The organism is Variovorax sp. YR752, assembly GCF_943372545.1.
Genome location: NZ_CALRZC010000052.1, coordinates 1 through 40,434, shown reverse-complemented (window position 1 = coordinate 40,434; position 40,434 = coordinate 1). Strand labels below are relative to the sequence as shown.

The following is a 40,434-nucleotide window of genomic DNA, read 5'->3' as shown; positions in this document are numbered from 1 at the left end:
CAGCGCGCGCTGCACATCGACGAGCTGCCGCACGCCGAGGAATACGAAACGCTGGCAGGCTTCCTGATGGTGATGCTGCGCCGCGTGCCCAAGCGCACGGACAGCGTGACCTGGGGCGGCTACACCTTCGAGGTGATGGACGTCGACAGTTACCGCATCGACCAGGTGATGGTGACCAGGGGCTCGGCCACCGCCAAGGCCGTGGTCGTCGACTGAGCGATTGCGCTCAGGCCGCCGAGCGATCGCGCTCGCGTTCCTTGTCGACGTACGCCCACAACCGCTGGTTCGCGAACACGGCGTTCGGGTACGGCGCGCGACCGCGGCTGCCGTTGTAGCGACCCAGCGTCATGAACAGGTCGCCCTTCTCGCGGTCGAGGTAGTGGCGCAGGATCACGCAGCCGAAGCGCAGGTTGGTCTGCATGTGGAACAGCTTGGCGGAGTCGCTGTCGCCGATCACGCGGGTCCAGAATGGCATCACCTGCATGTAGCCGCGCGCGCCCGCACTGGAGACCGCGAACTTGCGGAAGTTGCTCTCGACCTGGATCAGGCCCAGCACCAGGCTCACGTCGAGCCCCGAGCGCTTGGCCTCGTACCAGACGGTCTGCAGGAACTCGATGCGCGTGGACGCATCGGCCACTTTCTTGCGCAGGCGCTCGCTCATCTCGCCGAGCCACCGCAGGTACGCGAGGCGGGCCTCGGTGTCGGCAAACTGCGGCACCGGCGGCGCCTTGTTGTGAACGGCCGAACTCAGCGCGGTGCGCACCGAATCGATCAGCGGCTCTTCGATCTGCGCGCCGGCCCAGGCCGTTTGCGGCAGCGACAGAACCGTCAGGGCGCCTGCCGCAGCGCTGCCCAGCAGGCAGCTGCGTCGCGACAAGCCGCCCGCCACGCTCATGCCGCGAGCTTGCCGGCGATGAAGTCGGCGATGCCGGCCGCAGGCACCTTGGTGGCCGCGGTGTCGCGCCGGCCCTGGTACTCGAGCTGGCCTTCCTTGAGGCCGCGGTCGGAGATGACCACGCGGTGCGGCACGCCGATCAGTTCCCAGTCGGCAAACATCGCGCCCGGGCGCTCGCCGCGGTCGTCGAGCAGCACGTCGACACCCTTGGCCAGCAGCTCTTCGTAGAGCGCTTCGGCCGCGACCTTGACCTCGGGGCTGCGGTCCATGCCGATCGGGCAGACCACCACGGTGAACGGCGCCAGCGCGTCGGGCCAGATGATGCCGCGCTCGTCGTGGTTCTGTTCGATGGCAGCAGCCGGCAGGCGCGTGATGCCGATGCCGTAGCAGCCCATCTCGAGGAACTGCGGCTTGCCGCCTTCGTCGAGGTAGGTGGCGTTCATGTCCTTGCTGTACTTGGTGCCGAGCACGAAGACGTGGCCCACTTCAATGCCGCGCTCAATGGCCAGCACGCCCTTGCCGTCCGGCGAGGCGTCACCGGCGACCACGTTGCGCAGGTCGGCCACCAGGTCGGGCTCGGGCAGGTCACGGCCCCAGTTGACGCCGGTCATGTGGAAGTCGACCTCGTTGGCGCCGGTGATCCAGTCGGCCAGCACGGCGGCTTCGCGGTCGGCCACGAGCTTGACGGGCTTCTTGAGGTTCAGTGGGCCGAGGTAGCCCGGCTTGCAGCCGAAGTGCTCGTCGATCTCGGCGGTGGTGGCAAAGCGGAAGCCCTTGTCGAGGCCGGGCAGCTTGCTGACCTTGATCTCGTTCATGTCGTGGTCGCCGCGCAGCAGCAGCAGCCAGATTTGCGCGCCCTTGATGTTGCCGGCCGCGTCGAGGACGTCGGTGGCCAGCACGAGCGACTTGACCGTGGTGGCCAACGGCACGCCGAGCAGCTCGGCCACATCGGCACAGGTGGCCTTGCCGGGCGTAGGCGTCTTCTCGAGCGCGTTGGCGGCAGCAGGACGCGGGCCGGCCGGGGCCAGCGCCTCGGCCTTTTCCATGTTGGCCGCGTAGGTGCTGTCGGGGCAGTAGACGATGGCGTCTTCGCCGGTGGCGGCGATCACCTGGAACTCTTCGCTCAGGTCGCCGCCGATGGCGCCACTGTCGGCCGCGACGGCGCGGTAGCGCAGGCCGAAACGGTCGAAGATGTTGCGGTAGGCCTGCGCCATGATCTGGTAGCTGGCCTTGGCCGCGTCGAGGTCGCGGTCGAAGCTGTAGGCGTCCTTCATGATGAACTCGCGCCCACGCATCAGGCCGAAGCGCGGACGGCGCTCGTCGCGGAACTTGGTCTGGATCTGGTAGAAATTCTTCGGCAGCTGCTTGTAGCTGCGGATTTCCTGGCGCGCGATGTCGGTCACCACCTCTTCGCTGGTCGGCTGGATCACGAAGTCGCGGTCGTGGCGGTCCTTGATGCGAAGCAGCTCGGGGCCCATCTTGTCGAAGCGGCCGGTCTCCTGCCAGAACTCGGCCGGCTGCACCACGGGCATCGCGAGCTCGACGGCGCCGGCACGGTTCATTTCCTCGCGCACGATGGCCTCGACCTTGCGGATCACGCGCAGGCCCATGGGCATGTACGTGTAGATGCCCGTGCCGAGCTTCTTGATCATGCCGGCGCGCATCATGAGCCGATGGCTCGCGACCTCCGCGTCAGCGGGCGCTTCCTTCAGGGTGGAGACAAAAAATCGGGAAGCTTTCATCGGGATCGCGCAGGTGGGTTCGAAGTGAGGAGGGAGACAGGCACCCCGGATAGACCCTGAGAGCCCGGAACCGGTCGCTTGCCGAGGGCAACCCGGCATGCATAATCGACTCAGTTCAAAAATTGGGGTTTGATTATGCTCGACCGGGACGGCTTCAGGCCCAACGTCGGCATCATCCTGCTCAACCAGAGAAACCAGGTTTTCTGGGGCAAGCGCATACGCACGCATTCCTGGCAGTTTCCGCAAGGCGGCATCGACCGTGGCGAAAGTCCCGAGCAAGCCATGTTCCGGGAACTGCACGAGGAAGTCGGGCTCCATCCGGAGCATGTGCGCATCGTGGCCCGTACCCGCGACTGGTTGCGCTACGAGGTGCCGGATCGGTTCATCCGCCGTGACGCACGGGGCCACTACAAAGGCCAGAAGCAGATCTGGTATCTGCTGCAACTTGTCGGCCACGACTGGGATCTCAACCTGCGTGCCACCGACCATCCCGAATTCGACGCTTGGCGCTGGCATGACTACTGGGTCCCGCTCGACGTGGTCGTCGAGTTCAAGCGCGGCGTCTACGAGATGGCGCTTACCGAGCTTGCTCGCTACCTGCCCCGGCAGGATTTCCGCAACCGCTTCCTGCGCAGCAACGTGCGCGCCCGAGAATTCGAGCGCCACACGCTGGACCATGGAGCACCTGCGGGCCTCGACCTGCCGCCCGGCGGCAGCTTCGATCCGCATCCCGACCTTCCTTCTGCGAGCGATGAACCTCCTCCCAAGAACAGCGCGCCTTCTTCTTTCCCGACGCCACGCTGAGCGTGCGCTCATCATCGCCTGCGTCAGCCTGCTGGCCGCCTGCGCCTCCCGCGGCTACGACACCGACAACCCCGACTGGGCCCAGGCCGGCACGCCGCCCGCACCCAAGAGCACGGAGCAGGACAAGGAGTGGGAAGAAACCGCGGTGCCGCCGCCGCCTGCCTTCAGCGAAGCACGTCTGCTGCCGATCGCGATGCCGCCCTACATGACGCTGAAGTTCGGCGTCGACCCGAACACCATCGCCATCACGAAGGACGGCATCGTGCGTTACGTGGTGGTGGCACAGAACCGGGCCGGTGGCGCGGTCAATGCGTTCTACGAAGGTGTGCGCTGCTCGACGGCAGAGATGAAGAGCTATGCCCGCTACAACAACGGCGCCTGGCAGGAAACGAAGTCGCCCGAGTGGAAGCGCGTGAAGGACATGAACTCCAGCTATGTGCCGGCGCTGGCGTCGCAGGGCCTGTGCCGCGGCAACGCGCCGCGCAGTTCGGTCAACGAGATGGTGCAGAACATCCGCAATCCGCTGCGCGAAATGCCGTGAACCGGCGGCGGGGCATCACGCCCCGCCTTGGCGATCAACCCGGCATCAACACCATGTTGTCGCGGTGCACCATCTCCGGCTCGGCAGCGTAGCCCAGCAGCCGCTCGAATTCCGCCGAGGGCTTGCGGCACAGCAGCCGGGCCTCCACGCTCGAATAGTTGGCCAGCCCGCGGGCCAGCTCGACACCGTCGACATCGCGCACCGCGATCACGTCGCCGCGCGAGAACTCACCCGACACGCTCGTCATGCCGATCGGCAGCAGGCTCTTGCCTTCGCCGCGCACCTTCGCGGCCGCGCCGGCATCGACGATGACGGCACCGCGCAGCTGCAGGTGATCGGCCATCCAGCGCTTGCGCGCCTGGTGCTTGGCGGTCTGCGCCACGAGCAGCGTGCCGATGGATTCACCGCGCGTGAGCCGCAGCAGCGCGTCGGCTTCGCGGCCCCAGGCGATGACCGTGGAAGCACCGGAGCCCGCCGCGCGCTTGGCCGCGAGGATCTTGGTGATCATGCCGCCCCGCCCGATGCTCGAGCCGGCACCGCCCGCCATGGCTTCGAGCGCCGGATCGCCCGCAGCGGCTTCGTGCACGAACTTGGCGTCGGGGTCCTTGCGCGGGTCGGCCGTGTACAGGCCCTTCTGGTCGGTCAGGATGATCAGCGCATCGGCCTCGACCAGGTTGGCGACCAGCGCGCCGAGCGTGTCGTTGTCGCCGAACTTGATCTCGTCGTTGACGACGGTGTCGTTCTCGTTGATGACCGGCACCACGCCCAGGCGCAGCAGCGTGACGAGGGTCGAGCGTGCATTGAGGTAGCGCTCGCGGTCGGCCAAGTCTGCATGGGTCAGCAGCACCTGCGCGCTACCGATCTGGTTCTCGCGCAGCTTGGTCTCGTACATCTGGGCCAGGCCCATCTGCCCGACGGCCGCTGCGGCCTGCAGTTCGTGGATCGCGTGCGGCCGGGTCTTCCAGCCGAGGCGCTTCATGCCTTCGGCGATGGCGCCGCTCGACACCATGACCACCTCGCGCCCGTCGCGCACCAGCTGCGCCAGCTGCCGGCACCACTCGCCGATGGCGGCTTCGTCGAGGCCCCGCCCCTCGTTGGTCACAAGGCTGGAGCCCACCTTGACGACGATACGGCGGGCATCCCGCAAGGCAGTGGAACCGGAATTCGAGGTCATGAAGGAAGAAGGCGTGTTTCAGGGATGCAGCCTGCGCTGCTTGCTATCCATTTTGCAGCACCGAAGGCGCCGCGACGCCCTCAGTTTCCTTCGGGCGGCAGCGGAACGAAGCGCGGATCGACCACGACGGTTTCGTGTTCAGCCACCTGCTGCGCCTTGACCTGCTGGTACACAGCCTTGATCAGGTGTTCGCAGCCTTCGCGCGTGAGCGCCGAGATCTCGAAGACCGGGCCCTTGAAGCGCAGGCGCTTGACGAAGTCTTTGACCAGTGCCACGCGCTCGTCGCCAGGCACCATGTCGAGCTTGTTCAGCACCAGCCAGCGCGGCTTTTCGTAGAGCGCGGCATCGTACTTCTTCAGCTCGCCCACGATGGCCTTGGCTTGGGCGACCGGGTCAACGGCATCGTCGAACGGAGCCATATCGACCACGTGCAGCAGCAGGCGCGTGCGCTGCAAGTGCCGCAGGAACAGGTGACCGAGGCCGGCGCCTTCGGACGCGCCTTCGATCAGGCCGGGCAGGTCGGCGACCACGAAGCTTTGCTCCGGACCGACGCGCACCACACCCAGGTTGGGGTGCAATGTGGTGAAGGGGTAGTCCGCGATACGGGGACGGGCGTTCGAGATGGCGCTGATCAGGGTCGACTTGCCCGCGTTGGGCATGCCCAGCAGGCCCACGTCAGCCAGCACCTTGAGCTCGAGCTTGAGGCTCTTCTTCTCACCGGGCCAGCCGGGCGTCTTCTGGCGCGGCGCACGGTTGATCGCGCTCTTGAAGCGCATGTTGCCGAAACCGCCGTCACCGCCCTTGGCGATCGTGACGACCTCACCTTCCGTCAGCATCTCGTACAAGACCTCGCCGGTTTCGGCGTCGGTGATGATCGTGCCGACCGGCATCCGGAGCACGATGTCATCGCCCGCGGCGCCGAACATGTCGGAGCCCATGCCGTGCTCGCCGCGCCTGGCTTCGTGCCGGCGCGAGTAGCGGAAATCGACCAGGGTGTTGAGGTTCGAGTCGGCCACCGCGAACACGTGGCCGCCACGGCCGCCGTCGCCGCCGTTGGGGCCGCCGAACTCTTTGTACTTCTCATGTCGGAACGACACGCAGCCGTTGCCGCCATCGCCCGCGGCGATGTCGATGAAGGCTTCGTCGACGAACTTCATGGGATGTCCAGTTTACAAATGAAGAAGCCCCGGCAATGCGGGGCCTCGGAAAGATCGAAGTGACTAGCGGGGCTTAGGCCGCGGGCGTCACATTGACCATGTGCTTGTTCAGCGCACCCTTGTGACCGAACGACACATGGCCGTCGACCAGGGCGAAGAGCGTGTGGTCCTTGCCCACGCCGACGTTCACGCCGGGGTGGAACTGGGTGCCGCGCTGGCGCACGATGATCGAGCCTGCGCTGATCAGTTCGCCGCCGAAGGCCTTCACGCCGAGCATCTTGGGCTTGGAATCGCGCCCGTTTCGCGTTGAGCCGCCGCCTTTTTTCTGTGCCATGGAATGTGCTCCTTAGCCGGCGATCGCGCCGATTTGCAGTTCGGTGAACTGCTGGCGATGGCCTTGACGTTTTTGATAGTGCTTGCGACGGCGCATCTTGAAGATGCCGACCTTGTCGTGCTTGCCGTGCGACAGTACCGTGACTGTCACCGTTGCGCCGGACACCAGGGGCGTGCCAACCTTGATTTCAGCGCCGTTTCCGACAGCCAGAACCTGGTCGATCACGATTTCCTGGCCTACGTCCGCAGCAATCTGTTCTACTTTAATTTTTTCGCCGGAAGCAACGCGATATTGCTTGCCGCCGGTTTTTATGACCGCGTACATGTAAACCTCTTAGAAATGAGTCCCCGCAGCGAATTCCGCAGAGCCCAAGATTATAGCGCGCTTTGCGACCGCTCACCACCCCGACTCTGAGACACGCCTGGGATTCGTGCACGGCTCCCTATAATTCCGGCGTTCCGGCCTCCAGGGCCGCCCTCATCTTCGCAGCGCCCCGCGCCTTCGCTTTGCCAGTTCCCGCCGCCGACACCTCCCCCACCGCCACTGTGCTGGACCTGATTGCCGGCGACATGGTCGAAGTCGACCGTGTGATCGCCCAGCGCCTGAACACCGGCGTCCCACTGGTCAGCCAGGTTTCGCAATACATCATTTCGGCCGGCGGCAAGCGGCTGCGGCCGGCGCTGCTGCTGCTCATGGCAGGCGCGCTCGGCTACACCGGCGAACAGCGCTTCAATCTGGCCGCCGTGGTGGAGTTCATCCACACGGCCACACTGCTGCACGACGACGTGGTCGACGAATCGACTCTGCGCCGGGGTCGCGCCACCGCCAACGAATCCTTCGGCAACCCCGCCAGCGTGCTGGTGGGCGACTTCCTGTACTCGCGCGCCTTCCAGATGATGTTGGATGCAAACAACATGCGCATCATGCAGATCCTGGCCGAAGCGACCAACGTGATCGCTGAAGGCGAAGTGCTGCAGTTGATGAACATGCATGACGCCTCGCTGGACGAAGCGGCCTACCTGCGCGTCATCCGCTCCAAGACCGCCAAACTCTTCGAGGCGAGCACCCGGCTGGCGGCCGTGCTGGCCGGCACCACGCCCGAAGTCGAAGAAGCCTGCGCCACCTATGGACAGGCACTGGGCACGGCCTTCCAGGTGATCGATGACGTACTTGATTACGCGGGCGACGCCCACGAAACCGGGAAGAACGTCGGCGACGACTTGCGCGAAGGCAAGACCACCTTGCCGCTGATCTTCGCCATGCAGCGTGGCACGCCCGAGCAGAGCGCACTGGTGCGCGCGGCCATCGAGGCCGGTGACACCGCGCAGCTGGGAAAAATCGTCGAGATCGTTCGCGAAACCGGCGCCCTGGAAGCTTCGCGCGCCGCCGCAGCCGCAGAGGCCGAACGCGCAATTCACGCGTTGCGCGACCTTCCGTCGAATTTGCACGCTTCAGGTTTGCTACAATTAGCGGCTCAGTTGCTTGAGCGACGTGCCTGAACACCTCACCAGAGTTGGCCTCTAGGACGATTTCATTTTTGCAACCAATCGGGGTGTAGCTTAGCCTGGTAGAGCGCTACGTTCGGGACGTAGAGGCCGGAGGTTCGAATCCTCTCACCCCGACCAGTTTTTCTCGACTGGTCCAGTTAATGTCAGCTCCTGTTGCTGTGTAACGATTTACAGCACAGGCGTGTTCAGCGATGATCGTGAAGCACTTTTTCACATCTTTTGCATTCGCTGAATGGCCGCTGCCGAAATTCCCGTTAAAGAAACTACGCAGATCGCCCTTCCCGGCTTGGCGCGCGCCTTGGTGTCCGCCGGCAAGCTTGCAGCGAAATCGGCCGAAGAGATCTATCAGAAGTCGCTGAGCGGCCGCACGAGCTTCATCGCCGAACTGACCGGCACCGGCGCCGTCTCGGCCGCGGACCTCGCACACACCCTGTCGAGCGCCTTCGGCGCTCCGCTGCTCGACCTCGATGCCATCGATCACCAGCGCCTACCCAAGGACCTGCTCGATCCGAAGCTCTGCCACGCTTACCGCATCGTCGTTCTCAGCAAGCGCAACAACCGCCTGATCGTCGCCACAGCCGACCCCTCGGACCAGCAGGCTGCGGAGAAGATCAAGTTCGCGTCGCAGATGGGCGTGGACTGGGTCATCGCGGAGTACGACAAACTCTCGCGCATGATCGAAGCCGCCGCCGCGAGCGCTGCGGAAACGATCAACAGCATCGTCGGCACAGAATTCGAGTTCGACGATGTCACAGCCGACACCTCGGGCGACGCGAACGAACAGGCCATCGCCGAAGTCGAAGACGCACCCGTGGTGCGTTTCCTGCACAAGATGCTGCTCGACGCAGTGAGCATGCGGGCCTCGGACATCCACTTCGAGCCCTACGAACACCACTACCGGGTGCGCTTCCGGGTCGACGGCGAACTGCGCGAAATCGCCAGCCCGCCCACGGTCATCAAGGACAAGCTGGCCTCGCGCATCAAGGTCATTTCGCGGCTCGACATCTCGGAAAAGCGCGTGCCGCAAGACGGCCGCATGAAGCTCAAGATCGGGCCCGACCGCGTGATCGACTTTCGCGTGAGCACGCTGCCCACGCTGTTCGGCGAGAAGATCGTCGTGCGTATCCTGGACCCGAGCAGCGCGCGCATGGGCATCGATGCTCTGGGCTACGACGCCGACGAGAAAGAACGGCTCCTTCATGCCATCGGCCGTCCCTACGGCATGGTGCTGGTGACTGGCCCCACGGGCTCGGGCAAAACCGTGTCGCTCTACACCTGCTTGAACCTGCTGAATCAGCCGGGCGTCAACATCGCGACGGCGGAAGACCCGTCGGAAATCAACCTGCCCGGCGTCAACCAGGTCAACGTCAACGAGAAGGCCGGACTGACCTTCGCGGCCGCGCTGCGCGCCTTCCTGCGGCAGGATCCCGACATCATCATGGTCGGCGAAATCCGCGACCTCGAAACCGCCGACATCTCGATCAAGGCCGCACAGACCGGCCACTTGGTGCTGTCGACGCTCCACACCAACGACGCCCCGACCACGCTGACGCGCATGCGCAACATGGGCATCGCACCGTTCAACATCGCGTCGAGCGTGATCCTGATCACCGCGCAGCGCCTTGCGCGCCGGCTGTGCATGCTGTGCCGCACGCCGATCGACATCCCGCGCGAAGCCCTGCTCGAGGCCGGCTTCAACGAGGAAGACATCAACGGCACCTGGAAGCCATACCGCCCGGTTGGCTGCGCCGCCTGCAGCGGCGGCTACAAGGGCCGGGTCGGCATCTACCAGGTGATGCCGATTACGGAAGCCATCCAGGAAATCATCCTGCGCGATGGCAGCGCACTGGACATCGCGAACCAATCCGAAGCCGAAGGCGTGCGCTCGCTGCGCCAGTCGGGTCTTCGCAAAGTCATGCAGGGCCTCACTTCGCTCGAAGAAGTCGTGGCCTGCACCAACCTATAACGAACACACTGAACCGGAGATCGAATGGCAACAGTGGCATCCTCCCGCTCCCAGGTCACGCACAAGGAATTCGTCTTCGAATGGGAAGGCAAGGACCGCAACGGCAAGCTGGTGCGTGGCGAACTTCGCGCCGCCGGGGAAAACCAGGTGCAAGCGGCACTGCGCCGCCAAGGCGTGCTGGCGTCCAAGATCAAGAAGCGCCGCATGCGTTCGGGCAAGTCGATCAAGCCCAAGGACATTGCGATCTTCACGCGCCAGCTCGCGACCATGATGAAAGCCGGCGTGCCGCTGCTGCAGTCCTTCGACATCGTCGGCCGCGGCAACGCCAACCCGAGCGTCGCCAAGCTGCTGAACGACATCCGCAGCGATGTCGAGACCGGCACGTCGCTGTCGGCGGCCTTCCGCAAGTTTCCGAAGTACTTCGACAACCTGTATTGCAACCTGGTGGAAGCCGGTGAAGCGGCCGGTATTCTGGAAGACCTGCTCGATCGCCTGGCCACCTACATGGAGAAGACCGAGGCGATCAAGTCGAAAATCAAGTCGGCGCTGATGTATCCGACCTCGGTGGTCGTCGTGGCCTTCGTGGTGGTCGCGATCATCATGATCTTCGTGATTCCCGCGTTCAAGCAGGTGTTCTCTTCATTCGGCGCCGACCTGCCCGCACCGACGTTGATCGTGATGGCGATCAGCGAGTTTTTTGTTTCCTATTGGTGGCTGATCTTCGGCGTGATCGGTGGCGGCATCTACTTCTTCCTCCAGGCCTGGAAGCGCAACGAGCGCGTCCAGAAAGTCATGGACCGCCTGCTGCTGCGCATTCCCATCTTCGGCACGCTGATCGAGAAATCCTGCGTGGCCCGCTGGACCCGCACGCTCGCCACCATGTTCGCGGCCGGCGTTCCGCTGGTCGAGGCCCTCGACTCCGTGGGTGGCGCCTCGGGCAACTCGGTGTACGGCGATGCCACCGCCAAGATCCAACAGGAAGTCTCGACCGGCACCAGCCTGACGACGGCCATGACCAACGTCAACCTGTTCCCTTCGATGGTGATCCAGATGACCGCCATCGGTGAAGAATCAGGCTCGATCGATCACATGCTCGGCAAGGCCGCGGACTTCTACGAGTCTGAAGTTGACGACATGGTCGCCGGTCTCTCCAGCCTGATGGAACCCATCATCATCGTGTTCCTGGGCGTCATCATCGGTGGCATCGTGGTGTCGATGTACCTGCCCATCTTCAAGCTCGGCCAGGTCGTCTGATGCTGGTGTCGCAAGGGTTCGACACCGCATTGGCCGGTGTGCTGGGGCTATTGATCGGCAGCTTCCTGAATGTGGTGATCTATCGCACCCCCGTCATGATGTACCGGGGCTGGCTGAGCGATGCGGTCGCCAACCTCATGTCATCGAAGGACATGCCCTCGCTCTGGTCGCTGGTCTTCGGCCCGAAGTCGGTGCCGCCCGCGGGTCTCGAAGCGGCGGCCGACAAGGCGGCGGAAGCCCTCGAGAAGCTGCCACCTTTCGACCTTTCGCGCCCTGCTTCGCGCTGCGGTGCGTGCGGCCATCGGATTCGCTGGTACCAGAACATCCCGGTGCTGAGCTACCTTCTGCTGCGCGGCCGATGCGCCAGCTGCAAAACATCGATCAGCCTTCGCTACCCCCTCGTCGAACTGATCACCGGCGCGCTGTTCGCCCTGTGCGCGCATCGCTTCGGCATCACCCCCACGGGCGCGCTCTGGGCAGCTTTCGGCGCCGTGCTGATCTGCCAGTTCCTGATCGACTTCGACACGCAGTTCCTGCCCGATGCGTTGAACTATCCGCTGCTCTGGCTGGGCCTGATCGGTGCCGCCATGGGCTGGACCGGCGTCGCCCTGAATGCCGCCGTCTGGGGCGCCGTCTTCGGCTACCTGAGCCTGTGGCTTGTGTACCATGGCTACCGCCTGGCCACAGGCAAGGAAGGCATGGGACATGGGGACTTCAAACTGCTCGCTGCTTTGGGCGCTTGGCTCGGCGCCGACTACCTCATCGCGATCATCCTCGTGTCGTCAGTGGTGGGCGCCGTGATCGGCCTGACGCTGCGCTTCGCCGGCAAGCTGGCCCACAAGGACATCCCCATCGCCTTCGGCCCCTTCCTGGCCGGTGCCGGGCTGATCTGCCTCGTGGCCGGTCCCGCCGTCGTGAAGCAGTGGATTCCTTTCGCCTTCCCTTTCGGGGCCTTGGCTCTCTAGGCTCGACAACGGCATGGCGGTGAAACGCATCGGCCTGACCGGCGGTATCGGCAGCGGCAAAAGCACGGTCGCGTCGCTGCTGATGGCCGAAGGGGCGGTGCTGGTCGACACCGACGCCATCGCTCGCAGCATCGCGCAGGCCGGCGGCATCGCGATGCCCGCCCTTGAGGCCGCGTTCGGCCCTTCAGTCATCGCCCCCGACGGCAGCCTCGACCGAGCTGCCATGCGCCAGCTGGTGTTCACCGATGCGGGCGCCAAGGCCCGCCTCGAAGCCATCCTGCACCCGCTGATCGGCACCGAAACCCAGCGTCAGGCAGCGGTGGCCGGCGGCGATGCCATCGTCGTGTTCGATGTGCCCCTGCTGGTCGAATCCGGCCGCTGGCGCGCCCTCGTGGACCGCGTGCTGGTGGTCGATGCCCGGGAAGAAACGCAACTGCAGCGCGTGGTCACGCGCTCGGGCTGGACGCCCGAAGCCGTGCGTGCCGTGATCGCCCAGCAGGCCCCGCGCAAGGCACGCCGGGCCGCCGCCGACGCCGTGATTTACAACGAGTCGCTGACGCTCGCGGAACTAGGCACCGAGGTGCGGGGTCTCTGGAAGCTGTGGGCCGCGGCCACCACGCGATAATCCGAGACCAGCCGCCCCGGCGGCTCTATAACGATTACGACAAAAAGGCGCTCGCCACTGCAGTGCCCTCCCCGAGATGCTTTTCAACTCGTATCCCTTCATTTTTGTCTATTTCCCGCTGGTCCTGATCGGGTTCTTCCTGATCGGCAAACGCAACACCCGCGCCGCCGCGGGCTTCCTCGGACTGGCTTCGCTGTTCTTCTACGGTTGGTGGAGCGTGCAGGCCCTGCCGCTGCTGCTGGGCTCGATCTGCGTCAACTACTGGTTCGGCCTGCAGCTGACGCCCGCGCCGGGCCGCAACGACCGCAAGCGCAAGACGCTGTTGATCGCTGCGCTGGTGATCAACCTGGGCGTGCTGGCCGTCTTCAAGTACGCCAACTTCTTCCTGGAAAACGTCGACGCGGGGCTGGTCGCGGCAGGTATGACGCCAATCGATCTGGTGCACATCGTGCTGCCGATCGGCATCTCGTTCTACACCTTCACGCAGATCGCCTTCCTGGTCGACTGCTGGCAGGGCAAGGTGCACGAGCGCAGCTTCATCCACTACATGCTGTTCGTCACCTACTTCCCGCACCTGATCGCGGGCCCGGTGCTGCACCACGCGCAGATGATGCCGCAGTTCGCGAACCCCGCGACCTACCGCGTGGACCCGAACAAGGTCGCCATCGGCATTGCGATCTTCGTCTTCGGCCTGGCCAAGAAGCTGCTGATCGCCGACCCCATGGGGCAGTACGCCGACCTGATGTTCAACGGCGTTCACAAGGGCATCGAGCCCACGCTGTACACCGCATGGTTTGGCGCGCTGGCCTACACGCTGCAGATCTATTTCGACTTCTCGGGCTACTCGGACATGGCCGTGGGCCTCTCGATGTGCCTGGGCGTGCAGCTGCCGCTCAACTTCCGCTCACCTTACAAGTCGACCAACATCATCGAGTTCTGGCGCCGCTGGCACATCTCGCTGTCGACCTTCCTGCGCGACTACCTCTACGTGCCGCTGGGCGGTAACCGCAAGGGCCCGGCACGGCGCTACCTGAACCTGTTTCTCACCATGCTGCTGGGCGGCCTGTGGCACGGCGCGGCCTGGACCTACGTGGTCTGGGGTGCGATGCACGGCGCGTTCCTGATGATCAACCACCTCTGGAACGCCAAGGTCCGTCGCAACGCCACCCCGGGCCGCATCGCGCGCGTGCTGGGCTGGCTGCTGACCTTCCTGTGCGTGGTGGTGGCCTGGATCGTCTTCCGCGCCGACGGCATGACCACGGCCATGTCCATCTACAAGGGCATGCTGGGCATGCACGGCGCGCCGGCGTCGGCGTTCAGCGAGTTCGGCAAGGTGCCGTTCCGCAAGCCCGAGTTCTTCCAGCTCATGCTGGTGGCGATCGTCATCTGCCTGACGCTGCCGCCGACCATCACCCTGGAGCGCTGGATTCCCCATCCGAAGTCGATGGCCGGCCGCCCTGTGATGGCCCGCCTGTCGACCGCGGTGCTCGCCATCGGTACCTTCGCACTGTTCGCGTGGTGTGTTTCGAAGCTGGGCGGCTACAGCCCCTTCCTCTATTTCCAATTCTGATTCGACATGACGACGACGCCCGCGAAAGTCTGGCTGCGCTTCTTCCTCATCGGCTACTTCGTCCTGATGGCCCTGTGGATCATTTCGCTGACCAGCCCGGTCCCCTACGGCGACCTCACGCGCATCGGACGGCTGTCCGAGCGCGAGTTCGGCTGGCGCGACCCGCCGCCCAAGGTCGACCCGGTCTACCTCGCCAGCACGCCCATCGAACAAGCGGACGTGATGGTCGTCGGCGACAGCTTTTCCATGACGCACCGCTGGCAGTCCGTGCTCGCCAAGGCCGGCTACCGCGTCTCGACCTCCTACTGGGGCCAGTACGGCGAATCGCTGTGCGGCGACTTCAGCCAGTGGGTCCACGACTCCGGCTTCAAGGGCAAGCTGGTCATTATCGAAAGCGTGGAGCGCCTGCTGGACATGCGCATGCGCTACAGCGAGCGCTGCAAGGACGGCAAGACCATCTTCCCGTACAGCGCCAAGGCCGAGCCCCTGATCGAGCCCGACGAGACCGTGCCGGCCTTCGCGCCCAACTGGGAAGTGCAGTACATGACCGGCGTCGTCACCTACTACCACACCTGGAAGGCCAAGAACTCGCCGGTAGACACCTATTTCGACCGTGACACCTGGGTAAGGAAAGTACCCGACGGTTGCAAATTCTTCTCGCATCGCCAGTGCGACCGGATGCCGTTCTTCCAGGAAGACGAAGACAATGGCCCGTTGACCCCCGAGACGCTGGCGCGAATGAAGACCTTCACCCAGGCGCACAGCACCCTCCCGATCCTGTGGATGGTGGTGCCCAACAAGACGACGGTCTACATCAAGCCCGACTTCTCGAAAGACTTCGAAAGCGGCTTCCGCGACGCGAAGCTCGGCCCCGACCTTTACGCCTTCACCCGCGAAAAGCACACGCAGATCCGCGACTTCTACTTCTCGAACGACACGCACATGTCCATGCACGGACAGCTCGCACTCGGCGAGCGCATGCTGGCCGCCGTGCGCGAAGTGATGCCCACACCCCCTTCGAAATCGCCCTGAAGTTATGATTCCGCGACAGGAAACCGACAAATACGCGTGATCCTCTACGAGTACCCCTTCAACGAGCGCATCCGCACGTACCTGAGGCTGGAGCATCTGTTCCGCCGCCTCGGGGAACTGGTGCCCTCGGAATCGCCGCTTTCGCACCACTACGCCCTGGTCACGATTTTCGAGATCATGGATGTGGCGGCGCGCGCCGACCTCAAGGCCGACGTGCTGCGCGACCTCGACAAGCACAAGAACGTCTTCAACAGCTACCGGGGCAATCCGGCCATCGCCGAGACCGTGCTGAACCAGGTCGTCGACCAGCTCGAACGCAACTTCAGCGCGCTCAACGGCGTGGCCGGCAAGGCGGGACAGTCACTCACCGAGAACGAGTGGCTCATGAGCATCCGCAGCCGCGCCGGCATTCCGGGCGGCACCTGCGAATTCGACCTGCCCGCCTACTACGCGTGGCAGCATCGCGCCCCGCCCAGCCGCCGCGCCGACCTGGAACGCTGGTCGAACACGCTGTCGCCACTGGCCTCGTCGATCTACCTGCTGCTCAAGCTGCTGCGCGACGCCGACGTGCCCTACAAGGTGATCGCCACCCATGGGCAGTTCCAGCAGAACCTGCCGCAGGGGCGCAGCTTCCAGCTGCTGCGGCTGCGCATCGATCCCAAGCTGGGCCTCGTCCCGGAAATCAGCGGCAACCGACTCATGGTCTCCGTGCGGCTCATGCGGCACGAAGCCGACGACCGCCTGCACGCGAGCACACAAGACACCCCCTTCGAACTGACCCTCTGCGCATGAGGCCCGGTGTGAGCAAGAAGAAAGAAGACGAACGCATCGTCCGCTGCCCGAACTGCGGCGGCGACAGCATCTACGCCGAGCGCAACCCGTTCCGGCCGTTCTGCAGCGCGCGCTGCAAGGGCATCGACTTCGGCGCCTGGGCCAGCGAAGAATTCAGGATGCCGGCGGAGGCACCGCCCGACGAAGAGCCTTTCGGCGACCCCAAACTGACGACGCAGTAGCTTGGGCTGCCCGGCACCGCAGCCCCAGGCTGCGGGCTCGTCGTCAGTTGGCCGTCGCGGGCTGCACGCCCTCTTCCAGGAACACCTTGTCCAGGTAAGTCGCGAACTGCCGCGTGAACGCAGGCCGCAGATGGCCGTGGTCCTTGTAGGCCGGCGCACCGTCGGGCATCGTCCGCGGGCACTGGCCGTCCTTGCACAGGGCGCCCAGCACGTCGATCGCTTCCGCACCGCTGGCAGCCGCGATCTGCAGCAGCCGCTGGTTGAGCTTCACCTGGTCGGCCAGCACAGGCGCTGTCGGCGAATTTCCCACCACCGACAGCGTGCGCAGGCGGCTGCCCTCGATCATGCGACGGGGTTCGAAGTCGTCGCCCAGCGCGTTGTCGAGCAACAGATAGACCTTTTTCTTCTGCTTGACCAGCTCGGTCACCCACGCCTGCAACGCCACCAGCGAGGGCTCGATGCCGCCGCGGTCGCCGCGGGTCAGGGAGAGCGAGGCGCCGTTCTCGCGCAGCACGTAGTCCAGCGGGAACTCGCCCGTGAAGTAGCAGTTCCAGCAGCTCCCGATCACCACGGTGTCGATCTGCGGGTCGCGCGCCATCGCCATCCACTGGTCGCGGGCCGGGCCGCAGCCGGGGTTCTGCTCGGCGAAGACGTTCGGAATGGCCGGGCATGCGCCGTAGGTGAAGAAGTACGTGGTCGCCATGCGCTCGGGCGCGATGCGCGCCAGCTCTGCGGCGCGCGGGCCGTATTCGATGACGTGGCTGTCGCCTATCAGCAGCACCTTGCGGGCGCCGTTGCCGATGCGGTTCACCGCGTACGGTCCGACGTTTTCCGAGGAGAAGCCACTGTAGTAGTCGCCGTCCACCGTCGCGTCGGTCACCTTCTGCAGCAGCTCGCTGTTGTGGCGCGCCGGCAAGCCGTTCAATACGGCCACGCCGGCCACGGCCACGAAGGCGCCCGTTCCCACCAGTGTGCGCAGCATGCCCACGCCGACGCGAGCCCGCGTGAGCCGTTCGATGAAGCGGTAGGTCAGCCAGGCCAGCAGCACGCTCGCCACCACCATCGTCACGCGCGTGCCCACCGACGGCTCCGCGCCCTTGACGATCCGCGCGTACACCAGCAGCGGCCAGTGCCACAGGTACAGCGGATAGCTGATGAGGCCGATCCACACCATCACGCGGTTCGAGAGGAAGTATTTGTTCAGTACGCCCGTCGGGCCGGCCGCGATGCAACTCACCGCGCCCAGCGTCGGCAGCAGCGCCCACCAGCCGGGGAAGGCCTTGTCGCTGCGGATCATCACGAGGCCGAGCACGATCAGGCCCACGCCCAGCACCGACTGCACATGGCTGCGCCAGACGTTCGGCACCGACGGCTTGAGCCGCATGCAGGCCAGGATGCCGCCCACCATGAGCTCCCAGAAGCGCGAGGCCGGCGAATAGAAAGCGGCCGTGCGAAACGGGTGGATCGTCGTCACGTTGATGAGGAACGACACCACCGCCAGCACCCACAACACCCGCACGATCGGCCAGCGTCGGCGCCAGGCCAGGCCGAGCAGCAGCGGCCAGAAAATATAGAACTGCTCTTCGATGCCCAGCGACCACAGGTGCAGTAGCGGCTTGGTCTCGGCAGCCGTGTCGAAGTAGCCGGCCTCGCTCCAGAAGACGAAGTTGGCCACGAAGCCCACGCCGCCTAGCGCCTGCTTGCCCAGCTCGAGGAACTCCTTGTTCAGCAGCACGTACCAGCCGAAGGCGAGCACGCCCGTCAGCACCAGCATCAGCGCCGGAAAGATGCGGCGGATGCGGCGTGCATAGAAATCGCGGTAGCTGAAATCGCCGGCCGCGTGGCTCTGCATGATGATCGTCGTGATCAGGAAGCCCGAGATCACGAAGAAGATGTCGACACCGATGAAGCCGCCAGGCAGCAGCTTCGGAAACGCGTGGAAGATGACCACCGAGGCCACGGCCACGGCGCGCAAGCCGTCGATGTCGGCACGGTACTTGGGATGCATATCTCTTACTTCTCGACCACGGTCGTGCCGTGCGTCGTCAGGCGACGGTCGACACCGCCTCGGCGGCCGACGCGGGCAGGCCGCGCTCCTCGACCAGCCACGCCAGCACCGGCAGCGCGCCCGGCAACACCGGCGCCACGTCGAGCGGCAGTTGCTGCCAGGCCATCGCCTGGCTCTCGCGCATTTCGAATTCGCCGGTCCAGTCCGTCACCTTGCACCAGTGCAGGCGCACCAGCGCATGCGGGTAGTCGTGCTCGGTGACCTTCCAGACCTCGGCGCCGCCGATGGTGATGCCCAGCTCTTCCTGCAACTCGCGGCGCAGGGCTTCTTCGACCGTTTCACCGGCTTCGATCTTGCCGCCCGGAAACTCCCAGTAGCCCGCGTAGGCCTTGCCTTCGGGTCGGGTGGTGAGCAGCAGCGCATCGTCGGCCAGACGGATCAGCACGCCGACGGCCACTTCGGTGTGCTTGCGCGCCGATTCCACAGCGTCGCTCACGCGCCGGCCCGCCCTGCGTAGTCGCGCGCGAACTGGTAGGCCACGCGGCCGCTGCGCGAGCCGCGCTCCAGCGCCCACACGAGCGCCTCGGGCCGCGCTGCGGCAATGGCCGCGTCGTCGACGCCGAACGACGAGAGCCACTGGCCCACGATCGTCAGGTATTCGTTCTGGCTGAAGGGGTAGAAACTCACCCAGAGGCCGAAGCGCTCCGACAGCGAAATCTTCTCTTCGATCACTTCGCCCGGATGCACCTCGCCGTCGTCCGTGTGCTTGTACGTGAGGTTGTCCTTCATGTACTCGGGCAGCAGGTGGCGCCGGTTGCTGGTCGCGTAGATCAGCACGTTGGGCGTCGAGGCGGCAATCGAGCCGTCAAGGATCGACTTGAGCGCCTTGTAGCCCGGCTCGCCCTCGTCGAAGCTCAGGTCGTCGCTGAAGACGATGAACTTCTCGGGACGCTGCGACACCACCTCGACGATGTCGGGCAGGTCGACCAGCTCGGCTTTGTCGACTTCGATCAGGCGCAGGCCCTGCGGCGCATAGGCCTGCAGGCAGGCGCGGATCAGCGACGACTTGCCCGTGCCGCGTGCGCCGGTCAGCAGCACGTTGTTGGCCGGCTTGCCTTCGACGAACTGGCGCGTGTTGCGCTCGATCTTTTCCTTCTGGACGTCGATTTCCTTCAGCGAATCAAGCGCCATCGTGGCCACGTGCTTCACGGGCTCCAGCACGCCATGGCCGGAGTTGCGACGGCGGTAGCGCCAGGCGATGGACGCGTTCCAGTCAGGGGGCGCCGACAGCGGCTGCGGCAGGATCGATTCGATGCGGCCGATGAGCTGCTCGGCGCGCTCGATCAGCTTCTGGAATTGCTCGTTCATGACCGGTAGTCGGCGTTGATGGTCACGTACTCGTGGCTGAAGTCGCAGGTCCACACGGTTTCGCTGGCGGTGCCGCGGCCCAGGCCGATGCGCACGGTGATTTCGCTCTGCTTCATCACGCGCTGGCCGTCTTCCTCGCGGTACGACGGGTTGCGCCCGCCCTTCACCGCCACATGCACGTCGTCCAGGAACAGGTCGATGCCGGTCTGGTCGAGGTCGGCAATGCCGGCGTAGCCGACGGCCGCCAGGATGCGGCCCAGGTTCGGGTCGCTGGCGAAGAAGGCGGTCTTGACCAGCGGCGAATGCGCCACGGCATAAGCCACCTGGCGGCACTCGGCCGTGTCCTTGCCACCGTCGACCTGGATGGTGATGAACTTGGTCGCGCCTTCGCCGTCGCGCACGATGGCTTGCGCCAGCAGGCGGGCCACGTCGCGCATCGCGGCCACGAGCGCCTGGCCGTCGGCCGAGTCGAGCGAGGTGATGGTCGCGTGCGCGGCCTTCTGCGTGGCGATGACCACGAACGAATCGTTGGTCGAGGTGTCGCCGTCGATGGTCACGCGGTTGAACGAGGCATCGGCCAACTGCTTGGCCAGCGGCTGGATCAGCGACGGGTCGATCTTCGCGTCGGTCGCCATGAAGCCGAGCATGGTCGCCATGTTCGGGCGGATCATGCCGGCGCCCTTGCTGATGCCGGTGATGGTGACGGTGGCGCCACCGATCTTCACCTGACGGCTGAACGCCTTCGGGATCGTGTCGGTGGTCATGATGCCTTCGGCGGCACGGCCCCAGTTGTTTTCCGACGCGTCGGCCAGCGCGGCCGGCAGGCCGGCTTCGATGCGGTCCACGGGCAGTGGCTCCATGATCACGCCGGTCGAGAACGGCAGGATCTGCTCGGGTGCCAGCTCCAGGTGGCGCGCCAACGCGATGCAGGTCGAGCGCGTGCGCATCAGGCCGTCTTCGCCGGTGCCGGCGTTGGCGTTGCCGGTGTTGATCACCATCGCGCGGATGCCGTAGTTGGCGGCCAGGTGGTCGCGGCAGACTTGCACGGGCGCGGCGCAGAAACGGTTCTGCGTGAACACGCCGCCGACCGCCGAACCTTCGTCGATCAGCACGACGGTCAGGTCCTTGCGGTTGGCCTTGCGCACGCCGGCTTCGGCCACGCCGATGCGGACGCCGGGCACCGCGAACAGGGCGGCGGGATCGGGAGCGGACAGGTTCACGGGCATGGAATTTCTCTCAATGAAAGGTGCGGGGCTTCAGCTCAGCTTGCCGTGGCACTGCTTGTACTTCTTGCCGCTGCCGCAGGGGCAGGGGTCGTTGCGGCCGACGCGCGCAAAGGCGGCGGCTTCGGCGCTCAGGGCACCGGTGCCGACGGCCGCGAGGCGACGCTGGTTCTCTTCGTCGACGCGCACCTCGACCTCGCCCGTCTCGGTGGGCGCGGTGTAGGTGATGTTCGAGACGTTCTCGCCGCGGCTTTCCATTTCTTCGGCCGCCTGCTCGAGCTGTTCACCCGATTGCACGCGCACCGTCATGAGCTGTCGCGTGACTTCGTTCTTGACCGAGTCGAGCAGCTGACCGAAGAGCTCGAAGGCCTCGCGCTTGTATTCCTGCTTGGGCTGCTTCTGCGCATAGCCGCGTAGGTGAATGCCCTGGCGCAGGTAGTCGAGCGAGGCCAGGTGTTCGCGCCAGTGGGTGTCGATGCTCTGCAGCAGCACCATGCGTTCGAACTGGGTGAAGTTCTCCTGGCCGATCAGCGTGACCTTGGCGTCGAAGCTCTCGTTGGCGTAGGCCACGATCTTCTCGACCACTTCTTCGTCGGAGATGGCGTCGGCGGCCTCGACCTGCTGCTTGAGCGGCATGTCGATGCCCCACTCGCTGAACAGGCTCTTCTCGAGGTTCTCGAGGTCCCACTGCTCTTCGACCGATTCGCGCGGCACGTACTGGCGCGCGAGGTCGGTGAAGCAGCCTTCGCGCAGCGCCGCGATCTGCGCCGTGAGGTCGGCCGCGTCGAGGATGTCGTTGCGCTGCTGGTAGATCACCTTGCGCTGGTCGTTCGACACGTCGTCGTACTCGAGCAGCTGCTTGCGGATGTCGAAGTTGCGCGCCTCGACCTTGCGCTGCGCGCTCTCGATGCTGCGCGTGACGATGCCGGCCTCGATGGCTTCGCCATCGGGCATCTTCAGGCGATCCATGATCGCCTTCACGCGGTCGCCCGCGAAGATGCGCATCAGCGGATCGTCCAGGCTCAGGTAGAAGCGCGACGAACCCGGGTCGCCCTGGCGGCCCGAACGGCCGCGCAACTGGTTGTCGATGCGGCGCGATTCGTGACGTTCGGTGGCAATGATGCGCAGGCCGCCCAGCGACTTCACGAACTCGTGGTCCTTGGTCCATTCGGCGCGCACGTGCGCAATGTCGGCCTCTTTGGTGGCGGCGTCGCGACCTTCGTCGTTCTCGATCGCCTCGATCATCTTCTCGATGTTGCCGCCCAGCACGATGTCGGTGCCGCGACCGGCCATGTTGGTCGCGATGGTGATCATCTTCGTGCGACCGGCCTGCGCGACGATGTCGGCTTCGCGGGCGTGCTGCTTGGCGTTCAGCACCTGGTGCGGCAGGCCTGCCTTCTCGAGCAGGGCGTCGATGATTTCCGAGTTCTCGATCGACGAGGTGCCCACCAGCACCGGCTGGCCGCGCTCGTAGCACTCGCGGATGTCCTGGATGGCTGCTTCGTACTTCTCGCGCGTCGTCTTGTAGACGCGGTCGAGCTGGTCGTCGCGCTTGCTGATGCGGTTCGGCGGAATGATGGTGGTCTCGAGACCGTAGATTTCCTGGAACTCGTAGGCTTCGGTGTCGGCCGTGCCGGTCATGCCGGCCAGCTTGCCGTACAGGCGGAAGTAGTTCTGGAAGGTGATCGAGGCCAGCGTCTGGTTCTCGGCCTGGATCTCGACGCCTTCCTTGGCTTCCACGGCCTGGTGCAGGCCGTCGCTCCAGCGGCGACCGCTCATGAGGCGGCCGGTGAATTCGTCGACGATGACCACTTCGCCCTGCTGCACCACGTAGTGCTGGTCGCGGTGGTACAGGTGACGGGCACGCAGCGCGGCATTCAGGTGATGCATCAGCGTGATGTTGGCCGGGTCGTACAGCGACGCGCCTTCGGGAATCAGCTTGAGCTCACCCAGGATGCGCTCGGCGTTCTCGTGGCCGTCTTCGGTCAGGAACACCTGATGGGTTTTCTCGTCGACCGTGAAGTCGCCGGGCACCGTGACGCCCTCGCCCGTGCGCGGATCGGCTTCGCCTTCCTGCTTCGTGAGCAGCGGCACCACCTTGTTGATCGCCAGGTACAGGTCGGTGTGGTCTTCGGCCTGGCCGCTGATGATCAGCGGCGTGCGGGCCTCGTCGATCAGGATGGAGTCCACCTCGTCGACGATCGCGAAGTTCAGGCCGCGCTGCACCCGGTCGCCGGGCTCGTAGACCATGTTGTCGCGCAGGTAGTCGAAGCCGTACTCGTTGTTCGTGCCGTACGTGATGTCGCTGCCGTAGGCGCCCTGCTTCTCTTCGCGCGGCATCTGCGGCAGGTTGATGCCGACCGACAGGCCCAGGAAGTTGTACAGGCGGCCCATCCAGGTCGCGTCGCGGTTGGCCAGGTAGTCGTTCACCGTGACCACGTGCACGCCCTTGCCGGACAGCGCGTTCAGGTACACGGGCAGCGTGGCGGTCAGCGTCTTGCCTTCGCCGGTGCGCATTTCGGAGATCTTGCCGTTGTGCAGCGCCATGCCGCCGAGCAGCTGGACGTCGAAGTGGCGCATCTTCATGACGCGCTTGGAGCCTTCACGCACGGTGGCGAAGGCTTCGGGCAACAGGTCGTCGAGGCTTTCGCCCTTGGCGACGCGGTCCTTGAATTCCTGCGTCTTGGCGCGCAGCGCGTCGTCGCTGAGCTTTTCGAACTCGGGTTCGAGCGCATTGATGCGCGTCACCGTCTTGCGATACTGCTTGAGGAGCCGGTCGTTGCGACTGCCGAAGATCTGGGTCAGGAAGTTGGTTGCCATGGGCGTGGAGAGGGGCGGGCACCTGACACGACAGGCACTGCGACCGGATTCCCTAAGATATGGTGAAAGCAGTTGGGCGCACCTTCTTCGAATGCAAGCTTGGCAAGTCTCGAAGTCGGATGGCCCCGTTCCGGAACAAACGCCGACGCAAGCGTCGGCAAACCGGGCATTTTAGCTGTCTTGTTTCTAACCCCTGGATTACCCATGTATCGCCGACTTCCCCCCGCCATTTCACTGCACGAAGCTGCGGCAGGCGCCCCCACCCTGGGGAGCCTGATGGCGCGCGCGCGGGACACCGCGGAGCGGCTGAAAGCCATCGAAGGGTTGATTCCGCCGGCCATGCGCGCGGCCATCCAGCCGGGGCCGGCCGAGGGCGACGTGTGGTGCCTGCTGGTCAAGGGCAGCGCCGCGGCGGCCAAGCTGCGCCAGCTGTCGCCGATGCTGGTCACGCGCCTGAAGAACCGGGGCTGGGACGTCGCGACGATCCGCATCAAGGTGTACACGGGGCGCTGAGCCCCGGGGCCGCACACCGCTTCAAGCGGCAACAGCGCGGTCGGGCCAGCTCGGATCGCTCGACGCGTCGGAGGTCAGCACCAGCACGACGTGCGCATCGGCCGCGATGGTCTCGGCCTCGCGCAGTTGCCGCACCGCCCCCAGGCCCGCCGCCGCCGCCAGCTCGGCGCTCACGCCGGCCGCAGTGAGCAGCCGCCGCGCCGCGCGGGCCTCGTCGTCGCCCACCACCACGGCACCGCCGCCGCTGGCCGTCGCAGCCTGCCATTGCAGATACGTGACCGTCGCGCCTGCGCTCGACAGCTGCGCCGTGCGACCGGGATAGCTGCCGTTGAGCGCGCCACCGCCAAGCACGCGCGACAGCCTCGGAAAAGGCTCGACCAGCCACATCCGCGGCAGGCGCGCGATGCGCCCCGCCGCCAGCAGGTCGCGAAAGCCGGCATAAATGCCCCAGGCCATGTCGCCGCGCCCGGTCGGCACGACCACGTGGTCGGGCAGGCCGCCGTCCTGCAGGCACTCTTCGGCGATGGCCTTGTAGCCCTCCACGCCCAAGGGCGCGCTGCCGAGCGCCGGCAGGCGGTAGTTGGAGAGCGCGAAATAGCCCGGGTACTGCGAACGCTCGCGCACGAAGCCCCAGCGGCCGGTGTTGTCGGCGAACACATAGCGCCGCGCGCCCAGCGCGTCGAGCTGGCGCGCATAGGTGGCGGGCATCGCCTCGTAAGTGGCCACCTCGCAACCGAGCCCCGCAGCCCACGCGTAGTGCGCCGCCGACACCGCCGTGTTGCCCGACGAGGCGAGCACCAGCGTGTGGGCGCCGGCGTCCAGCGCCTGGGCCACGCCCATCGCGGTCAGCCGGTCTTTGGGCGAGCCGGTCGGGTTGCGCGATTCGTCCTTGATGCTCAGGCGCGCCACGCCGAACTGTTGCGCCAGCTCGGGCATTTCGTGCTGCGGCGTGTTCCCCTCGCCGAGCGAAAAGCCCTGCACATACGGCATCGGCACCACGTCCGCGCCGCCGGGCCGGTAGCTCGCGCGCAGCCCGACGTGAAAGCCGGCCTGCCGGCAGGCCGGGCAGCCATCGTTCGCGAGCGTGACCGGGTACAGCGTGTCGCAGCGCAGGCACTGCAGCCCCTGCAGGCGCGGATTGCGCTCCGGCGTGAACGAGCGGCCGAGCACCCCGGCCGGCCGGCCCGGCAGGAAGGTCTGCGCGGGGCTCTCCGGCGGTGCGGTGAACTTGAAGTCCAGAACGGGCGATGGGGTCACGGATCGTTGACTCGTTAATAAATGTGACGGAATCTTATTCAAAATCAACCAAATCCACGATACGGGAGTTCATCCCATTGCAGTGGATTTCAGTTTCTCTTCACTTATTTCCACGTGAATTCGTGGTTCAGCCCGATCACCACGCCGCGCACGCCCTGCGGCCCGGTGCGCGACGTGCTGATGTCGACGCTGATCAGCGGCGTCAGGCTGACGCGGCCGCCCACGCGCGAGGTCCACACGCCCCCGGCCCGATGGCGCTCGGCGATCAGCGACACGGCGTCGTTCAACGCCCACTCCACCGCCAGACCGCCGCGCGGCGTGCGCGCGCCGGTGCCCAGCGCCCAGTCGGCGCCGAGGTTGGCGTGAAATTGCAGGCTCTCGGTGGGCCGCCAGGTGAGCGGCACGACCAGCTGGCCGCCCCAGCGACCGCCGCGCCGCAGGTCGGCCACCGCGCCCATCGACACGGCGGCGCTGAAAGGCGCGTCGGCGGCCGTCCCGGCAAAGGTCCATTTGAGTTGCGGGCCGCCCGTGACCGAGTGAACGCCCTGCGCCGAGAGCCGGTCGAAGTTCAGCCCCAGCTCGACCGGCCCGACCCGGCAGGCCGGCCCGACATGGAAGCCCGTCGTGACGGGATCGGCGCCGCTGCGGCCCCACCAGGTTTCGTACTGGCACTGGCCGGGATCGAGCGTGCCGGCATCGTCGACATCGAAGTGGCCGGCGGCCTGCGCGCCGAGGCCCGGCAACGCCGCGAATGCAGCGAGCAGCAGGCGTGCGGTGCGTTTGTTGTTGTTCTTCATCTCGTGCTTCCCTCAGAGAGCCCTGCCTCATTCTAGGAAGCCGGAAAGTCCACGCCATGACGCGGCGCTGCCTGCACGTCATTCAGAACTCGAACTGCGGCTGCAGCTCGCGGATGCGCTTGATCGCCACGCCGGCCGCTGCCGTGCGCGTTTCGACGCCCAGCTTCACGTACACGCGCTCCAGGTGCTTCTTGGCGGTGGCCGGGCTGCTGCCGAGGATCTCGCCGATGTCCTTGTTGGTCTTGCCCTTGACGACCCAGTACAGCACCTCGGCCTCGCGCGCCGTGAGCTTCAGGCTCAGGCTCATGGCCTCGATGACGGCGGTGTCGGACACCTCGCGCATGACGATCATCCATTCGTCGCCGGCATCGTCCTCGCCGGTCTGGCGGTGCAGCCGCAGGCTCAGGCTGCGCGCGCCCTGCGCGATGACCAGCGCGGGCGGCTCGATGCCGCGTGCGCGGGCTTCGGGCGCGTGCTGGCGCAGCCAGTCGAGCACGGCCGGCGGCGTCTCGGGCGCCTGCGTTTCGCAGTAGCGCGACAGCATCTCGCGCGCCAGCGCCGTCTGCCAGATCAACCGCCCTTCGGGCAGCCGCACGGTGATGCTCGCGTAGCCGAAGGCGTCGAGGGCATTGCGTGCCTGCCCGGCCTGGTGCGCCTCCTGCCGCGCGCGGCGGGCGCCCTGCAGGTGCACGTTCATGCGCGCCAGCACCTCCTTCGGCTTGATGGGCTTGGTGACGTAGTCGACCCCGCCCGCCTCGAGCGCGGCCACCAGGTGCTCGGTCTCGGTGAGGCCCGTCATGAACACGATGGGGATGTGCGCGGTGGCCGCATCGGCCTTGAGCCGGCGCGCCACCTCGAAGCCGTCGATGCCCGGCATCATGGCGTCGAGCAGCACGATGTCGGGGCGCGCCTGCGCGGCGCGCTGCAGCGCCTGCTCGCCGTTGGTGGCGATGAGCACGGTGTAGCCCGATTCGTCGAGCGCGTCGTGCAGCACGGCGAGGTTGTCGGGCACGTCGTCGACGATCAGCACCAGGTCGCCGTGGGCGCCCTGCTGTTCACGCAGCGTGCGGGCGAGCGGCGAAGTGGGCAGGGTCGGTGGAGACAAAAGGGTCATGCAGCGCCCTCGGCGGCTTCGGCCAGCGCGCGGCCCATGGCCTCGAACTGGAACTGGCGGGCCAGCGCGCGCTGGGCCTCGGTCCACGCGGCGCATTCGGGCTGCGCGGCGTCGATGTCGTCGAGCTGGTTCATGATGCCGCGAAAGTAGCCCAGGCCCACCGCTTCGTCGAGTGCACGCAGGCGTGCGAGCGACGGCGGCTGCATCGCGCGCGGCGCGGCCACGGCGGGCGAAGGCCGCGCGGCGGTGTCGGTCCATTTCAAGGCGAGCCGGCGCTCCAGCCAGTCGAGCAGTTCGGTGTGGCGCACGGGCTTGACGAAGAAGTCTTCGGGCGCAATGCCCACGTCGTTGTCGAGCCCCTTGTCGAAGGCGTTGGCCGAGACGATGGCCACCGACGCTTCGGCGAGCCCCAGCTTGCGCGCGCGGCGGATGGTCTCCCAGCCGTCGATGCCGGGCATCGCGAGGTCGACGAACATGGCGTCGGGCCGGTAGCCCGCGGCGATGAGGTCCAGCGCGTCGTGCCCGCTGGCCGCCGTGCGCAGTTCGAAGCCCAGCGGCGCGAGCACATGGCCCAGCAGCTCGCGGTCGGCCTCCTCGTTGTCGACCACCAGCAGGCGCCGCCGCACGCCCTCGTAGCCTCGCCGTGCACGCGGTGCCGGCGCGATGCGCGCGGTGCTCGCCACCGCCTCGTGCACCCGCGGCAGGAACAGCCGCACGCAGAACAGCGAACCCTCGCCCGGCGTGCTGCGCACCTTCATCTCGCCGCCCATCAGGTCGGTCAGCATCTTCGCGATGGTCAGGCCCAGGCCCGCACCCGGCGCCGACGACACCGCCGCGTGGCCGCGCGCAAAGGGCTCGAAGATGCGCTCGATGTCCGCATCCGTCATGCCCGGCCCGGTGTCTTCGATCTCGATGGCGGCGAACTCGCGCGCGTAGGAAATGCGCAAGGTCACCTGCCCCGCCGCCGTGAACTTGATCGCGTTGCCCAGCAGGTTGATGAGGATCTGGCTCACGCGCTTCTCGTCGGCGCGCACCACGTCGGGCAATGCGCCGGCCGCCTCGAAGCGAAAGCGCAGGCCCTTCTCGGCCGCCTGCAGTTCGAACATGTCGGCCAGCTCGCGCATGGCATCGGCAAAGCGCATCGGCCGCGCGTCCAGCGTGAGCTTGCCGGCCTCGATGTGGGCGATGGCCAGCGTGCCCTCGATGAGCGACAGCAGGTGCTCGCCGCCGCGCTTGATGACCGCCACCGCCTGCTGGCGGTGCGGCGGCACCGAATGGTCTTCGCCCATGAGCTGCGCGTAGCCCAGGATGCTGTTGAGCGGCGTGCGCAGTTCGTGGCTGATGGCGCTGATGTAGCGGCTCTTGGCCTGGTTCGCGAGGTCCGCCGCGCGCCGCGCCTGGTCGGCCGCGAGCTTGGCGTGCTCGGCAATCTCACGGGCTTCTTCGGCGCTTTGCTTGGCGTCCTGCAGCGCGCGGTCGGTCTCGCGGTGCAGAGCGATCTCACGCACCAGCAGGTGGGTCTGGCGGTTCGATTCCTCTTGCGCCACCTTGCGGCTCTGGTGCGCCAGCACCAGCCACCACGCGACGATGCCCGCGATGACCAGCAGCGCCATGTAGGCCTTCAGAAAGCCCGAGCGCAAAGAGGCTTGCTGCACGGCCGCCAGCGCCCCGGCCACGTCGGCCTGCGCTGCCAGCGCGAGCGCGCCCTCGCTCAGGGCCCGCAGCTCCTGCTGGTAGAGCACGCCGAACACCACGGCCAGCAGCGGCACGATCACCAGCATCAGCAGCAGGAAGTGCCCGAGCCCCGTGTCGAGGTAGCGCCAGCTGCGGCGCGGCAGCAGCCAGCGCAGCACGGCGGACCACTGCGCCGACAGGCTCGCGTGCGGCTTGCACAGGTCGCCGCAGCGCGCATCGAGCGTGCAGCACAGCGAGCAGATCGCGCCCTGGTAGGCCGGGCAGTGCGCCATGTCGGGCCCTTCGTACTCGCGCTCGCAGATCACGCAGTGCTGCACCTTCAATCGCTGGTAGCTGCCGCCGTCGTCCGGCGTCGATTCGACCCGCGCCCAGCGCACCTTGCGCCCGCCCTCGGCCGGCGCGAACAGCACCGAGCCGCCTAGGTCGGACGTGCGCGCGAGGTAGTACTTGCCGCCCGTGGCCCACGCCAGCAGCGGCGACGCCACCAACGCCGTGCCGAGCGCAATCAGCGCCGAGAACGCCTGCGCCAATGGCCCGAACACACCGAGGTGCGCCGTGATCGACAGCACCGACGCCAACGCCATCGCGCCCACGCCCACCGGGTTGATGTCCCACAGGTGCGCGCGCTTGAACTCGATGCCCGGCGGCGACAGCCCCAGCGGCTTGTTGATGACCAGGTCGGCCACCACGGCCATCATCCAGGCGATGGCGATGTTGGCGAACAGCCCGAGCACGTCGCCCAGCGCCTCGAACACGTTCATCTCCATCAGCATGAAGGCGATGAGCGCGTTGAACACCACCCACACCACGCGCCCCGGATGGCTGTGCGCCACGCGCGAGAAGAAATTGCTCCAGGCCAGCGAGCCCGCATAGGCATTCGTCACGTTGATCTTCAGCTGCGAGATCACCACGAACAGCGCCGTCGCCGCCACCGCCCAGCCGTAGTTCGGGAACACGTACTCGTAGGCCGCCAAGTACATCTGGTTCGGATCGACCGCGCGCTCGACCGGCACCATGTGCGTGATCGCCAGGTAGGCCAGCAGCGCTCCGCCCAGCATCTTGACCACGCCCAGCACCACCCAGCCCGGCCCCCCCGCCAGCACGCCAGCCCACCAGCGGCGCGCCGAGCCCGCCGTGCGCGCGGGCATGAAGCGCAGGTAGTCCGCCTGCTCGCCCATCTGCGTGATGAGCGCGATACCGACCGTCAGTGCAGCACCGAACAGGTGCAAGTTGAATCCTTGCGCGCCCGGTTTCGCCCCGCTGTAGTGCGTGATGCCCGCGAACGCACCAGGATCGCGCACGAGCACGAAGACAAAGGGCACCACCAGCATCAGCAGCCACAGCGGCTGTGTCCACAGCTGCAGCCGGCTGATCACCGACACCCCGTGCGTGACCAGCGGAATCACCACCAGCGCACACACCAGGTAGCCCCACACCGGCGGAATGCCCAGCGCCAGCTCGAGCGCATAGGCCATCACAGCCGCCTCAAGCGCGAAGAAGATGAAGGTGAAGCTCGCGTAGATCAGCGAGGTGAGCGTCGAGCCGATGTAGCCGAAGCCCGCGCCGCGCGTGAGCAAATCCATGTCCAGGCCGTAGCGCGCCGCGTACACGCTGATCGGCAGGCCCGCCAGGAAGATGATGAGCCCCGTGACGAGGATCGCCCAGAAGGCATTGGCAAAGCCGTACTGCACCAGCAGCGTGGCGCCGACCGCCTCCAGCACCAGGAACGAAGCCGCTCCGAAGGCCGTGTTGGCCACCCGCCATTCGGACCATTTGCGAAAGCGCTGCGGCGTGTAGCGCAGCGCGTAGTCCTCGAGCGTTTCGCTTGCGACCCAGCTGTTGTAGTCGCGCCGCACCTTCACGATGCGCTGGGGCGCGTCGTCGGGAAGGAGGGGTGCATCGGCGGAATTCACACCGTTTCGGTGCAGCTTCCGTGCCACCAGGTACGGCATTTGGCGAACAGGGCACGACTGTTGCAAAGAGACTGGCTTGCCCATAATCACCGACCGCCACCCGACGAAGCCGCCGCCATGGAACTGACCCCGCGCGAAAAAGACAAGCTGCTGATCTTCACGGCCGCCCTGCTGGCCGAACGCCGCAAGGCGCGCGGGCTCAAGCTCAACTACCCCGAAGCCGTCGCCCTCATCAGCGCCGCCGTGATGGAAGGCGCCCGCGACGGCAAGAGCGTCGCCGAGCTGATGAGCGAGGGCCGCAGCGTGCTGACCCGCGCCGACGTGATGAACGGCATCGCCGACATGATTCCCGACATCCAGGTCGAAGCCAGCTTTCCCGACGGCACCAAGCTCGTGACCGTCCACCAGCCGATCGTCTGAAGAACCTCCGCCACAAGAAGAAAGATCCCGCCATGCGCTTCGCAAAGACTTCCGCCTTGCTCGTCACCCTCCTGCTGCCGCTGGCCGCCAGCGCCCACACCGGCGTCGACGGCGGCGTGCACCACGGCTTTGTCACCGGCTTCATGCACCCATTGACCGGCGCCGACCACCTCGCGGCGATGGTCGCGGTCGGCCTGTGGAGCGCGCTGGTCGCGCGCCGCGCCTGGCCGGACCTGCTGTGGGCGCCATTGGCCTTCGCAGCCATGCTGCTCGCGGGTGCGCTGGCCGGACTGGCCGGCGTGCAGCTGCCGGCGGTCGAACCGATGATCGCCGCCTCGCTGCTGGTGCTGGGCCTCCTGGTCGCCACGCGCGTGCACCTGCCGGCCGGCGTTGCCATGGCCGTCGTGGGCCTGTTCGCCGTCTTCCATGGCGTGGCGCACGGCCACGAACTCGCGGGCGAACACGGCGCCGCGCTCACGCTGGCCGGCATGGTCAGCGCCACGCTGCTGCTGCACACCGCCGGCATCGCGCTGGGCTGGGCGCTGCGCCATGCCAACGCGTGGCTGCCACGCGTGGCCGGCGCTGCCGTCGTCGCCCTTGGCGCCACGCTGCTGGCCCAGGCGATCTGAGGCGGCCATGACGCCCGGCGAACTCCTCATCGACGACGGCGAGCACACGCTCAACCCCGGCCGCCGCGCCCTCACGCTGGTCGTGCGCAACACGGCCGACCGGCCGAGCCAGGTCGGCTCGCACTACCACTTTGCCGAAACCACCGGCGCCCTCGACTTCGACCGCGCCGCCGCGCGCGGCATGCGGCTGAACATCGCCTCGGGCGCCGCGGTGCGCTTCGAGCCGGGCCAGCAGCGCACGGTCGAGCTGGTCGATTTTTCCGGCGATCGCATCGTCTACGGCTTTCGCGGCCTCGTTCAAGGGAAGCTCTGAAACATGGCCACCATCGGGCGACGCGCCTATGCAGAAATCTTCGGCCCCACCGTGGGCGACCGGGTCCGTCTCGCGGACACCGACCTGCTGATCGAAGTCGAAGCCGACTACACGCTGCGCGCCGGCGGCTACGGCGAAGAGGTGAAGTTCGGCGGCGGCAAGACGATCCGCGACGGCATGGCGCAGTCGCAGCGCACGCGCGCACAAGGCGCCGTCGACACCGTGATGACCAACGCGTTGATCCTCGACCACTGGGGCATCGTCAAAGCCGACATCGGCCTGAAGGACGGCCGCATCGCCGCCATCGGCAAGGCCGGCAACCCCGACGTGCAACCGGGCGTGGACATCGTCATCGGCCCGGGCACCGAGATCATCAGCTGCGAAGGCACCATCGTCACGGCCGGCGGCATCGACAGCCACATCCACTTCATCTGCCCGCAGCAGATCGAAGAGGCTCTGGCCTCGGGCGTGACCACCATGCTCGGCGGCGGCACCGGCCCGGCCACCGGCACCTTCGCGACCACCGCGACGCCCGGTCCGTGGCACATCGAACGCATGCTGCAGGCGGCCGACGCGTTTCCGATGAACCTGGGCTTCCTCGGCAAGGGCAACGCCAGCCTGCCCGACGCGCTGCACGAGCAGATCGAGGCCGGCGTCATGGGCTTGAAGCTGCATGAAGACTGGGGCACCACGCCCGCGGCCATCAGCAACTGCCTGGACGTGGCCGACGCCACCGACACGCAGGTGGCGATCCACAGCGACACGCTCAACGAATCGGGCTTTGTCGAGAACACCATTGCCGCCGTGGGCGGGCGCGCCATCTGCGCCTTCCACACCGAGGGGGCGGGTGGCGGCCATGCGCCCGACATCCTGCGCGTGGTGGGCGAGGCCAACTTTCTGCCCTCGTCGACCAACCCGACGATGCCCTACACCGTGAACACGCTCGACGAGCACGTCGACATGCTCATGGTGTGCCACCACCTCGATGCCGGCATCGCCGAAGACCTGGCCTTTGCCGAGTCGCGCATCCGCAAGGAAACCATCGCCGCCGAAGACGTGCTGCACGACCTGGGCGCCATCAGCATGTTCAGCTCCGACAGCCAGGCCATGGGCCGCGTCGGCGAGGTGGTGATCCGCACCTGGCAGACCGCGCACAAGATGAAGCAGCAACGCGGTGCGCTGCCCGAAGACAGCGAACGCAACGACAACTTCCGCGTGCGGCGCTACGTGGCCAAGTACACGATCAACCCGGCCCTCGCGCACGGCATCGCGCACGAAGTCGGTTCGATCGAAGTCGGCAAGTGGGCCGACCTCGTGGTCTGGAAGCCGGCCTTCTTCGGCGTGAAGCCCTTCACCATCATCAAGGGCGGCACCATCGCGATGGCCGCGATGGGCGACCCCAGCGCGTCGATCCCCACGCCGCAGCCGGTGCACTTCCGCCCGATGTTCGGCGCCTACGGCGGCTCGCTCGCCAAGAGCTCCCTGACCTTCGTCTCGCAGGCCGGGCTGGCCGCGGGCATCAAGGAGCGCTACGGCCTGAGCAAGCACCTCAGCGCGGTGAAGAACATCCGCAACGTGCGCAAGAAGGACCTGATCCACAACGGCTACACGCCGAAGATGGAGATCGACGCGCAGACCTATGCGGTGCGCGCCGACGGCCACCTGCTCACCTGCGAGCCGGCCAAGGTGCTGCCGATGGCGCAGCGGTACTTCCTGTTCTGAGAGCTATACCGCCGGATGCCGGCGGTGCCAGTCGGTCGCGCGCTGGAACGCCCAGCCCGCGCGCACCAGCAGGTCTTCGCCGAAGTGCGGCGCCACGAACTGGAAGGCCACCGGCACGCCCGCCTCGGTGGCGCCACCCGGCAAGGTGAGCGTGGGGCTGCCCGTGAGGTCGAACGGGCAGGTGTAGCGCAGCATGCCCGCCAGCAGCTCCGCGTCCACGCCGAGCTGGCTCGCGCGTTCGAGCGTCGGCGCTGCAAAAGGAATGGCCGGAATCAGCAGCAGGTCGATCGGCTCGAAGAAGGTCCGCACGCGGCCGGTGAAATCGGCGCGACGCAACAGCAGCTTCTGGTAGTCGGTGGCGCTTTGCGACAGGCCGAGGTCGATCAGCCCCGACAGCCCCGGGCCGTACTCATCGCGCCGCGACGGGTATGTCGCCTCGTGCGCCACGGCGGTCTCGACCGCGCACAGCGGCGACCAGTCGAGCACCGCCTGCGCCGTGTCGGGAAACACCACCTCGCGCACCGAGGCGCCCAGCGATTCGACCGTGCGGATCGCGGCCGCGAGCGTGGCACGCGTGGGAGCGTCCACGCGGTCCAGCGTCCAGGCGGGGTCGATGCCCACGCGCAGGCCGGCCAGGCCGCGCGTCATCGTCGCCAGGTAGTCGGGCACCGGCAACGTGCTGGCCGTGGGGTCGCGCGAATCGGCGCCAGCGATGGCCGCCAGCATCGCACCCGCATCGGCGGCGCTGCGCGTCATCGGGCCGATGTGGTCGAGCGAGGCGGCCAGCTCGAACGCGCCGTGGCGGCTCACCCGCCCCCACGTCGGCTTGAGCCCGGTGATGCCGTTGGCCGCCGACGGAAAGCGGATCGACCCGCCCGTGTCGGTGCCCAGCGCGCCAAAGCACAGGCCCGCCGCCGTGGCCACGCCCGAGCCGCTGGACGATACGCCCGGCCACAGCGTGGCATCCCACGGATTGACCGGCGACGCGATCTGCGGATGGTGGTCGGCAAAGGCGCCTTCGGTCTGCTGCAGCTTGCCGAGGATCACCGCGCCGGCCTCGCGCAGGCGGCGCACCACGGTCGCGTCTTCGGTCGGGCGGAAGGCCTTGTGGATCGTCATGCCGTGCGCGCTCGGCACGCCCTCGGTCCACAGCAGGTCCTTCACGGCCAGCGGCACGCCGTGCAGCGGCCCGCGCGCGCGGCCGGCGGCGATCTCGGCGTCGGCACGGCGCGCATCGTCGAGCGCCTGCGCATCCATGCGCGTCGCATAGCTGCGCAGCCGGCCATCGACGGCCTCGATGCGCGCGAGCATGGCGCGCGTGACTTGTTCCGACGAGCGCTCGCGCGACTGGATCTGCCGGCCGACTTCCAGCAGTTCGAGATGATGCAATTCCTTGTCCGCCATGACTGACTCCCGCATGTGTAGGGTTGAGAAAGAGAAGGTCCGAATCCAAAGACCAAGCGGCAGAAGCTGCCACCCCGGGCGAACCTTATCGGCGCGGGGCGGCCCGCGCTGGTCTCTTCCGGACATGCACTTGTGCTGGGGCGGACACCCCACGCGCAGCGCTCAACGCGTCTTCAGCAGCGTGTGCGGCGCGCAGCCATAGGCCTTGCGGAAGGCCCGGCTGAAATGCGACAGGTCGGAGAACCCGTGCTGGAACGCGACGTCCGTCACGCTGTGCGCGCGCCCACCCATCAGCGCATCGCGGCTGGCTGCGAGACGCGCCTGCCAGACCGCGCCCATCGCCGTCTCGCCCTGGCGCGCGAACGCACGGGCCACGGTGCGCGCCGAGACATGGTGGGCTTGCGCCAGCGTGTCGAGCGAGAGCGCCGGGTCTTCCAGATGGCGCGCGATGTAGGCGGTCATGCGCGCGTGCAGGCCGTGCTCGGTACCGGCGTCGCCGGTGGTGTCCTGCTGCAGTTCGAGCGTCACGGCCAGCAGGTCGATGAGCGCGCCGCCGAAGCGTTCGGCGGCAGCGGAATGTGGCTGCGCAAACGCCGGGTTCGCCGTCTCCCGCAGCATCGCGTGCAACGGCGCCGCGCCGGGGCGGTCCGCGGCGATGGTGCGGGCGGTGAAGTCTTCGGCCTTCGCGAAGCGCCGCAACAGCAGCCGGCGCGGCATGCGCGCCAGGTAGACCGAGCGCGCGTCCATCGTGCATTCGAACGGCCGGCCGGCGTCGTAGAGCAGCATGTCGCCACTGCGCAGCCGCCCCTGCCGCCCGCCTTGCACGAAGGCGCCCTCGCCCTCCTGCACGAACGCCAGCCACAGGTCGTCCAGCGGATGCTGGCGCAGGTGGTGCGCATCGCGCGACCAGTAATGCAGCGGCGCCGACATGCGGTTGACGCTGACCGCGCCCACGTCACGCACGTCGAGCCGCCCTTCGAACGGCTCCGCCGTCATTGCACGGCTGGCCGCGGGAATGCAGTGGCGGCACACGACGTCGTGCCAGTAGTCGAAACGCAGCGGGGTGGCGACGTCGGTCGTCAGGTAGGCCAGGCTGTTCATGACGCGCATGCTGCGGCGGATGGGGCGCGGAGGCAAGCCCTGCGCGAGGCCCGGTACTTGCTACAAGAAGAACCCTTGCTGCACCGCGCCCATGCCCCCGTTTTCATTCACCCGCGCCACACGCGCCGTCTCAGCTGTTCCGTGGCACCAGATGGTCGCGAATCCAGAGCGCAAAGCCGCTTTCGTCGATCCCGCTGGCGGCAACGTCGAGCATCACCAACGTGGCTTCGGTCTGCGTTGCGACCAGCCGCTGTCCGTTCAATGCCAAGAACAAACCCACAGCCAGAAAGGCCGCCCGCTTGTTGCCGTCGACGAAAGGATGATTCTTGGCAAGCCCGATGCCGTACGCAGCCGCGAGGTCCGCAATGTCCGGCTGGCCGTAGGCCACGAGATGAAGCGGACGCGCGAGGGCGGATTGCAGCAACCCCTCATCCCGCAGGCCCGGTGCACCGCCGTGCTCGGCCAGGCTCTCGTCATGCAGAAGGACCAGCGCGCGCCGATCGATCCAGCGCCAGTCGCTCATTTGGCAAGCTGATGGAAGGTGTCCCGGTACTCGCGCATGAACTCGCGACCCAGCTGGAGTTGCTCATCCACGGAAGGGTCGTAAGGGGTCAGGGTGACGCCGTTGGCCGCCTCGGTCATGAAGACGGTATCGCCCTTCTCCAGCTTCAGGCGGGCGAGCACCTCCTTGGGCAGGATCACTCCCACGGAATTGCCGATCTGAGTCAGTTTGAGTGCCGACATGGTGACGCCCCTTAGTTATAACAATTGTTATATTATTCACGACTTCCCGCCAAGATCAAGCTCGCCATGCTCACCGCCAACAAACTCATGCCCCAGGGCCGCGGCCTCGCACCCGTGCTGCTCAAGCGTGCCGCCACCATCGAACTCGACTGGGACGTGCGCCAGAAAAGCCGTTTCGACGCCACCGACTCGCAGGGCCGGCAGATCGGCATCTTCCTGCCACGCGGCACCGCGGTGCGCGGTGGCGACGTGCTGGTCGCGGAAGACGGCTCGCTGGTGCGTGTGATCGCGGCGCCGCAGCCGGTGCTGCGCATCACGCACTGCACGGCCCACGGCACGCCCTTCGACCTGACGCGCGCGGCCTACCACCTGGGCAACCGGCATGTGCCGATCGAGCTCAAGCCCGACCACCTGAAGATCGAACCCGACCACGTGCTGGCCGACATGCTGCGTTCGATGCACCTGATCGTCGTCGCCGTCGAAGAAGCCTTCGAGCCCGAAGGCGGCGCATACGGATCGCAAGGGCACTCGCACGGCGGCCACAGTCATGACCACGACCACGGACATTCCCACGGCAAGAGCGGCCCGAAGCCACTCGTGCTCGCCCCCGAACTGCTCGACGACGATCACGGCCACGACCACTCTCACGGCCACTCGCATTGAAATGACCCACCGCCCTTCCCGTGCGCAGGACACTGGGTGCTTCCCGCAGCGAAATCAAGGAGGAGCGAAGCGGGGGACATTCGCGGAGGGAAGTACCCGGTGGCCTGCGCACGCGCCCTGAACAACAGCGCAAAAAATGCCCTCCCCTCACAGCCTCCTACAGCTCATCTGGCTGGCCTCCCCCGCCCTCCCAGTCGGCGGCTTCTCGTACTCCGAAGGCATCGAGGCCGCCGTCGAATGGGCCGGCATCAATTCCGAAGCCAGTGCCACCGAGTGGCTTTCCGACCAACTGCACCTGAGCTTCGCGCGTGGCGACCTCGCACTGATGGCCCAGGCCATCACCGCCTGGCGCGCGAACGACGCACAACGCATCCGCGCCCTCAACGACTGGGTGCTGCACACCCGCGAATCCGCCGAGTTCTTCCTGCAGACCGAGCAGATGGGCCGCTCCTTCGTCGAGTGGCTCAAGCTGCACCACGCCGACACGGCGGAGGTCTTCGCCGGCCTGCCCGCGACCTACCCCGTGGCCTTCGCGTTCGCCGCCAGCCGCACCGAAGCCTCCGTGCAAGACGGCTGCCTGGCCTTCGCCTTCGGCTGGGCCGAGAACATGGTCGCCGCCGCAGTCAAGGCCGTGCCGCTGGGCCAGAGCGCGGGCCAGCGCATCCTCGCGCGGCTCGCGAACGAAATCCCTGCGGCCGTCGACCGCGCAATGCAACTGAGCGACGACGATCGCCAGGCCTTCGCGCCCCTGCTGGCTGTGTTGTCGGCCCGCCATGAAACACAATATTCCCGCCTCTTCCGAAGCTGACCGAACCGGACCTTTCCGCCCATGACCTCCGCCCTGCACCACATCCCGAACCGCACCAAGAAGCTCCCGCCACTGCGCGTGGGCATCGGCGGCCCCGTCGGCTCGGGCAAGACCACGCTGCTCGAAATGCTCTGCAAGGCGATGCGCGACAAGTACGACCTCGTCGCCATCACCAACGACATCTACACCAAGGAAGACCAGCGCCTGCTCACCGTGGCCGGCGCGCTGCCGGCCGAACGCATCATGGGCGTGGAAACCGGTGGCTGCCCGCACACCGCGATCCGCGAAGACGCGTCGATCAACCTCGAGGCCATCGACCGCATGCTCGAAGACTTTCCCGACGCCGACATCGTGTTCGTCGAATCGGGCGGCGACAACCTCGCGGCCACCTTCAGCCCCGAGCTGTCGGACCTCACCATCTACGTGATCGACGTGGCGGCCGGCGAAAAGATTCCGCGCAAAGGCGGCCCCGGCATCACCAAGAGCGACCTGTTCGTCATCAACAAGACCGACCTCGCACCCTACGTGGGCGCGAACCTCGATGTGATGGAACAGGACACCCAGCGCATGCGCCGCCAGCGCCCTTACGTGATGACCAACCTCAAGACGCTCACGGGCGTCGCCGAGGTGGTCGCTTTCATCGAAACGCGCGGCATGCTCACCGCCGCCTGATCTTTCAATCAAGGCGGCGGCGAACCCGGCGTCGCGCTCAGCGCGTGACCGCCTCCGGCATCTGGCCGAACTTCCCGCTGCCGAAGTCCTTCATCGCCTGCACGATCTCGTCGCGCGTGTTCATCACGAACGGGCCGTGGCCGACGATGGGTTCGTCGATCGGCTCGCCGCTCAGCAACAGCACCACCGCATCGTTGTTGGCGTCGATCGTCAGCGCATCGCCCGCGCGGTCGAGCAGCACCATCTGCGCGTCGCGCACCACCGTTTCGCCGTTCACCTGCACCGTGCCGCGCAGCACCACGATGGCGGCGGCATGGCCTTCGGGCACCGGCAGCGTCACCTGCGCGCCCCGGTTCAGGCGCAGGTCCCACACATCGATGGGCGTGAATGTGTGCGCCGGCCCCTTGTTGCCGAGGTAGTCGCCTGCAATCACACGCACGCTGCCCGCGCCTTCAGGCAGCGGCACCGACGGAATCTGTGCATCGACGATGGCCTGGTAGCCAGGCGTGGCCATCTTGTCCTTGGCGGGCAGGTTGACCCACAGCTGCACCATCTCGAGCTCGCCGCCGTCGCGCGTGAACGCTTCGGAATGGAACTCTTCATGCAGGATGCCCGCGCCGGCGGTCATCCATTGCACGTCGCCAGGGCCGATGGTGCCGCCCTGCCCGGT

The 40,434-nt window shown here is 66.8% G+C and carries 40 protein-coding genes and 1 tRNA gene; 21 read left to right on the top strand and 20 right to left on the bottom strand.

The features are described from left to right. Window positions 1–216: transporter associated domain-containing protein (locus AAG801_RS14705; protein ID WP_341889033.1), on the top strand; the 216-nt coding region annotated here is incomplete at its 5' end. A 10-nt stretch (window positions 217–226) separates the two neighbouring features. On the opposite strand, the gene AAG801_RS14700 is transcribed toward AAG801_RS14705, so the two are convergent. Next, complete coding sequence (locus AAG801_RS14700; RefSeq protein WP_341889032.1) at window positions 227–895, bottom strand: lytic transglycosylase domain-containing protein; 669 nt, start codon at window positions 893–895, stop codon at window positions 227–229. After that, entirely contained in the window at window positions 892–2,637 is a 1,746-nt protein-coding gene (locus AAG801_RS14695) for a proline--tRNA ligase (protein WP_341889031.1), read from the bottom strand. Before AAG801_RS14695 ends, AAG801_RS14700 begins: the two co-directional genes overlap by 4 nt. 135 nt (window positions 2,638–2,772) lie before the next feature. Between AAG801_RS14695 and AAG801_RS14690 the strand changes: the two genes are divergently transcribed. Continuing rightward, entirely contained in the window at window positions 2,773–3,441 is a 669-nt protein-coding gene (locus tag AAG801_RS14690) for an RNA pyrophosphohydrolase (protein ID WP_099792345.1), read from the top strand. Further along, window positions 3,389–3,982, top strand: a complete 594-nt coding sequence (locus tag AAG801_RS14685; protein WP_341889030.1) for a CNP1-like family protein — start codon at window positions 3,389–3,391, stop codon at window positions 3,980–3,982. Before AAG801_RS14690 ends, AAG801_RS14685 begins: the two co-directional genes overlap by 53 nt. A 34-nt stretch (window positions 3,983–4,016) precedes the next feature. Here AAG801_RS14685 and proB read toward each other — a convergent pair whose 3' ends face one another. The 4 genes from proB to rplU form a co-directional block, all read right to left on the bottom strand. After that, window positions 4,017–5,156 (bottom strand): glutamate 5-kinase, encoded by a 1,140-nt coding sequence (gene proB / locus AAG801_RS14680; protein WP_192193330.1) that lies wholly within the window; start codon window positions 5,154–5,156, stop codon window positions 4,017–4,019. An 80-nt stretch (window positions 5,157–5,236) separates the two neighbouring features. Then, on the bottom strand, window positions 5,237–6,313 hold the full coding sequence (gene cgtA, locus AAG801_RS14675; protein ID WP_341889029.1) for an Obg family GTPase CgtA: 1,077 nt from the start codon (window positions 6,311–6,313) through the stop codon (window positions 5,237–5,239). 73 nt (window positions 6,314–6,386) lie between these two features. Beyond that, window positions 6,387–6,647 carry a 50S ribosomal protein L27 gene (gene rpmA, locus AAG801_RS14670; protein ID WP_013543198.1) on the bottom strand — a complete coding sequence of 87 codons (261 nt, stop codon included), beginning with the start codon at window positions 6,645–6,647 and terminating at the stop codon, window positions 6,387–6,389. A gap of 12 nt (window positions 6,648–6,659) precedes the next feature. Continuing rightward, a complete protein-coding gene (gene rplU, locus AAG801_RS14665) occupies window positions 6,660–6,971 on the bottom strand; it encodes a 50S ribosomal protein L21 (RefSeq protein WP_042578903.1) in 312 nt (103 codons plus the stop codon). Between the two features lie 182 nt (window positions 6,972–7,153). Between rplU and AAG801_RS14660 the strand changes: the two genes are divergently transcribed. The 10 genes from AAG801_RS14660 (at window position 7,154) to AAG801_RS14615 (ending at window position 16,580) form a co-directional block, all read left to right on the top strand. Then, window positions 7,154–8,146 (top strand): polyprenyl synthetase family protein, encoded by a 993-nt coding sequence (locus tag AAG801_RS14660; RefSeq protein WP_101488973.1) that lies wholly within the window; start codon window positions 7,154–7,156, stop codon window positions 8,144–8,146. A 49-nt stretch (window positions 8,147–8,195) separates the two neighbouring features. Beyond that, a tRNA-Pro gene (locus tag AAG801_RS14655) sits at window positions 8,196–8,272 on the top strand. Window positions 8,273–8,387: 115 nt separating this feature from the next. Next, a complete protein-coding gene (gene pilB / locus AAG801_RS14650) occupies window positions 8,388–10,121 on the top strand; it encodes a type IV-A pilus assembly ATPase PilB (protein WP_341889028.1) in 1,734 nt (577 codons plus the stop codon). Between the two features lie 24 nt (window positions 10,122–10,145). Further along, a complete protein-coding gene (locus AAG801_RS14645; RefSeq protein WP_341889027.1) occupies window positions 10,146–11,375 on the top strand; it encodes a type II secretion system F family protein in 1,230 nt (409 codons plus the stop codon). Further along, window positions 11,375–12,340 carry an A24 family peptidase gene (locus AAG801_RS14640; RefSeq protein ID WP_341889026.1) on the top strand — a complete coding sequence of 322 codons (966 nt, stop codon included), beginning with the start codon at window positions 11,375–11,377 and terminating at the stop codon, window positions 12,338–12,340. The genes AAG801_RS14645 and AAG801_RS14640 overlap by 1 nt, the downstream gene beginning before the upstream one ends. A 13-nt stretch (window positions 12,341–12,353) precedes the next feature. Further along, entirely contained in the window at window positions 12,354–12,965 is a 612-nt protein-coding gene (gene coaE / locus AAG801_RS14635; protein WP_341889025.1) for a dephospho-CoA kinase, read from the top strand. A 76-nt stretch (window positions 12,966–13,041) separates the two neighbouring features. After that, window positions 13,042–14,535: an MBOAT family protein gene (locus AAG801_RS14630; RefSeq protein WP_341889024.1), complete on the top strand. Its 1,494-nt coding sequence runs from the start codon at window positions 13,042–13,044 to the stop codon at window positions 14,533–14,535. Between the two features lie 6 nt (window positions 14,536–14,541). After that, window positions 14,542–15,567, top strand: coding sequence for a hypothetical protein (locus tag AAG801_RS14625; RefSeq protein ID WP_341889023.1), 1,026 nt, complete (start codon window positions 14,542–14,544; stop codon window positions 15,565–15,567). 36 nt (window positions 15,568–15,603) lie between these two features. Further along, window positions 15,604–16,359 carry a cell division protein ZapD gene (gene zapD / locus AAG801_RS14620; protein ID WP_101488967.1) on the top strand — a complete coding sequence of 252 codons (756 nt, stop codon included), beginning with the start codon at window positions 15,604–15,606 and terminating at the stop codon, window positions 16,357–16,359. After that, window positions 16,356–16,580 carry a DNA gyrase inhibitor YacG gene (locus tag AAG801_RS14615; RefSeq protein WP_341889022.1) on the top strand — a complete coding sequence of 75 codons (225 nt, stop codon included), beginning with the start codon at window positions 16,356–16,358 and terminating at the stop codon, window positions 16,578–16,580. The genes zapD and AAG801_RS14615 overlap by 4 nt, the downstream gene beginning before the upstream one ends. A gap of 43 nt (window positions 16,581–16,623) precedes the next feature. Here the strand turns inward: AAG801_RS14615 and AAG801_RS14610 are convergent, their stop codons facing one another. The 5 genes from AAG801_RS14610 to secA are packed head-to-tail and all read right to left on the bottom strand — an operon-like array spanning window position 16,624 to window position 23,999. Next, window positions 16,624–18,588, bottom strand: a complete 1,965-nt coding sequence (locus tag AAG801_RS14610) for an acyltransferase family protein (RefSeq protein ID WP_341889021.1) — start codon at window positions 18,586–18,588, stop codon at window positions 16,624–16,626. 37 nt (window positions 18,589–18,625) lie between these two features. After that, window positions 18,626–19,084 (bottom strand): NUDIX domain-containing protein, encoded by a 459-nt coding sequence (locus AAG801_RS14605; protein WP_341889020.1) that lies wholly within the window; start codon window positions 19,082–19,084, stop codon window positions 18,626–18,628. Then, window positions 19,081–19,956: an ATP-binding protein gene (locus AAG801_RS14600; protein WP_099792377.1), complete on the bottom strand. Its 876-nt coding sequence runs from the start codon at window positions 19,954–19,956 to the stop codon at window positions 19,081–19,083. Before AAG801_RS14600 ends, AAG801_RS14605 begins: the two co-directional genes overlap by 4 nt. Further along, a complete protein-coding gene (argJ, locus tag AAG801_RS14595) occupies window positions 19,953–21,182 on the bottom strand; it encodes a bifunctional glutamate N-acetyltransferase/amino-acid acetyltransferase ArgJ (protein ID WP_341889019.1) in 1,230 nt (409 codons plus the stop codon). Before argJ ends, AAG801_RS14600 begins: the two co-directional genes overlap by 4 nt. Window positions 21,183–21,212: 30 nt before the next feature. Then, window positions 21,213–23,999, bottom strand: coding sequence for a preprotein translocase subunit SecA (gene secA / locus AAG801_RS14590; protein ID WP_192193341.1), 2,787 nt, complete (start codon window positions 23,997–23,999; stop codon window positions 21,213–21,215). Between the two features lie 204 nt (window positions 24,000–24,203). Between secA and AAG801_RS14585 the strand changes: the two genes are divergently transcribed. Continuing rightward, window positions 24,204–24,512 (top strand): DciA family protein, encoded by a 309-nt coding sequence (locus AAG801_RS14585; protein WP_056578205.1) that lies wholly within the window; start codon window positions 24,204–24,206, stop codon window positions 24,510–24,512. 21 nt (window positions 24,513–24,533) lie between these two features. Here AAG801_RS14585 and AAG801_RS14580 read toward each other — a convergent pair whose 3' ends face one another. From AAG801_RS14580 to AAG801_RS14565, 4 genes are all read right to left on the bottom strand, one after another. Next, window positions 24,534–25,769: a pyridoxal-phosphate dependent enzyme gene (locus AAG801_RS14580; protein WP_341889018.1), complete on the bottom strand. Its 1,236-nt coding sequence runs from the start codon at window positions 25,767–25,769 to the stop codon at window positions 24,534–24,536. 104 nt (window positions 25,770–25,873) lie between these two features. Continuing rightward, window positions 25,874–26,566: a hypothetical protein gene (locus AAG801_RS14575; protein ID WP_341889017.1), complete on the bottom strand. Its 693-nt coding sequence runs from the start codon at window positions 26,564–26,566 to the stop codon at window positions 25,874–25,876. An 82-nt stretch (window positions 26,567–26,648) separates the two neighbouring features. Further along, window positions 26,649–27,680, bottom strand: coding sequence for a response regulator transcription factor (locus tag AAG801_RS14570; protein WP_341889016.1), 1,032 nt, complete (start codon window positions 27,678–27,680; stop codon window positions 26,649–26,651). Continuing rightward, window positions 27,677–31,327 carry an ATP-binding protein gene (locus AAG801_RS14565; protein ID WP_341889015.1) on the bottom strand — a complete coding sequence of 1,217 codons (3,651 nt, stop codon included), beginning with the start codon at window positions 31,325–31,327 and terminating at the stop codon, window positions 27,677–27,679. Before AAG801_RS14565 ends, AAG801_RS14570 begins: the two co-directional genes overlap by 4 nt. Before the next feature lie 78 nt (window positions 31,328–31,405). Here AAG801_RS14565 and AAG801_RS14560 point away from each other — a divergent pair, with 78 nt between their 5' ends. The 4 genes from AAG801_RS14560 to ureC are packed head-to-tail and all read left to right on the top strand — an operon-like array spanning window position 31,406 to window position 34,372. Beyond that, window positions 31,406–31,708 (top strand): urease subunit gamma, encoded by a 303-nt coding sequence (locus AAG801_RS14560; protein ID WP_341889014.1) that lies wholly within the window; start codon window positions 31,406–31,408, stop codon window positions 31,706–31,708. A gap of 32 nt (window positions 31,709–31,740) precedes the next feature. Next, complete coding sequence (locus AAG801_RS14555) at window positions 31,741–32,337, top strand: HupE/UreJ family protein (RefSeq protein WP_153280316.1); 597 nt, start codon at window positions 31,741–31,743, stop codon at window positions 32,335–32,337. A gap of 7 nt (window positions 32,338–32,344) precedes the next feature. Then, window positions 32,345–32,650: an urease subunit beta gene (locus AAG801_RS14550; protein ID WP_341889013.1), complete on the top strand. Its 306-nt coding sequence runs from the start codon at window positions 32,345–32,347 to the stop codon at window positions 32,648–32,650. A gap of 3 nt (window positions 32,651–32,653) precedes the next feature. Then, on the top strand, window positions 32,654–34,372 hold the full coding sequence (gene ureC / locus AAG801_RS14545; protein ID WP_341889012.1) for an urease subunit alpha: 1,719 nt from the start codon (window positions 32,654–32,656) through the stop codon (window positions 34,370–34,372). 3 nt (window positions 34,373–34,375) lie between these two features. Here ureC and AAG801_RS14540 read toward each other — a convergent pair whose 3' ends face one another. From AAG801_RS14540 to AAG801_RS14525, 4 genes are all read right to left on the bottom strand, one after another. Continuing rightward, window positions 34,376–35,776, bottom strand: a complete 1,401-nt coding sequence (locus AAG801_RS14540; protein ID WP_341889011.1) for an amidase — start codon at window positions 35,774–35,776, stop codon at window positions 34,376–34,378. A gap of 162 nt (window positions 35,777–35,938) precedes the next feature. Further along, the gene (locus AAG801_RS14535) at window positions 35,939–36,877 is read right to left on the bottom strand and encodes a helix-turn-helix domain-containing protein (protein WP_341889010.1); all 939 of its coding nucleotides are present in this window, start codon (window positions 36,875–36,877) and stop codon (window positions 35,939–35,941) included. Between the two features lie 130 nt (window positions 36,878–37,007). After that, complete coding sequence (locus AAG801_RS14530; protein ID WP_341889009.1) at window positions 37,008–37,400, bottom strand: type II toxin-antitoxin system death-on-curing family toxin; 393 nt, start codon at window positions 37,398–37,400, stop codon at window positions 37,008–37,010. After that, window positions 37,397–37,621, bottom strand: a complete 225-nt coding sequence (locus AAG801_RS14525; RefSeq protein ID WP_341889008.1) for an AbrB/MazE/SpoVT family DNA-binding domain-containing protein — start codon at window positions 37,619–37,621, stop codon at window positions 37,397–37,399. Before AAG801_RS14525 ends, AAG801_RS14530 begins: the two co-directional genes overlap by 4 nt. A gap of 66 nt (window positions 37,622–37,687) precedes the next feature. On the opposite strand from AAG801_RS14525, the gene ureE reads away from it, so the two are divergent. The 3 genes from ureE (at window position 37,688) to ureG (ending at window position 39,764) form a co-directional block, all read left to right on the top strand. Continuing rightward, window positions 37,688–38,284, top strand: a complete 597-nt coding sequence (gene ureE, locus AAG801_RS14520) for an urease accessory protein UreE (protein ID WP_341889007.1) — start codon at window positions 37,688–37,690, stop codon at window positions 38,282–38,284. Between the two features lie 136 nt (window positions 38,285–38,420). Then, window positions 38,421–39,092 (top strand): urease accessory UreF family protein, encoded by a 672-nt coding sequence (locus tag AAG801_RS14515; protein WP_341889006.1) that lies wholly within the window; start codon window positions 38,421–38,423, stop codon window positions 39,090–39,092. Between the two features lie 21 nt (window positions 39,093–39,113). Beyond that, window positions 39,114–39,764, top strand: a complete 651-nt coding sequence (ureG, locus tag AAG801_RS14510; RefSeq protein ID WP_095949388.1) for an urease accessory protein UreG — start codon at window positions 39,114–39,116, stop codon at window positions 39,762–39,764. Window positions 39,765–39,801: 37 nt separating this feature from the next. On the opposite strand, the gene AAG801_RS14505 is transcribed toward ureG, so the two are convergent. Further along, window positions 39,802–40,434, bottom strand: a 633-nt coding sequence (locus AAG801_RS14505; protein WP_341889005.1) for a pirin family protein, incomplete at its 5' end; no start/stop codon positions are given.

Excerpts from the sequence above, each read along its gene's own strand:
- rpmA (WP_013543198.1), bottom strand. The coding sequence starts at position 6,647 with ATGGCACAGAAAAAAGGCGGCGGCTCAACGCGAAACGGGCGCGATTCC.
- rplU (WP_042578903.1), bottom strand. The coding sequence starts at position 6,971 with ATGTACGCGGTCATAAAAACCGGCGGCAAGCAATATCGCGTTGCTTCC.
- AAG801_RS14695 (WP_341889031.1), bottom strand. The coding sequence starts at position 2,637 with ATGAAAGCTTCCCGATTTTTTGTCTCCACCCTGAAGGAAGCGCCCGCT.
- cgtA (WP_341889029.1), bottom strand. The coding sequence starts at position 6,313 with ATGAAGTTCGTCGACGAAGCCTTCATCGACATCGCCGCGGGCGATGGC.
- AAG801_RS14525 (WP_341889008.1), bottom strand. The coding sequence starts at position 37,621 with ATGTCGGCACTCAAACTGACTCAGATCGGCAATTCCGTGGGAGTGATC.
- AAG801_RS14615 (WP_341889022.1), top strand. The coding sequence starts at position 16,356 with ATGAGGCCCGGTGTGAGCAAGAAGAAAGAAGACGAACGCATCGTCCGC.
- AAG801_RS14700 (WP_341889032.1), bottom strand. The coding sequence starts at position 895 with ATGAGCGTGGCGGGCGGCTTGTCGCGACGCAGCTGCCTGCTGGGCAGC.
- AAG801_RS14550 (WP_341889013.1), top strand. The coding sequence starts at position 32,345 with ATGACGCCCGGCGAACTCCTCATCGACGACGGCGAGCACACGCTCAAC.
- AAG801_RS14625 (WP_341889023.1), top strand. The coding sequence starts at position 14,542 with ATGACGACGACGCCCGCGAAAGTCTGGCTGCGCTTCTTCCTCATCGGC.
- AAG801_RS14555 (WP_153280316.1), top strand. The coding sequence starts at position 31,741 with ATGCGCTTCGCAAAGACTTCCGCCTTGCTCGTCACCCTCCTGCTGCCG.
- AAG801_RS14535 (WP_341889010.1), bottom strand. The coding sequence starts at position 36,877 with ATGAACAGCCTGGCCTACCTGACGACCGACGTCGCCACCCCGCTGCGT.
- pilB (WP_341889028.1), top strand. The coding sequence starts at position 8,388 with ATGGCCGCTGCCGAAATTCCCGTTAAAGAAACTACGCAGATCGCCCTT.
- AAG801_RS14530 (WP_341889009.1), bottom strand. The coding sequence starts at position 37,400 with ATGAGCGACTGGCGCTGGATCGATCGGCGCGCGCTGGTCCTTCTGCAT.
- AAG801_RS14630 (WP_341889024.1), top strand. The coding sequence starts at position 13,042 with ATGCTTTTCAACTCGTATCCCTTCATTTTTGTCTATTTCCCGCTGGTC.
- proB (WP_192193330.1), bottom strand. The coding sequence starts at position 5,156 with ATGACCTCGAATTCCGGTTCCACTGCCTTGCGGGATGCCCGCCGTATC.
- AAG801_RS14690 (WP_099792345.1), top strand. The coding sequence starts at position 2,773 with ATGCTCGACCGGGACGGCTTCAGGCCCAACGTCGGCATCATCCTGCTC.
- AAG801_RS14570 (WP_341889016.1), bottom strand. The coding sequence starts at position 27,680 with ATGACCCTTTTGTCTCCACCGACCCTGCCCACTTCGCCGCTCGCCCGC.
- ureC (WP_341889012.1), top strand. The coding sequence starts at position 32,654 with ATGGCCACCATCGGGCGACGCGCCTATGCAGAAATCTTCGGCCCCACC.
- AAG801_RS14585 (WP_056578205.1), top strand. The coding sequence starts at position 24,204 with ATGTATCGCCGACTTCCCCCCGCCATTTCACTGCACGAAGCTGCGGCA.
- coaE (WP_341889025.1), top strand. The coding sequence starts at position 12,354 with ATGGCGGTGAAACGCATCGGCCTGACCGGCGGTATCGGCAGCGGCAAA.
- AAG801_RS14600 (WP_099792377.1), bottom strand. The coding sequence starts at position 19,956 with ATGAACGAGCAATTCCAGAAGCTGATCGAGCGCGCCGAGCAGCTCATC.
- ureE (WP_341889007.1), top strand. The coding sequence starts at position 37,688 with ATGCTCACCGCCAACAAACTCATGCCCCAGGGCCGCGGCCTCGCACCC.
- ureG (WP_095949388.1), top strand. The coding sequence starts at position 39,114 with ATGACCTCCGCCCTGCACCACATCCCGAACCGCACCAAGAAGCTCCCG.
- AAG801_RS14685 (WP_341889030.1), top strand. The coding sequence starts at position 3,389 with ATGAACCTCCTCCCAAGAACAGCGCGCCTTCTTCTTTCCCGACGCCAC.
- AAG801_RS14645 (WP_341889027.1), top strand. The coding sequence starts at position 10,146 with ATGGCAACAGTGGCATCCTCCCGCTCCCAGGTCACGCACAAGGAATTC.
- AAG801_RS14610 (WP_341889021.1), bottom strand. The coding sequence starts at position 18,588 with ATGCATCCCAAGTACCGTGCCGACATCGACGGCTTGCGCGCCGTGGCC.
- AAG801_RS14640 (WP_341889026.1), top strand. The coding sequence starts at position 11,375 with ATGCTGGTGTCGCAAGGGTTCGACACCGCATTGGCCGGTGTGCTGGGG.
- AAG801_RS14515 (WP_341889006.1), top strand. The coding sequence starts at position 38,421 with ATGCCCTCCCCTCACAGCCTCCTACAGCTCATCTGGCTGGCCTCCCCC.
- argJ (WP_341889019.1), bottom strand. The coding sequence starts at position 21,182 with ATGCCCGTGAACCTGTCCGCTCCCGATCCCGCCGCCCTGTTCGCGGTG.
- AAG801_RS14575 (WP_341889017.1), bottom strand. The coding sequence starts at position 26,566 with ATGAAGAACAACAACAAACGCACCGCACGCCTGCTGCTCGCTGCATTC.
- AAG801_RS14540 (WP_341889011.1), bottom strand. The coding sequence starts at position 35,776 with ATGGCGGACAAGGAATTGCATCATCTCGAACTGCTGGAAGTCGGCCGG.
- secA (WP_192193341.1), bottom strand. The coding sequence starts at position 23,999 with ATGGCAACCAACTTCCTGACCCAGATCTTCGGCAGTCGCAACGACCGG.
- AAG801_RS14560 (WP_341889014.1), top strand. The coding sequence starts at position 31,406 with ATGGAACTGACCCCGCGCGAAAAAGACAAGCTGCTGATCTTCACGGCC.
- AAG801_RS14565 (WP_341889015.1), bottom strand. The coding sequence starts at position 31,327 with ATGCCGTACCTGGTGGCACGGAAGCTGCACCGAAACGGTGTGAATTCC.